Here is a 57,671-nt window from a genome sequence, read left to right as displayed (position 1 = left end):
CGTAGTCAGCAGCCATGGCGAAATGGTGGGCATCTCCACTGTTACCAAAGTAAGGATGCTCATTGATTACAATATTCCCGTCTCTGGCATAAATATAGTCGTAGTATGCATGAATAGTCTCGTGCACTATGGTAGACAATATGAGATCTTTTGAGCAACCACTGTGGTTAGGATCTGTGCTTAGTGTTATTTCCGCGTAGAAGGACTGAAGCGAGACAGGAGTACCTGCTCCCCCCCCGATTGACGGCACATTGGTGATTGCATAATTTGATCCAGTGTAACCGGCCTTGAATGTCAAGCTTATTTTTGGGTTATTGTCCCCAAATATATCGGTTATCTTCTGTCTCAAATCGTGTTTCAGATCAGTATAATCATCTAAAACTGACCTTGCACACGGAATTAATGATAGGGATGGGTCAAAAACTATTTGATCGGGAATATTATTTATCCAATTAAGTGTTACCCCATCAGCTTCTATGCAATCCTCTATGCTTGGGTTGCATTTTTCATCAGTTCTGATTGAAATACCGCTTTCATCGTCTTGCCCCCCGCCCCCACCTCCGTTTTGGCCTTCATCATCACCATGATCTCCACCCCCGCCGCAGTCTTCATTGAATTCAACATAGAACGTTTCACAATCAGAATATAAATAGTATTCATCCTGTGCCCCACCAAATATATGCCAGCAATTAGTGATTGATGTACCCGGATAAGCTACTTCCGTTAAGCATTTTCGTAAGGATTGGCCTGTATTTCCGTCAGACAAGTACTTACCCATTGAATCATCAGCAAGATTAAATAGTGATTGACGTTCTCTTATAAATACTTTGGCCGCTGCTTGTCGAGTTAATCCAACTTTAGTAAAAGAGTTTTCATTCGCATCAGGCTCATTATATTTCACCATGGTTGCCACCTCGTCGTACAAAACATAATTAAAATGAAAATTACCAGAATTCAACTCTTCCGTTATCATCAAAAATGCGTTTACTTCGTTCGATTCAGGAGATATGAACGGAAGTACGTACTGTTTGATAGATCCCTTTTTAATTATATGCTGATCTACATAACCCCATGCTGGCAGGCACATTTCAGTCTTACTTCTTGGTCCTGCCTGGGAGTTCCAAAACTCTGACATTTTTATCTTAAAATCCGGATTATTCAATAAATCGGACTTACTACTCTCGTCGTGATTTACTAAAAAACTATTATTATTAGTTACGCAATCATCTAATATACAACTTTTGAGAATCAACTTTTCACTACCGTCTGACTCACACCCAATAATAGTGACGATAAGTATTATAGCTAACAATGTGTGTTTAGCTATTTTTGAGAGTTGATTAGTATTGCTATGACTGCGTTGGATATGGTCCACAAATCTAAGTTACTACCCAAATTCCATAGTTCCAAGTTAGAGTATATGTTTCTCACGCCACGCCAGCAGAATAATTCACCAGACAAAAATCAGCAAAGCATAACTAATCGATCTACAAAGCGCACTTAATGCACCAAGCACCAAACAAGCTGCCATACGGGTGATGTTATTGTTAACACCGAACAGTGTTTTAGGTCATATCTCAACAGTGTAACATCTACACTTGCTACCTTCCTCTCTATTCAGAACATCACCTTCCGCCCCATTAGCCAGATGTGATACTGTACCCCACCCCATGGAAAGTATCCCTCGCTATCTCACTAATGGCGGGCCGCTTTATATTTATGTGCTCCGGCAACCAAACTGGTTAAGGCAGCACACTTTCACTGTGGCAATTGCGAGTTCAATTCTCGTCCGGAGTACTGTTCGTAGGCTCCTATTATTAGGGAGGCTGGATTGTGATTCCAGTTGCTGTAGATTCGAATTCCACTACGCACCCCAATTTTGAAATCAAAATGTTTAGGCGGACTATCTATCGTTTGACTATAGATTCACCTCACGATGCACAAAAAAGGCCTTACCCGGAAATCAGATGAGGCCTTTTACGGAATCAGCAAAGTGAACTTCTACAAAGTCATAACCTCCTTCTCCTTATTCTCCACGTGCTGCTCAATCTTCTTATTATACCCATTCACCCACTCCTGGACTTCCTCCTCCTTCCGCTTACCAGCGTCCTCGGGGTACCCCGTCTTAACTTCACTCTTAATCGCCTCCATCGCATCCCGCCGAATATTACGGACGACAATCTTTTCATCTTCCCCGGCCGCGCGGACTTGCTTGGCGAGTTGCTTGCGCCGTTCTTCCGTCAACGGCGGAATGTTGATGCGGATGAGTTCGCCGTCGTTCTGTGGCGTCACGCCGAGGTTGGCTTCGAAGATGGCACGCTCGATGTCGCCGATGGCGGATTTGTCGAAGGGTTGGATGGTGAGCGTGCGGGAGTCAGCGGTGTTGACGTTGCCGACTTGCTGGAGGGGCGTCGGGGCACCGTAGTACTTTACCATCAGGCCATTGAGCATGGCCGGGCTGGCTTTGCCGGTGCGGATCTTTAGTAGTTCGGATTCGAGGTGGGTGATGGCCTCGTCCATCAGCATTTTGGCTTCTTCGAGGTGTTCGCTTAGTAGTTCGCTCATGATCTTGGGATTTCTTGGGGGTGTAAATATAGGTTGTTGTGGGAAGATGCTTGTTAGTGGTTCAGCGTGTTTGGTGGTAGAGTTCATGATAGTTTACTAAGCGTATTTACACGAAGGCACCAGAATGAAGCCCCCGAGCTAATCTAGATGCCCATCAGGATTTGGCACGCGCAAGTTTACTAACTGTGATTTTATGAATTTCAGTAAGTGTCATCATTAGGCTGCCTAAAATTATCGGTACTTGTTAACCGTCCCTTGAGCCTGGCCAATGTTTTGGTGCTTGGAAGGCGTGAAGAAATCCGTACTGTTTGAGCCGCCACAAACTATGTACCAAGAGCACGAATTGATGTTACCGATAAGCGAAATCCTGAAACACGAATTAGAGGGCGAGTTTACGGATTTTAGCCCTCCAAGCGCCAAAACATTGATCAGCCAGGCTCAAAGGACAAGAATTTTGCTCCTTTTCTTCCGAAAAGGAGGGCAGGACGGGCAGAAATGAAAGCAATGTGAGGATATGTATATACCGTAGCACTCCAAAAAAAAGTATAGAACAAATATTTCGAATCGATCTATGATAGTGACTACTCAGTATAATCACTTCTAATATTTAGGTGAAGAGCCAAACACTCTTTGCACCTCTCTAAACAACCCGGCACCCGCGTCCGCGCCCAAACCTAACTACCGCCTTGACTGCGACCGCAAAATCAACCAAAACAAAATCGTCAACGCCGAAAGCGCCGAAACAACGTACGTCATCGCCGCCCACCAGAGCGCGTCTTTGGCACCTTCGACCTCGACGTCACTAGCCAGATTCGAGCTTTCCAACCAGGCCAATGCCCGCTTGCTCGCGTCAAACTCCACCGGCAGAGTTACCACCGCGAAAAGGGCCGTGATGGCGAACGCGACGATGGTGATTTGCAGGATGAGCCCCCCGCCAAAACCACCGGCAATCCCACCAACGGCGAACATCAGCAAAATACCCTGCGCCCGGCTCGCGAGCTGCACGACCGGCACCATCTTACTCCGAAAAGCCAACCATTTGTACGCCTCGGCGTGCTGCACGACGTGACCGCATTCGTGCGCCGCCACGGCCGCCGACGAAATGCTTCGCCCCTGATATACTTCCGGGCTAAGCGAAACGGTTTTGGTTTGCGGGTTATAGTGGTCACTCAGAAAACCCTTGCCCATCACGATCTGGACGTCGTTAATGTTGTAGTCGTCCATCATCTTTTGTGCCACTTCCGCGCCGCTGAGGCCGCCGGCCATGGGGATGCGCGCGTAGTGTTTGAACTTGCTTTTCAACCGTGCGCTGGCCAGCGCGCCGATGCCGGCGAAAACCATGGTGATGATGATGTAGATACCGTAGCCGCCTGAGAACATTTGTTATTATTTAGTCTGTAGTCTGTGGTAGAGTAAGGACTATAGACCACGGACTATAGACCTAGATTTTTTCCAGCTTTGCTTTACCCACGTAAGTGTGCAACACCTCAGGTAATAGAATCCCATCCGGCGTCTGGTTGTTCTCTAACAGGGCGGCGATGATGCGGGGCAGGGCGAGTGCGGAGCCGTTGAGCGTGTGCGTCAGCTCGGTCTTCTTGTCTTCCCGATAGCGCAGTTTGAGGCGGTTACTCTGGTAGGTTTCGAAGTTAGAAACGGAGCTGACTTCGAGCCAGCGTTCCTGGGCGGCGCTCCAGACTTCGAAGTCGTAGGTCATCGCGCTGGTGAAGCCCATGTCGCCGCCGCAGAGGCGCAGGATGCGGAAAGGAAGGCCGAGGTCGGTGAGTAGTTTTCCGACGTGGGCGACCATCGCGTCGAGGCGTTCGTAGCTGGTGGCGGGGTCGGCGAGTTCGACGATCTCGACCTTGTCGAACTGGTGCACGCGGTTGAGGCCGCGGACGTGGGCGCCGTAGCTGCCAGCTTCGCGGCGGAAGCAGGGCGTGTAGCCGGTGAGCTTGAGGGGGAGGTCGGCCTTGTCGACGATCTCGCCGCGGTAAAGGTTCGTGAGGGGGACTTCGGAAGTGGGGATGAGGTAAAGATCGTCGCCGGTGACGTGGTACATCTGGCCTTCTTTGTCGGGTAGTTGGCCGGTGGCGCGGGCGGATTCTTCGTTGACGAGCAGGGGCAGCTGGTGCTCGACGTAGCCGGCATCGGTGTTGCTGTCGAGGAACAAGTTGACGAGGCTGCGGGCGAGGCGCGCGCCCTGGCCGGTGAAGACGGGGAAGCCGGCGCCGGTGGTTCTCACGCCAAGTTCGAGGCTGAAAATGCCGTATTCGTCGGCGAGCTCCCAGTGGGGTTTTGCGCCGTCGGGGAGGGTGGGCAGGTCGCCCGCGAAAGCCTTGAATACCTCGTTATCCTTTTCGTCGTGGCCCTTTACGACGAGTCCGTGGGGCACGTTCGGGACGGCCAATAACGCGTTCTCCAGGTCTGTATCCACCGTGGCGGCTTCCGTCTGGAGGGTTTCAATTTCTTCCTTAAGACCCTTTACTTGCTCGCGTTTGGCGGTTGCCTCGTCCTTTTTACCGGTTTTGAAAAGCTGCCCGATCTCGCCGCTCAGGGTGTTGCGTTCGGCGAGGAGGGCATCGGCTTTGGTTTGGAGGTCTTTACGCCGGTCGTCGAGGGCGATGATGTCGGCGATGGCGATTTCCGCGTCGGGGAAGTAGCGTTTGGCGAGGCCGGTGGTGATGCGGTCGGTTTCGTTGCGGAGGGTGTTTACTTCTAGCATTTGAATATTTTATGGGGCGCGGTCGCAGGTGCAGTGTAAGGTTGAGGGCATCCTGCCCGAACGTACTTGCGGTAGCGCTGCCGCGAGTACGTTCGGGCAGGATGCCCTCAACCTTTGGGTGTCGCAACAAATCGGAAGCGCCGGACGTTGCACCGGTGCGGATTCAAAGGCAAAGGTAAGCAGCCGTTTTGATCGTACGCACGTGTACCTTACTGAATAATGCTTACATTTGCCGTCAAGGGCTTCATCTGCCCCGCCGCTGATCGCTACGTTCTGTAGCCGTTGGCAAATTTAAACCCACAAGGCTGTTCTTCTGCGCTCCGGTACTTTGTTACCTGATTTCGTTTTTAGCGCTTTTTCTCTGGACCCCCACGACAGCCCTACCCTTCCTCCCGCCGCGCCCGATCCTTTAACCAATTTCCCAGCCACGCGGCACTCCCCCCAACCTTTCTCATACCGTACCCACACACCATCCACTAATGTTAAGCATCGCGCAACTCAAGGCCATGCTGGTACCCGAACTACGGGACCTGGCCGAAAACATGGGATTATCATCCTACAAAAGACTCAACAAACAGGACCTCATCCTGAAGATCCTGGACCAACAAGCCGTCCAGGGCACCAGCACCGCCAACGAACCACCCGCCGCGTCCGATACCGACCGCGTCCCTAACCGCCGTGCCGCCGCGATCGCTAAGAAAGCCGCCGAAGCAGAAAACGCTAAGTCGGATAGCGAGTCAGACGAGCAGGCCGAAGAAAAAACGGCAAAGCCCACCCGTGGCCGGGGTCGTTCTTCCCGCAAAGATTCCAACGAAGGAGACAAGCCATCCCGCCAGAGCCGCGGTTCGCGCAGCGACGGTAATGGCAACGAATCTGAAAGCGAAGACAAGCCTACCCGCAGCCGCGGCCGAGGACGCAACTCTAGCGAAGAAGACAACAAAGAAGAGAAATCAGAAAATACCTCCAGCCGTGGTCGTGGACGCGGACGCAACTCCCAGGACGACAAGACCAGTGACGACAAGCAGGAAAACTCCCGTAGCCGCGGACGTGGGCGGGGCCGTAACCAACAGGACGACGCCAAAGAAACTGACGACAAAGAAACTGCCGACAAAAACACCGGCAACCGCTCCGGCGACGACAAGGCGGAAGAGCAGCAGGAGAACACGCGCAGCCGCGGACGCGGACGGTCCCGCAACCAGCAAGAAGACGACCAGAGTGAAAACACGCGCGGTCGCGGCCGTAGCAGAGGCCGTGGCGACAACAACGATGAGGAGTCCGACGGCAAGGATGACCAAAACGACCGGAGCAACAATGATCGCAGCCGCGGACGCGGACGGGCCAACACGCAGGAACCCGAAGTAGACGCCGCCTACGAGGCACGTTACGCTAACCGGGGCCGTGGCGAAAACCGCGACGAACTCCCCCCACGGGGCCGCTATTCCGACCGCAACCGGGGTAACGATAAGCAAACCGAAGACCGCGACGGCAGCAATGCTAACGACAAGAGCAGCGGAAACGATCGGAACAACAGCAACAGTAACCGCAACGACGACCGTAGCACCAGCAACAACCGCAACGATCGCGGTAGCCGCAATAGCCGGTCGCAAACCCAGCGCCAACCCGAGTACAAGCTCGACGGCTTAGTCACCTCTTCCGGTATTCTGGAGATGATGCCCGACGGTTACGGTTTCCTCCGTTCCAGCGACTACAATTACTTGACCAGCCCAGACGACGTCCACGTCAGCCAGCAGCAGGTCAAGCAGTTCGGTTTGCGGACGGGCGACCTCGTGCGCGGCCCCGTCAAACCACCGAAGGAAGGCGATAAGTACTTCTCCCTCCTCGCGATAGAAAAGATCAACGGTCTGGAACCCAGCGTCATCCGTGACCGGGTACCCTTTGACTACCTCACCGCCCAGTTCCCGACCGAGAAGTTTACGCTCTCCGGCCGCCCGGACGGTAAGGACTATGGCATGCGCCTCATCGACTTGTTTACGCCGATCGGTAAAGGTCAGCGTGGCTTGATCGTCGCCCAACCGAAATCCGGTAAGACCTTCCTCCTGAAGGACGTCGCCAACGCCATCGCCAAGAACCACCCCGAAACCTACCTGATCGTTCTCCTCGTCGACGAGCGCCCGGAAGAAGTAACGGACATGAAACGGAGCGTCAACGCCGAAGTAGTCGCCTCGACCTTTGACGAGCCGGCGGACAACCACGTGCGCGTGGCCAACGTCGTGCTGGAAAAAGCTAAGCGGATGGTCGAATGTGGCCACGACGTTTGTATTCTCCTGGATTCAATCACCCGTCTGGCACGGGCTTACAACACCGTCCAACCTAGCTCCGGTAAGGTGCTTTCCGGTGGTGTCGAAGCCAATGCCCTGCAGAAGCCGAAGAAATTCTTCGGTGCCGCGCGGAATATCGACGGTGGTGGTTCGCTAACGATCCTGGCCACGGCCCTGATCGACACCGGCTCCAAGATGGACCAGGTGATCTTCGAAGAATTCAAGGGCACGGGTAACATGGAGCTCCAGTTGGATCGCTTCCTGGCCAACAAACGGATGTACCCCTCCATCGACTTCACCAAGTCCAGCACGCGCCGTGATGACCTATTGTTGGAGCGTGAAGTGCTGCAGCGGATGTTCGTCCTCCGCAACCACCTGGCGGACATGAAGCCGGAAGAAGCCTTCCAGTTCCTGATGCGCCACATGCAGTCTACGCGGAATAATGGTGAGTTTATGGCTTCCATGAATTCGTAATCGCTTTGCTTGATATGCGATATTCGATTAGCTTCGCTGTACTTCGTGCTCTCGATATATGATATGCGATTTAGCTGCCGCACGTAAGAGCGGCAGCTAAATCGCATATCGAGAATCACATATCGCATATCGCATATCCCTTAACCATGAGCTCTCTCTACCTAAAAGACACCTTAAACTTCCTCGGCAACCTAACGCCTAAGCGTGTAATAAACGCCACCAAAGTGACCGCGAGTTACTACGCCACCCGCTGGCTAAACAAGCCCGTCGTCTGGGGCAAACCCTTCACGGTCAGTTTCGAACCGACGACGGCCTGTAACCTGCGCTGCCCGGAGTGCCCGAGTGGCCTGCGGGAATTTACCCGCCCGACCGGGAACCTGAAGGCGGACTTTTTCCGCCGCACGATGGACGACATCGCCGACCAGCTGCTCTACCTGATCTTCTACTTCCAGGGCGAGCCCTACATCAATCCGAATTTCCTGGACATGGTGAAAGAAGCCAGCGACCGGGGCGTTTATACGATCACCTCTACGAACGGCCATTTCCTGAACGATAAAAACGCCAAACGGACCATCGAGAGTGGTCTGGACCGGCTCATCATCAGCGTGGACGGCACGACGCAAGAAGTGTACGAACAGTACCGAAAAGAAGGTAAACTAGAGAGTGTACTGCAGGGCGCGCGTAATTTGGTAAAGTGGAAAAAGGAGCTCGATTCACCGACGCCGCATTTGATCTTTCAATTCTTGGTCGTAAAGCCGAACGAGCACCAGATGGAGGACGTCGTCAAATTGGCCGACGAGATCGGTGTGGACGAAGTGAAGTTCAAGTCCGCGCAGTTGTACGATTACAAGAACGGTAACCCGCTAATGCCGGACAACGAAAAACACGCCCGGTACTACAAGAAAGAAGACGGCACGTACGAAGTCAAGAACAAGCTGCAAAACCACTGCTGGAAGCTCTGGCACTCCTGCGTCATCACTTGGGACGGACTCGTCGCGCCCTGCTGTTTTGACAAGGACGTTACCCACCGCCTCGGCGACGTGAAGGAGGAGAACCTCAACAAAGTCTGGGAAGGAGCCGCGTATGATGACTTCCGCACGAAACTGCTCAAGGGGCGGTCGGAGATCGACATCTGCAAAAATTGCACGGAGGGGTGCGAGGTTTGGTTGATGGATTAAAGCCCCCACGCCGGGTGTCGCATGCAGACACGCCCTGCCCTCGGTTAAAAACTTAGCGGATTGGCTAAGCGTAGTTGTAGCACACGCAACTAATTACCTCTTTATGTACCAACTCTTGCCTATCCTCTTCGCGCTTCTCACCTTACCCTGCACTCCCGATAGCTATCGGGACCGCGCTCAATCCGCCAGTAACGAACGAGCAAAAGCAATCATTGACCGGATGGTACAAACCACCGGCGGAATGCAGGGCCTGCATGCCCTCAAAGACGTTGAATATAAATACACGTACGGCAGCAACACCAGCACGGAACGCTATATTTTTGACGGCGAGATCAGTTACGGGCAGTCAACGAACGGCGAAGGACAAAAGCAGCAGCAGTATTTCGACGGCGAGACCGCTACCGTCTGGCTCGACGGCAAGAAAACCGCGGATGCGGATGCCCTGAAATCCGCCCTTTTCACTCGCAAAACCAATTTCTACTGGCTTACGATGATGCAAAAACTCGCCGACCCCGGGCTGATCTACGATTACGCGGGCACGCGCAACTACGAAGGGGTCGACTACGACCTCGTCGACGTGACTTTCAACGACGGCGTCGGGGTAGCCAAAGATCGCTACCTACTCTACGTTAACCCGCACACCCACCTCGTCGACCAGTTTTTGTTCACCGTCATGGCCTTCGACCGCGCAACGCCGATCATGATGAAGTACACTTACGACACCTTTGCGGGCGGCGTGAAATTGCCCGTCGTCAGTCAGTCTCACTCCGCGCTGAACTGGGAAGGCGAACTCGATCCGGAAGCGAAATGGGGCGCACGCTGGCGGACGGATTTTAAGTTCAACAATGGGTTTACTAAAAACAATATTCACCCAAACGGTAGCAAATAGTCCTTTACCCGTTTACCGACGTCGTACCCTCACTGGAAGATGGTGATTTCGAAAGTCAGTACTGCAAATAGATAACCGCCTTCGCCTCGTAGAAGTCCACGCCCGGAAAAATATCCTTAATCGGGAATTCCTCCAGATAGGACTTCTTCGGTAGAGCTTTCATCTCTTCCTCCAGGCCCACTCCCTTCAACGCCAAAATGCCGTTTGGCAGCGCGTGCCGCTGCTTCTTGGTGATCAGCCGCATGCTCCACTCCGATATCTTCTCCATCCGCGCCACCGCCCGGGTAACCACGAAATCGTAGACGGGTTTCTTGAGCTCCTCAGCCCGTTTCTGCTCTGCCTTCACGTTCGTCAGCCCCAAACCTTCGATGACTTCGTTACAGACCCGCACCTTTTTGGCGATGCCGTCGATGAGGTGAAACTCCGTTTCCGGGAAAAGAATGGCCAGGGGAATACCGGGGAATCCACCGCCCGTGCCCAGGTCGAGAATTTTGGCCCCGGGAAGAAAGCGAACGACCTTGGCGATGGCCAGCGAATGCAGGATGTGGTTGGGGTACAGGTTATCGATGTCCTTGCGGCTAATGACGTTGATCTTGGCGTTCCAGTCGCGGTAAAGGCCGTCCAGTTTGGCAAATTGGTCTTTTTGTTGATCCGTGAGTTCCGGGAAAAATTTATGGACGATCTCGGCCGTCAGGGCGCTGGTCGGTTCGGTGGGCATCGGTGGAGGGCTTAGTTATTTGTCAACGAGGATGGACTGAAAGGCTTCCCACACGGGGGTAGCGGGCGCGGGCGCGGTGTGCGTCACTCGCTCGCCAGTAACGGGGTGGTCGTAGCTGAAGGAGGCCCCGTGGAGGTCGATCGTGCCGTCCTCGTTACTGCGTTTAAAGCCGTATTTCTTGTCCCCCCGGATCGGGCTACCGATGGCGGCCAGTTGGCTACGAATCTGGTGCTTTCGCCCCGTCTTGAGTTTTACTTCGAGCAGGTGGTACCGATCGCTGGAACCCAGGTAGCGATAACTGAGGCGGGCTTCGCGGGAGTTGGTGCCCGGCTCCAAACTAGCGGCGGAGCGGTTGCCGGGTGCGTTGGAAAGATGGTGCACCAGTTCGGCCTCGTCTGCTTCCGGGCGGTCGGCTACGACGGCTAGGTAAATCTTCTCCACACTACCCTTCTGTAGCTGCTTCGTCAGTGCAGTCTGGGCACTGGGCTTCTGCCCGAGCACCACCACGCCGGAAACGGGCCGGTCGAGCCGGTGGATCAAGTAAAGATCGTGGCGGGCGTAAGCGGCGCCCATGCCGAGTAGGCTCTGGTCGCCGGTCTTGTCGGGCTGGACGTTCAGGCCGGCGGGTTTGTTGAAGGCGATGACCTGATTGTCCTTGTGGAGGATCCAATCGCTGATGCGGCCGGGGAAGCGGGGGGTAGTGGGCATTTAATTATTTTGGTTGCGCGCTGTACGTTGCGGGGGGGGGAACTTACGCGGGGCGATTATTAGACGGTCCGTTACCGCTCACGACTCGCTGTTGCTTTTGATTTCTTCGTAATCGATGTAATCATTCTCGTCTCCCGGTTGTGGCCGGGTGGGGCTGTCGAAGTCAAAGTCCGCATCAACCTCGGGGGGCTGCTGGCCGCCGGATTTGACCTGGGCCTGCGTGGCTTGGTACCACTGGTAGCCGCGGTAGGCGAAGTAGATAAGGGCGATGGTGATGAGGAAATCCATGGGGTAAAGGTAGGTATTCGGTTGATGGTTGTAGGTTGAGGGCTTCTAGCCCGAATGCAACAGCGGTAGCGCTACCGCACGAGCGTTCGGGCTGGAAGCCCTCGACCTAGTGACTCAGCACCCGACCCGCTAGTTATCGGGGGTGTGGTAGCGCTACCACATAGGCGTTCGGGCTAGACCGCCGCAGTCAGCAGCGCAGCTATCCCCTCAACCTAATGGCCTTGCACCCGCGACCGCGCCAATCCCCACAATATCCACTACACGTTTAAATAATTCATCAAACTATCGTACCGCTCCCGCAAAGTATCCTGCAACTGCTTCTCGTTGAAGCTGGCCTTGACGTTGTAATTGTACCGCTCGAAAGTAGCGAGCGTGGCGGCGATGCTCTGGTTGTTGATCTTGACGGTGACTTCGATGCGCGCCGTGTTGTCGAACGTCCGGATGAAACTGCTGAGAATAATTGCCCCTTCGCTTTCGACGATGCGGGCAATTTCGGAGAGGCTGTAATCGTGGCGCCCCATTTCGAGGATCACGATGGAGCCTGGGTCGCGAAAGGAGGAAGTCTCGGCGAAGAACTTGAGCAAATCCTCGTTGGTGATCATGCCGATGTACTGGCCATCGTGCGCGACGACGGGGACCATCGTCAATTTATACTGCACGATAAACTTCATCACGTCGTACACGTGGTCGTCCGGAAAAACGGATGGCGGCTGCAGCGGCAGGCGATAATTCTCCACGGTTTCCAAGGGGTCACCCTCCAGCACGTCGTCTTCGGAGACAACGGCGACCAACTCACCGTCCTTGACGACGGGCAGGTGGCGGAGGTAAAAGTCGTTCATGACCCGCAGCGCGTCGTCTCCGGTGTCGGAGGGCTGCAGGGGAACGATGATGTCGGTAATGAGGGAGTCGGCGGTCAAAATAGTGGTCTTGTGGGGCGGGGGGGGCGTAGGAGAAATTAAGTACGAAATAAGGGGCGGGCCGGGATTAGCCCAGTAGCCGCTGCTTCTGGGTGGTAAACTCAACCTCCGTCAACAGGCCTTTTTCCTTGAGCGTCGCCAGGCGTTGGAGTTGGTCGAGCAGGTCGTCGTTGATTTCGGGCAACTGCACCATCTCTTCTTCGGCGATGGGGTTAGCCATCTGTTGTTCTTCTTCGGCACGGTCGGGCGCGAGGCGGAAACCATTCTCGGCAAAATCAGCGAAAGTGGGCTGAACGCGCAGGTAAGCGAAGCTATCGTGGGCCCGGATACGCTCAAAATCCTCGAACCCGAGGCCAACGGCGCGGTCGAGATGGTAAAAAGCTTTATCCGCTTCTTCTTCGCAGGAGTAAGAGGCCGCGAGGTTAAAGTGGGACGCCACGTCGCGTGGGTTCAGCTCCGTTGCTTTTTTAAAGGCAACGATGGCGCGGTCGTATTCAAAATCTTTGAAATACCGCAAGCCCGCCTTCCGCTCGGCCGTCCCGGCGGGAAATTGGTGAGCTGGCGGCGTGGAGTGCGTCGTGGCGGACCGTTCCGGCGAAGGTTGGCGGCGGCTGCCGTACTGTTGCTTTTGCCGACGGTCGCGCTCCCGCAACTCTCGCTGGCGTTGCCGTTCTTGGTAGCGGCGTTCGCGGTCGTTGCGCGGCGCTTCCTGCTGGCCCTGGTAGGCGTTCTGGTTGGTGACGGGGCGGTACTGGTCCTGGTTGTACTTCAGGTCAAACTGATCCTGACTCATCGTGAGAAAGGATATAGCGTCGATCATCCCGAGCAAACCGCCCAGGAAAGGAATGAAGTACAGAAAGGCTAACCCGACCTGCCCCAGGTAGAAGCGGTGGAGGCCGATCCACCCACCAAAAAAAGCCATTACCGCTGCGAGATTCTTATCTTTCATCTTGTGGGGTGGTAACGTTTGGGGGGGCTTTTCGTTTAACCTTTGGCGGTGTTACGGGTGCTCGCCGGCGACGCTAAGAATCATGAAAAATCCGACAAGTCAACACCGTCAAATCATCCGGGTACTCCGTCCCCTGCCGAAACTCGTCCAACCAGCGCCGCAGCCGGTCGTTGAAGTTCTTGGCGGAAAGGCCATGCTGGCGGCGACAAAAGTCGTGGAGCAGTGGCTCCTCCAGCGTTTCGCCGGCCGGGTTTTGTAAGTCGGTCAGCCCGTCGGTGTAAGTGACAATGAGAGACTGTTGGGGCAGTTGCACCTTTCCGACCTCCAGCATCGGTAGTTCGTCAATGGAGCCCAGCACGAGCGTGCCCTTGTCGAGTAGCTGGATGCCGTTTTCGGACACCAGGATGGCCGGCGGGTGACCGGCGTTGACGTAGCTGAGGGTGTTGTCCTTGCGGTTGTACTCCGCCACGAAAAAGGTGACGAACCGTTCTCCGTTCGTGATTCGGTACACGGCCGAGTTGATCTCGCGGACAAAGTCATACAGATTCCTACGTTTGTTGATTAGGGTGTGGAAGTTGGCCTGAAAGTTGGCCATCAGCAGCGCCGCGCTGACGCCCTTTCCGGTAAAGTCTCCGATGCAGAAAACCAGCGTGTCTTCGTCCTCGAACTCCGTGTAGTCGAGATAATCCCCCCCTACCCCGAGTTTTGGCTTATAGATCGTGCTGATCTCGTACTCCTCCCGCACGGGAAAGCTGGCCGGAATCAGCATTTGCTGCACCTTCGCCCCCAGGTCCAGGTCGGCTTCCAGGCGTTCCTGCTCGATCTGGCGGCGAAAAAGGCGCTTGTTTTCGATGGCCACCGCGATGACGTTCGTGATCGTCGTGATGATCTGAATGCGCTCGAACATGTCTTCGTCTTCCTCGAAAGTCCCCACCAAAATGTAGGCGATCGGCCGCTCTTTGTGGAGCACGGGGACAATGTGTACGAAGTTGTGCAGAAACGGGTGGGACTTGCCTTGAAGCAGGCCGGACCGGGTGTAAGCACTCAGGGTGGCTCCCATGTCTTCGGTCGGTACGTCAATCCCCCCCAACCCGATGTTGGTCGCCAGGTTCCACTGGTTGTCATCCACGTCGTCGCGTACGAAGAGGGCCATTCGGTGGACGCCGAGTTCGTTGCGCAAGAAGCCGCGGTACATCCCGAAAAGGTCTTCGGCCGCGACGTTGTTGTTGATCGCCTGCGTCATCTGTAACAGCCGCCTCACCTGGAGTTGTCGTAAGTGCAGTTCCCGTTCGAGCTTTTTGGTCCGTTCGAATTCTTCGATCATGGGGGGCAAAGATAGTGTTTGGCCTGGGGTCTTTGGTCTAGGTCCATGGTCTGGGGCCTTATCTAGTGACCTGATGGTTAGGTAGTCTGGTAAGCGTGATGAATTTCTCAATGTCGTCAGACCACAGACCATAAACTTCAGACCGTTTACTCTTCCTCCTTAGCAACACGCTCAAGCAACCCAGCCGGCAGACCCTTGACCCAAAGATCCCGCTGCGGGAACGGCACTTCCACCCCTTTGGCGCGGAAAGCATCGTCGATGGCGAAGCGGATCTCCGATTTGACGCCTTCAATCCTGATGAAATCCCGGGAGTAGAAAAGCAGGTCGAAATCCAGTGAGCTATCGCCAAAATCCAGGAAGAGCACGATGGGTTTGGGGGTTTTGAGGATGCGGGGGTGGTCGTCCGCGACTTGCAGCAAAATTTCTTTCACCAGGGTCGTGTCGGACCCGTAGGCTACGCCCACTTTTACGTGGAACCTGGCGATTCGTGAGACCTGGCTCCAGTTCGTTACGTTCTCACCGATCAGCTTGGAGTTAGGAACGAAAATGATGATATCGTCCCGAGTTTCCAGCACGCTCGTCCGCGCGCCGACTTTACGCACGGTACCGACCTGGTGACCCGACAGTTCCACCACGTCCCCGACTTTAACCGACCGCTCGAAAAGAATGATGACCCCGCAGATAAGGTCGTTGAAAGTCTGCTGCAGACCGATACCGATACCAACCAATAGCGCCGCCGCGCCCGTCCAGATGACCAGCAGGTTAAAACCCATCGCCTGGATGATCAGCAACACGCCGATGAAGTAGATAAAGTAGGTCAGCAACCGGTTGATGGCGAACTGACTACCGGAATCGATTTTGCTGCGGGTGTAATAATTACGCAGGATGAAGCCCGTCAGCACTTTTAAGCCCAGCCGGACGGCAAAAAAGATGGCAGCTGCTTTCAGAATGGTCCCGATGGTGATTTGCCCGGTGACGCCCCGTCCGTCAGTGAAATTATGTAGAGAATAGGCGGCAATTCCCGTATCGATAGCAATGTAACCGAGCGCGATCGTGTACAAAAGTGGACGTAGCGAAGAAAAGCTATCCGCCACCCCTTCGTGGTCCGTGCCGGCATCGGTTTCCTGGCCGTCTTTCGCAATTCTATTATAGTAGCTCTGCACGAGCACCTCCTCCAGCAGCAAGTCCAGTACGTTGGCGATGATGAAGGCCGCCAGGGCTTTGACGAAGGTGGAAATGCGAATCGTCAGGTACACCGGTGGTCCATCGTCCGTCGCCGCTTGCTGAATACCGTCGTCAAAAAAAGTGTAATCGATCCCCAACCGGCGGAGGACGGCAATCACGAAAAGGCTGACCAGCACGAAACGAACCACGCGCCGCGTCCGGTTCTTATTTTGGTCCGTCGTTACTTCCCGGTTGTAGTACCACTTGAACAGTTGCTCGTTCAGTAAATACCCCACGAGGTACAGGCCGACGGCCGTCAACCCGATTAGTGCTAGGTCGTAAAGCGTCACCGGAAAACCGGCCAGGTCGAATTCAATGTCGCGTAAAGATTCCATGCGGGGCGGCGGGGTGAGAGGGAAAGCACCGTGAGCGGGCTACGCGAAGGTAAAGTAATCACGGCGTTAGGTGAGCTAAGTTTTGGGGCCACGGGGGTTTAACTTCCGTTCATCAGTACCACCGTGCCTCTTTTCGTTTGCACCTCGTCGCTCGTCAGTAGTACCCGCGCTACCCAGACGTAGGTGCCCTTACTGGCCGGCCGGCCGCCGACCAATCCGTCCCAACCCCGGCCGGCGTCGGTCGGTGCGTAGTTGTTATCTTGCCAGACGAGCCCGCCCCAACGGGTGTACACCTCGAAGCTAATTACCTCCCGAATTTGCGCCGGGTTAGCGAAAACGGTCAGGACGTCGTTCGTCCCGTCGCCGTTCGGTGAAAAGGCCGTCGGCACGTAGACCGGCACCTGGTTGTCGACAATCACCTCCGTCACGACGCTATCCCGGCAACCGTAAATATCCTCCACCACCACGCTGATCGTCTGGCTCTTCGGTACGGCCACCGTCGTTTCCGGGCAATCCGTGCAGTCGAAGACATCCCGGGGTAACCACAGGTAATCGCCTATTTGCTCCGGCGGAACGAGGTATTCTGGTCGCACCCAGACGCTCCCGCCCAGCTCCTGAAAGATGAGATTCGGTAAACGAGCCATTCCCTGGTGCGTCGCCGGCCAGAAAAAATCGGGCTCGACCACCTCACAACCTACCGCATCCCGCACGTAGAGGGTGTACGTATCGCCCGTCTGCAGCAGGTCGAAGCCCGCTTCGTCGAAGTAATTTCGGCCGTCCGTGCTGTACGTGTAGGGTGCCACGCCACCGAGGGCCGTCGGGCGTAAGGGCCCATTCCGTAGGTCTTCACAGTCGATTACCGGCGTAGTAATTGAATCCGGGTCCTGCAGAATAATGTCCCGGTAACTGGTGCAACCGAGCGCATCCGTCACGCGGACGCCGTACGTTCCCGCCCCCAGGTTTCCGTAAGTAAGGTCGGTCGTTGGTAACCCGGCAAATTCGTAAGTGTAAGGGCCGACGGTCGGTGAATGCGCCACCGTGATGAACCCGTCCCCCACGCCCACGCAACTCGGAGGCGTGACGGTGGACGTGATCGAAGGCTCATAGATCGTCACCCGAAACGTAGTATCGAGGGCGGTGGCGCAGGCGGCGTCCCTTATTTCCACGAGCCGGTAGTCTCCCCCCTGAGTGAGCGGCCAGCGTTGTAAGGAGTCTTCCAAAAACTGGTATTCCGCTGCGGCCCCGCCGTCGACCGTGTAGGAGAGCGTAAAGGGAGGCTGGCCCACCAGAAAAAGCTCCAGGTTCAGCTCGTCGTCGCGGCAGCCACGCAAATCCTGGGCCGGCGCAGTCACCGCGGGCGGCGGCACGGCCGTAATGTCCAGGTCACCGGTCGCCACCTGCCCGCAGGCATCCGTCACCGTAACGCTAACGGACGGCGGGAGCGGGGCGGAGAGCGAGGGCCGGGCGTCTACGGAGCCAAAACTCCACCGGTACGCGTAGGGCTCCGCCCCGCCCGTGGGCCGTGCGTCAAGACGTAGGTCCTGGCCGGGGCAGTAGAAAGCTTCCCGGGCCTCAATGACCAGTTCACCCGGTTCCGTGATGACGATTTCTACGGAATCCGAGTAGCAGGCGCAGGGGACGTCCAGAATCAGGAAGACGCGTTCCGGTCCCTCCGTTCGATCATCCGCCAGGGCGGTGACCGGGAGAAGCGCAAAATCCTCCCCGGCGGGAATGGTGATCGTGCCGTCGCCGGTGGTAAAATCGACGCCCGGGGTGGCCCCGGAACGGGTGTCGATGCGGTAGGCAATCGTCTGAGCGAAGCGGGCGTCACTGTCCGCGCCGCGCTGGACGCGCACGTTGGCTGGCGCGCAACCTTCGTAGACGACGATCGGTTCGGCGTCACCGGCTTCGTTTTCCAGGCTGACGCTGCCGCCGACGTTAAAACTTCCGGCTTCCAGGAAGACGGCGGAATCCCACTTACCGTCCTGCACGTCCGCGATGACCATGCGCAGGTGGTAGGTTTCGCAGACTTGCAGTTCCACCGTCGCGGTGAGGATGACGGTCTGGCCGTCGTATTCGATTAGGCTGAAGCGTGGCCCGACGCTGGAGGTGCCGCCGCAGTTGCGGGAATTACGAACGGAGGGGAATTCATTGTCGAGGTAGAAATCTTTATTGTCCCGAAAATTTACGGTGTTGATGGATACCAGGTCATCGGTTCCGGGAATCGTGGCGAGGTTGATCGCCCGCTTGTTGAAGGGGCCGTTGATGCCGGGCCCGCTGACGAAAAACCCGAAAAGATCATTGAAGGCCCGGCCCACAAAATCGCAGTATTCTTCCGAAGCGAACACGTAGCGGAAAGTAACGACGGGGGAAAGGGGGACGAAATCGAACTCGATGCCGGCCCGGTCGAAGGTCGTTTCGGTCGAGACGAAGCCCAGGTCTTCGTCGATTGTGTAGTCTTCGTCGAAGCGGAAGCCGACGTCGGAAGCCGTGTTCGGGCCGGGGGCGGAGCTGGCTTTGCCCGTGGAAATGATGATTCCTTTATCGAAGCCGACGCTACTTTCCCCGCCGTCGAAAAAGCCGATGGCGGCGGGATTATTGCCGATGCGCTCGACGTTGGTGATCGACTCGCACTGGCCGGAAACGAAGACTTCCCGGACGAGGCGTTCGGCGGCGTAATCGTCATCCACCCGCAGCGTCTGGGCGGTGAGGGCGCAGGAAATAGGGAGTAAAAAGAGGAAAAAAATCAGCCGCATGCGCGTGGGTGAAAGAAAAATAAAAAGTGCTATCGTATAACGGCAAGGTCGGTCAAAATATGCAAACGCCGTGGGGGCTGGTGGCTAGCTCTGCGGGATCGGGCGCGGCCGCGAGGTGCAAGGTTTTTTTTAGCAAAGCAATGTTCTGGGATTACCGAGCTCATGACTTGGTGACCAAATACGCGCTGCTCCTTTCCCAATTCACCCGGCATCCGGCGGCCGCGCAAAAATAGCTATCCGGATATAATGAATAAGCGCCCACCGGCCGCCAAAATCTACCTACTCATTACGCCACACGCACCGGTCGTGCGTTCAGTAAGCTCACCAAGCGCCCGACCAGCCATGCAGACCTTACTCCTGACCATCGTTTGCGTACTCTTCGTCGCCATGCTGGCGGTGAACATCTACTTCCGCGCGAAGGTGCTCCGGGCCTACCGGGTGCTGGTGCAGAATCGCGTAGACTTTACGCCAGGGCAGATCTTCAGCACGGCGCGGGTCGAGGACGAGATCGTGCCGACCTACCCGGGGCAGGCGGAGAGTATCCGCAACTTTAGTCGCTACTTGCAGCTGAGCATCAAGATGACGACGGTGCTAATGGCCTTGATCACGGCTTTTGGGGGGATTTTGATGTGGTTTCGGTACGATTACTAATTTGTGTTCCTAAGATTTCTTAGCCACATAAACACAAAAGCACAGAAAAGAGCTCTTCGGCTACACTGAAGCATCTTTTGTCTATGCTTTTGTGATTTTGTGGCAAAATCTGGTTGCGTAAGATCAGTTAGCTAAATGTCGTGCCTCCACCCCACCGAACCCCGGCGGACTTACTACCTTGTATTGTTATAAATAAAGTTAACACAACAATATGAACCACCAACTATATGATTTTGGCATGATCGGCCTCGGCGTGATGGGCCGTAATTTCTTACTCAACGTCGCCGACGACGGGTTTGCCGCCCTCGGTACGGACATCGACGCCGAATCCGTCACCGCCCTGAACGCGGAAGGTGAGGGCATGAACGTCAAGGGCGTCGGGACGCAAAAAGAATTCGTCTCGTTGCTGAGTAAGCCGCGCAAGATCATGTTGTTGGTGCCGGCCGGAAAGATCGTGGATGCCGTGATCGAAGGCCTGCTGCCCCTGCTCGACGATAACGACATCATCATCGACGGCGGCAACAGCCACTACGACGACACGAACCGCCGTTACGAATACCTGAAAACAAAAAACATTCGCTTCCTCGGCACGGGCGTTTCCGGCGGTGCGGAAGGTGCCCGCCGTGGCCCCAGCATTATGCCCGGTGGCGACAAGTCAGCTTGGAACGACGTGAAGTCCGTGCTGGAAACCGTGGCGGCGAAAGTCAACGGCGAGCCCTGCGTCACTTACATTGGTGAATCCAGCTCCGGCCATTACGTCAAGATGGTCCACAACGGCGTCGAGTACGGCCTGATGCAGCTCATCGCCGAAGCCTATGACATCCTCAAGCGCGCCGGCGGCATGAGCAACGACGACATGAGCGCCCTGTTCGACGAGTGGAACAAGGGCCGCCTGAACAGCTTCCTGGTCGAGATCAGCGCCGACATCCTCAAGCAGCGCGACGACAAGATGGACGGTCACCTGCTCGACCTCATCCTCGACAAGGCCAAGCAAAAGGGCACCGGTAAGTGGACGAGCCAGTCGGCGATGAACCTCGGTGTACCTACCCCGACGATCGACGCGGCCGTGACGATGCGGGGCATTTCCGCCTTCAAGCAGTTCCGCCAGGATACTTCGAAGATGTTTGAGCACGTACACCCCCACGATTCTACGCTGAAGGGTCAAGATTTGGCCGTAGCCGTTGAGAAAGCACTTTACTCCAGCTTCATCATTACCTACGCCCAGGGCATGCACCTGCTGGCCGAGGCGAGTGAAGACCTTAACTATGACCTCGATCTGGAGGGCATTGCCCGCATCTGGCGTGGTGGCTGCATCATCCGGGCGACGCTGCTCGAAAAGATTCGTAAAGCTTACAGCAAGCGGGACGGGCTAAAGAACATGATGGCTACCTCAGAATTCCGCGACGAGTTGTTCGACTGCCGTGACAGTGCCGTGGACGTTATCGCAACCGCCATGCAGCAGGGCATCCCGACGCTCTGTATGTCGTCCGCCCTGAATTACTACGACGCTTTCCGCTCCGAGCGCTTACCACTCAATATGGTGCAGGCGCAGCGGGATTACTTCGGTTCGCATACTTACGAGCGGATCGATCAGGCGGGTATTTTTCATACGGACTGGGGTAAGTAGTTCTACCGCATTTAGCAGACTTGAAACGGCATCGCTTCCTCTGTGGAAGGGGTGCCGTTTCTTTTGTTAAATAGTGCTACACGGAAGTCTTTTTTTAACACAGAAAGCACAAAAACAGCAGAAAAACACAAAAGGGTGCTGGGAAGTAGTATGGCGTTCCCGCTTTTTTGTGCTTATGTTTTCTTATGTGCTTTTTGTGTTCCCATAACTTACTTCTCGGAGGGTTACAATCTCTTACGTGAACCAGTCGCGTAATAATTATTAAACCGTTCAACCACGCCACTCCAAAAACGTTGTAGGTACATCAAATACAAATCGGTGGTTTCTCGTTAATCACTATTCACACAAAATTCACTCAATGAAACATTTATTCTCCCTCCTGTTCCTTTCCCTTTTCTTCGTCGCATGTGGCGGTAGCCCCGAGGGCACCGAAGTCACTTCCGGCGATGCGCTCGCGGACGGCGACGGCAATTCCACGGCAATGGCTTCCGCGGAGTTTGTGGTTGACCCCAGCGCCAGCATGATTACCTGGGAAGGCACGAAAGCCGTAGGTGGCGGCCACCAGGGCACCATCCCCGTAGAGGACGGACGCATGGTCGTCACGACCGAAGACGGTAACATCGTTTCCGGCAAGTTTTCCATGGACATGAGCAAAATGGTCAACACCGACTTGCCCGAGGAAGACGGCGCAAAACTCGTCGGCCACCTCCAGGCACCCGACTTCTTCGACGTAGCGCAGTACCCGACGGCGGATTTCAACCTGGTAAAGATCTCCCCCATGGAAGCGACCGATCATACCCACATGATCAGCGGCAACCTCACGATGAAGGGTAAGGAGCGCTCCGTAACGATCCCCGCTACCATCACCATTGATGGCGACAAAATGACGGCCGAAACGCCGAAGTTCACCATCGACCGGAACGACTGGGGCGTGTCTTACGGCAACAGCATCGTACAACAAGTCAAGGACAAGATCATCAGTGACGAACTCGGCCTACAGATCACGTTAGTGGCTAACCGGGAGTAAGCCCGCCATAGAATTATTGAAGAAACGCCCGCCGACTTAAGTTAGCGGGCGTTTTTTTTGTGCGATACGAGCGCTAATTACCCCAGTAAACCACCAATTAGTGCCAGACCCCGTAATTTGCGAATCACAATCCGCCAGACCACAGACTTTAGACCACAGACCGACACATGTTCCGCCTACAATCCCCCGAATACCTCTGGTTACTAGCCCTAGTCCCAATCCTACTCGGTCTTTTCCTCTGGTACTGGAACCGCCGCCGCGCCGCCCTGGCCCGCTTTGCGGATACGGAACTGCTCGATCACCTCGCCCCGGGCATGAACCGGCGGCTGCCGTGGACGAAGTTTGCGCTTCTGCTCCTATCCATTCCTTTATTGTCGTTTGCGATGGCGAACCCGCAGTGGTCGGCCGAGCGGGAGGAGATCAAGCGGCGGGGCATCGACGTGGTAATCGGGCTGGACATTTCGAATTCGATGCTGGCCGAAGACGTGCAACCGAGCCGAATGGAGCGGGCCCGGTATTTCGCTACGGCGCTGGTGACGGAACTAACGGGTAACAACATCGGCGTGGAGCTATTCACTTGCACCTCGCTCATGCAGGCACCGCTGACGACGGATTACGCGTTCGTAAAGTCAGTCATCGCTTCGGCGGGGCCTTACCAGATCTCGGCGCAGGGCACTAACCTCGGCTCGGCCATCGAGCAGGCGGAGGCGGCTTTTGATGAGACGAGTGCGAACCACCGGGCGCTGATCCTGATCTCTGACGGGGAGGACCACGATGGCTCGGCGGTAGCGGCGGCACGGGCGGCCAACGAAAAAGGATTACTGATTTACACCATCGGCGTCGGGACGGAAAGTGGCAGTCTGATGCGCATCAACTTGGCGGACGGGCGGCAGGACGTCGTGCGGGCATCCGGTGGCGGGGCGGCAACGACGTCGGCCGATCCGGCGACGATGGAAGCGATTGCGAGTGCGGGTGGCGGGCAGTATTTTCCGCTAACGGGAGATTCGGGCGCGCTGGCCGCGGCAATCAAGGCGCGGGTGGATCGGATCGAGAAGCAGGAGTTCGAGAGCCAGTCGTTTTCTAGTTACGATAGCTATTTTTACTGGTTTTTGGGGCCGGCGATTTTGTTATTATTAGTTGAGTTTGCGTTGGGGCGGAAGGATGGGCGGCAGGCTGCAAAATTTGAAATATGATGATGCACAGAATTCTCTTTATCGTTTTGGCCCTGGGCTTTCTGAGTTGCGCGACCGAGGCGCAAGTCGGTGGCAATAGCACAGCCTTCGTCGTGAAAGTAGCCGATAAGCTGCAAAAGGAAACGCGGCCGGAAGGGCGATTGGTGATTCACGTCAAAGACGAGGCAGGGAAGTCAGAAACCTTCGGTGTGTCAATAAAAGGATTAGATGGTGGTGCCGTGACGATTCGTTCGTCTGATAACTGGACCAATAGCGGAGACAATAAATTCTCTGAATTAACGACCGGTCGTTACACCGTCTGGGCGGAGTACCACCAGAAGCAATACCCAATCTCCGATAGCTTGCCAAACACCCTGCGGAGCGAAGAGAAAGCGATCGAATTCGGTAATGGTGAAGCATCGCTTGTGCTCACCGAAGCGCGGCGAGAACCGGTCTTGGTTGAAACCGACCTGGTCCATTCATTTGAGATGCGCAGTCTGGCGCTATCCACTTTTCACGGTGCCGACGTACTGGTCAAAGCTGCGGTTTTGCTTCCGGCCGGATACGCGGCTAACCCAGGCAAAAGGTATCCGATCCGTTACAACGTAGCGGGGTATGGCGGGCGCTTCACGCGGGTGCAAAGACTGGTGGAAGAGCAGGGTTTTATGGATTGGTACGGGGCCGACGAAGGCCCGAACGTTATCTCCGTGTTCCTGGACAGCGACGGACCCTACGGCGACAACTACCAACTCAACTCCGCCAACAGCGGTCCGTTCGGGGATGCGCTGATCGAGGAATTGATCCCGGCTATAGAAGCTGACTACCGGGTCCTTCCGGGCGCGGAGAACCGGTTCGTGGATGGTTGCTCGACCGGCGGTTGGGTATCGCTAGCGTTGATGACCTTTTACCCGGATTCGTTCGGCGCGGTCTATTCTTACAGCCCGGACCCAGTCTCTTTTAACTGGATGCAACTCATCAACCTTTACGAGGACGAGAACGCTTTTTACAACCGCGACGGCTACCTCACCCCCACTCACCGCACAATAAACGGTCGTCCGACGCTGTCGGTCAAACGGGAAGTGAGCGACGAGAACGTCGTGTCGGGTAGTGGGTCCTACACCAGCTCCAAGAGTCAGTGGGGTGCCTGGAACGCGGTGTATAGTGGTCGGGGTGCGGATGGTTTGCCAAAACCCGTTTTCGATCCGGTCAGCGGCGTCATCGACCCGGCGGTGGTGAAGGAGTGGGAGAAGTTTGACCTACTTAAGCATACGAAGGAAAACTGGCCGACGCTCGGTCCGAAACTGGCCGGCAAGGTGTACGTCTGGATGGGGGATATGGATAATTATTACCTGAATAATGCGCTGCGGGAGTATGATGCGTTTCTTAAGCAGGCTACCGGGCCGGCTTCGGATGCGGTTATTGAGTTTGTGGCGATGGAGGGGCATTGTAGTTTGTTTTCTCAGCGGCGGGTGTTGGAGCGGATTATGGGGCGTTAGTGGGTGGCCTGACGCTGGTTTGCCCCCGTCAGCGCTCCGCGGGTTTTGCTTCGCAGTGCTTCGTGCGCCAGAGGAAGTGGAGGAAGAAAAAGAGGAGGAGAGAGGAAGAAGTGTTGCACCCTTGTAGAGATTAAGGCGCGGTCGCAGGTGCAAGGCTGCTTAGTTAAGAAGCAAGGAACCCGTTCCGGCTTAGCCGGGGAAAACAGTATTAGTATGATCCAGAAATTATTGATTCTCTGCTGCTTGTTAGTTTCTACTAGTCTGTCCGCGCAGGCCGGCCATAATGCGCTACGGCGGGGGGATAAGGCTTACAAGGACAAGAACTTCGACGAAGCTCGTCGGGAATACGCCAATGCGCTCGAAGCGGAGAACAGCGCCCAGGGTAATTACAATTCCGGTAACGCACTCTACGAGCAGGGGGATTTTGAGGAAGCCGCCAAGCGCTACGAGGAGGCCGCTAGCCTTTCTGAAAGACCCGATATTCGAAGTAGTGCCTACCGCAACTTAGCCGACGCGCAGTACCAACAAGAACAGTATAAGGAGGCGGTGGAGAGTTACAAACAGTCGCTGCGTATCAACCCCGACGACAAGGCAACGAAGTACAATCTGAGCAAAGCCATTCGCCAGATGCAGGCGCAGGAAGAGCAACAGCAGGACCAAGATGAGGAGGACAAGCCGGAACAGGACGACCAGGACCCGCAGGAGCAAGAAGGCGGCCAGGGCGACCCGAACGAAGGCGAAGACGGTCAGGAAAGCCAGGGCGACCAGCAGTCCGACCGGGAGCCGGAGGATCAAAAGCCGCAGGACGGGGAGTCACAGAACAGCGAACAGGGGCAAGCCTCCGAAGAGGGCCAGCCGAACGCCGACCAGCAGACACCGCGCATGAGCCGGGCGGAGGCGGAGCGGCAATTAGAAATCGCGGCGGAAGCGGAGAAGCAGACGATGCGGCGCTTGCAGACGGGGGAGAATTCCGGATGTGGGTCGGGAAAAGATTGGTGAGAAGAACTTTAACGACTGACTTCTAGTAAGGTAATTTCTTTTACCCAGACGCCGGGCTTTCCGTCGGTAGCTACCCGTAGTTCCGTAGTTCCCGCCGGAATAACCACTTGTTCCGTACGGAACTCCCCCCAGCTACGCGGATATACTTCTTTACGTTTCGTACGGTCAGCCACGGGTATTTGCTCGGTCGCGAAACGGGGTAGCTCGGCAGAATAATCCGCTCCGGAATCCGATAATAACCGGATGGTGCGGCTGGTCGCTTCGTCGTTGTGGTACTTGATGACGGCTACGTAAGTTCTCTCTTTGGTAGTAACGACGGGCCAGACGGCTCCCTCCGCATCGAGATCGACGAACCAGTCGTTTGCCCAGCCGTATTCATCGTTGAAATGTGTTTTACCGAGCGGTTCTCCTTCGTGGGCGAGCAAGTGGACCGGGCCGGCGGCGGCATCTAGATTTATCGGTGGAGCAACCAAGTCGGGGCGGGCCACGGTGGCGGCGAAAGCGGCGTAGCGGCGGGCCATTTGCTGGCCGGTGTTTCCCGTCAGGTCCTGCTCGGTGTAGTTCTCATCGTTGATGGCTTTCGGCGTTTCGGCAGTGTACAGGTTATTGGTTTGCCCAGTATCTCTACGCAGGTTATACAGTTCGTGTTCACCCGGGCTTCGCAGTACGTACAGGTTTTCGCCGGAGCGCATACTGCCCGGGTAGGGTTTGAAATCGTAGCCCTGTTTGAAGGCATAGATGTCGCGGAAGAAAGAGGAACGGAGGATCGAATCGGTCTGATCTCCGGGTGAGAATCCCTGTGTCGCGTCCAGCGTTAGCAAAGGGATTAGACTACGGCCGTCGAGCCCGGCGGGAACGGGTAGGCCAACTGCTTCGAGCAGGGTTGGCAGCAGGTCGATGTGGGCGGCGGCGGCAACGTCATATTGCACTCCGTTGGCAAGGTGTTCGCCCGGGAATTTGATCACGAACGGTACGCGCACGCCGCCCTCGTCCACCTGGCCTTTAACACCCTTAAAACCCATTCGGTAACGATCGCCGTTGGGCCCGTTATCGGTGCTGAAGACGATGATGGTGTTGTCGAGTTTGCCGGCGGCTTCAAGTCGTTCGAGTAGTTGGCCGATACGGTCGTCGATGGATTCGATCATGGCGTAGATGCCGGTGTTGTAGTCGGTCAGGCCGCGAGTTTTGACGGCGTCCCAGTATTTGTCGGCTACCTGGACGGGCGTGTGCGGGGCCTGATAGGTCAGCATGGTGAAGAAGGGCTGATCGGTGTCTTCGAGCATGAAGGCGGCGGCGGTGTCGGTCAGTATTTGCGTCAGGTCGCCGCTGAAGGGAACAGCTTCGTTGTTTTCGTTCTCCAATTCGCCGTTGAAGTAATCGTTAAAATGGCCGAGCGTGAAGCCCAGAAACTCGTCGAAACCCTGCCCTGCCGGATCGTAGGGCTTGGTCGCCCCGTTGTGCCACTTACCGAACAGTCCGGTGCGGTAGCCGGCTTTTTTCAGGTGTTCGGGGATGGTTATTACGGCGTCGTCCATCGTTTCCCGGCGGCGGGTGACGAAGACGGCGCCCGTGCGGGGTGCGTACAATCCACTGAGGAAACTGGCGCGGGTCGGCGCGCAGACGGGGCTGACGTAGAAGCGGTTGAATTTTGCGCCGGAGCTTAGTAAGGCATCCATATTCGGGGTACGGATGGAGTCGTTGCCGTGGAGGGATAAGTCGCCGATGCCCTGGTCGTCGGTCAGGATGAAAAGTATGTTCGGGCGGCCTAAATCTGGCGTTACGGCGGGAGATGCGTCGCGTTCACCGCAGGATAATGGTAATAGTGCGACTAGCAGCAGCAGTAGACGGGCCATATTAACGAGGGGCTGGTGGGGTAATTAATATAGATATAAAAATAATGGGGCGATATCGTAGATGCAAGGTAGTAACCGTAAAAGCAGTAATAGGGCGTAGTACATTTCGTACTACCTTATTACCCTTGCTTTACCTACGTCATTGCACCCGCGACAGCGCCCCCGTTATACAATCAGCGGCTTCCGGAAACCTGAAGCTTGAGGTTTTTTACGTTGCCCCGATGGTGAATATTAAGGAAATACATACCCGCGGCCAAACCGCCGGTAGGTATTTCAATGCGCTGCTCACCCGAAATAATATTGGTAGATTGGCTCCAGACATTGCGGCCGAGCATATCGACGAGCGTTAAACCGGCATTAGTTAGCGACCGCTCCGAAATCAAATTTAAATGGCTATTAATACCTGGTACGGAGGGATTCGGGGCCAGCGTCAAAGAAACGCCGAGGTCGGCTAGATCATTAGTGGGCGTGATGGCGTCGCCGGAATCGCACAGCTGGATGTCGTCTACCCAAACGGAATACGCAGCGGTAAAGCCGTTCATGCGGAGGAATTTAATCTCCACAAACCCATTATCCCAGTCGTCACCGGCGACGAAGGTATAAGAATAATTAAGCCAATCGTTACTGGTGGTGACGAAATTAACGGCAAACTGAGCGTCAAATTCGGGGTCGCGAACGACGCGCGTAAAGGCGCGTAGGGAATCACCGGCGGGAACATTTGAGCGCATCCACATCGTAATCGTGTATTCCTTTCCGGATTCTAAAGTAATATCCTGACCAAACCGGTGGTGAAAATTAGCGACATCATTATCCGCATTTACGTCAATACGTAATGAATTATCCCCGGAATACGGGAGAACTGGATCGAGCTCGAAGACGGCGACGTCCGCCGTATCGTTGCCGTCAAATATGTCCCAGCCCATGCCGTCGTTCATCATGTCATCTTCGGCAAATTCCTGGCTGAGGTTGCTCGAACAGGTCACGGTAGTTGAGCTTTCGCCAAAGACGGTCGGCGTGGGTACTTCCTCACCACCTCCGTCACCGGGCTCCCCTTCTACCGCACAGATGGATACTTCATCAATCCAAATATCGTACGCTTCAGTGAAGTCCTTGCTTATTGCTTTTATTTCAACGTGGACGTCATCCCGGGCTACTTCGTTTTCGAAGGTGAAGGACACTTTAGTCCATTCCGTCCCTACTTCCATTTCCACGTTACCAATGGTCGCAAAACCGTCGAATTCGTCCTTTACGAATACGGCTAACTTGGTATCGGCCAGAGTGCTTTTGGCGTAAAGGGACACTTCATAGTTCTGCCCGGCGACAACGGGAGACACCTGGGGGCGGCTATTAAACTCACCCGTGCCATTCAATTCTGCTCCGGGCTTGAGCACGCTAATCTTGGCGCTTGCGTTGCCGACGTACCCTTCCGTGCCGGTGGAGAAAGCATAATCGCTTTCCGTCCCGCCGTGCCAGGTTCCCCAACTTGTGGTGGCGCCGTCTTCGAAGCCTGGGTTAGCTACGAGATTATCCGCGCAGGTATTGGATGACACCACTTCCGCGGGGGGGCAAACGGATACATCGTCAATGTAAAGGCTATAAGGTTGGTCGAAATCCGCGTTGTACACCTTGATTTCCAGGTGAATGTCGGCCCGGCTGGAGTCCGCCGTCCACGTGGAAGTTATTTCGGTCCATTCGGTTCCGACGGTATCCGTGTCGCCGTGAAGTTGCTTGAAGCCGTCGAACTCATCCTTGAGGAAAAAGGTCACTTTGGTGCTGTCCACGGTGCTTTTTGCGAAAAACCGGATCGTATACTCTTCTCCAGCAACGACGGGGTTGGTTTGCGGGCGACTATTGTATTCCGCTCCTTGCGTACCAGGAATCTGGTCGGTAGGGACCAGGATATTAATTGCAGCACTACTTGAACCGGTATTGGCTTCAGTGCTGGTTTCGAAGCTGTAGGAATTGGGGGAGTTGTTGTGCCACGTCCCCCAGCCAGTAGAGGTGCCTTCTTCAAAGCTACCGTTGCTGATGATAGAATTATCGCACTGCCCAAAGAGGGCTCCGGAGGTAAGAACGCTTGCTAGTATCAGTAGGCTGATGTAGTGTAAAGTTGATTTCATGTTGATTGAATTGAAAAGACCGGCTTGTGACCGATGGGGTTTACTATAAATAATCGTCGTGCTAGATTTGCTGCCCCATTTATTGTAATTGACGAGCACTAAATGAGGGCTGGCAAAGATTTCGCTGGACGCGTACGGAGCTTACCGCAAATTGTAGTTGACTCCATCAAGGTATCTCAGCGATATACTTCCTTAAGGGGGGCAGTGTCACGATACGGAGTGGGATTGGTAACACGCTTCACATAAGTAGCGTCTATTGCATTTAATTGGTCGATAAACGCACGTCTATCCCCCGCGAAAGTGAATACCGGTTTATCCCGTACGTTACTTTAACCGCGTAGCCATTTCCATACACATCCTACCGTTGTGGTAAGGTGTTTTCCACGGTCCGCCAACGTCGTCGGTTAGCCCGGGCACCAGTTGTTGGTCGACCCGCCAGTGCCATTCCCCTTGCTCCCCTCGCTTAAGGTGCTGTTTAATGAACGCCCAGCAATCGAACGCCGCCGTGATGTATGCCTGGTTGCCGGACAGCACGCCCGCGTTGTAAAACCCCACTACTGCCTCAGCTTGTGGCCACCAGTGCTTATCCGTATCGAAATGTCCGTTCGCGAAGCGCTCGTTAAACAAGGACCCGTCCTCATCCAGGCCTTCTTCCAGCGTAACCCTAGCCATCTGGACCGACACCCGTTTCACTTTCTCGATCAACGCCTCATCACCGCTGACCTCCGCGGCTTCCCAGAGTAACCAACTGCATTCGATATCGTGACCGAAGGACACTTCGTCGGACTGGACGTTCCAGTGCTTATCGAAAAATAAATGCAGGTGATGAGTGTTCGGATCGATGAACCTATCGATGAAGTAATTGACGAGGTCCGTGAGTGCTTCTTTGACCACGGGGAGTGGATTGACCTTACACAGCAAAGTGTAGGCTTCCAAAACGTGGAGGTGGGTATTCATCGTTTTGGCCGTATTCTGGTCCTTATCGCTTAACCGCATGTCGTCGATGGGTCGCCAGAAATGATCGAATGCTTCAATGTACCCCCCTTCCGTTTTGTCGATGCTGTAGCGCTCGATCAACCAAAAAATCTCCATGGCTTGACGTAGTGCTTCCTCATCTTTGGTCAACTCGTAATAAGCGGCAAAAGCGTAGATGGCGAAGGCTTGCGCATAAATTTGTTTTCTGGTATTGATTGGATTTCCTTCGGCGTCCAGCATCCAGAACACGCCGCCGTTGACTTGGTCAATGAAATTCTCACTACAATACTCCCATAAGTAATTCGCCCACCGCCGGTGCTCTTCACTACCTGTTTGTACGGCTGCGGTAGCAAAAGTCCACAGTAAGCGCGTATGTAAAATAACTGCTTTGTCGGCGTTTTTGTGCAGGGTTCCTTGCCCGTCCATCCTACCGTAAAAGCCACCGTTTTCCTTATCGACCATGTGCTCGACCCACCAGCTTAGTAGCTCGTTGAGTTCGGTTTGCATTTCCTTTTTGAGAATTGATTCTCTGGTGTCTGTAATAACATTTTGCATGGTATGAGCGGGTATTTAGGTGTTTACGAGGAGACATCTTTAAACATGGACAGACTCAGGTTCTTCTTGATGAGCTTATTTCTCTGGAATACACTTTTGGCGGATTGCAGTCCGTCTTCCGGGGTGTTCATCGCGTAATCCAGCAATTGCTTTATCGAGGAGGTAGCTACGTGCATTCTGGTGTCGGACGAAGCGTAATAAATAAATACCTCATCCTTGTCGTTTACAATCCAACCGTTACTGAAAGCTACGTTAGAGACGTCACCAACCCGCTCTTCACCTTGTGGGGCGATGAAATGACCACCGGGGGCGTGCGTCATTTTCCAGGGTTCGTCTAGATCCGTCATGAATACGTAGAGAACGTACCGGAGTCCGGCAGCCGTGTTACGAACACCGTGGGCCAGGTGCAACCAGCCTTCCGGTGTTTTAATGGGGGCGGGCCCCTGACCATTTTTCACCTCCTTTATCGTGTGGTATACCTTTTGGTCGACGATCACTTCCTCCGTGACTTCAGCGTTTTCCATGCTGGCGGTTAGACCCCAGCCGATCCCACCACCACCACCTACGCTAATGAAACCATCCTGTGGACGGGTGTACAGGGCGTACTGACCATCGACAAATTCAGGGTGTAGCACCACGTTACGCTGCTGCCCGGAGTGAGTAATCAGGTCGGGTAAACGTTCCCAAGTCAAGAAGTCTTTGGTGCGGGCGATGCCACACTGCGCTTCCGCGGCGGAAGTATTGAGGGGCAAAGTTTTATCTTTTCTTTCCGTACAGAACAGGCCGTACACCCAACCGTCTTCGTGGGCGGTGAGGCGCATGTCGTAGACGTTCGTGTCCGGCTCTTCCGTTTGCGGCAAGGTGATGGGGTAATTCCAAAACCGGAAATTATCCACGCCATTCGGGCTTTCCGCAATTGCGAAAAACGACTTCCGATCATTGCCTTCTACCCTTACCGCCAGCAGGTATTTTCCCTTCCAATAGATGGCACCTGAGTTGAAGGCGGCGTTAATGCCTTGCCGTTCCATCAAAAAAGGATTGGTAGCTTCGGTAAAATCGTACCGCCAAAAGACGGGGGTGTGCTCGGCGGTTAGGATTGGATACTTCCAACGGTTAAAAATACCGTTGCTCAACGGCTCGGGTTCGTTTTTGCGCGTGATTAGAGTTTTGTGGTGCTTAAGTAGCGCTTCTTTTCTTTTATTGAATGTATTCATATAATTTTATTTTGGGGGAGTTTCCTTTTAATGGAGCTAAATGGGAATAGGTTTGGTGGCATCAATTAGTCACTCATCGTCCGTCCGTATCCGCTTGCGGGCGTGTATGGAAATGACTTGCACGATGTTGACAAATCTCACGTCATCGCTTCAATCGGACAAGAAGCGTGTGATCGGTTTTATATTGTATTAACCTTTGCGGTTATTCTGGTATGGAATCTCGTACTTCTACGGGATAATCTTCCAGTTTATCGTACCAGTTATATTTCAAGATCACGGTACACAATATGGCTACGCCCATGCTAATCAGGAAAGAATCCCACTGCCGAATGATCATGAAGATTGGCGCGGCGGTAATGGCTACTTGCCAAATGATTCCGACGGCTACGTTCAGCATATCTCTACCAAAATCATTATTTTTTTCGAGGTTCGGGTACTTACTCAGTAATTCATTATGAATCGGCTTCCAAAAACCCCAGGGCCGTGTTCTAAGGTAAAAGTTTTTGAGCACTTCAACGTCATCCGGTTCGGTCAGGAAACTAACCGCGATACAGGCGGTCAGCGAGAAACCAAAGTTGATCGGAAAGGCTTCCAGCGCCGAGTATTCCGGCAGGGCGTAGGGCAAGATCATCGCGGCTAAAATACCGGCGACCATCCCCGCAAAGTAGCCGAACCCATTGAACCGCCACCAGTACCATTTCAGCACGTTGGCAGCCGTATATCCACCGTAAAGGGCGGCGACCAACCAGTCGATTATGTTGTTAAGAGAATCGAGCATGAAGGCAAACAAGGTCCCGACAATCACGACCGCCGCAGAGGCCAAGTAGCTCATGTTAATGTACTGTTTGTCAGTAGCGTTGGAATTAATGTACCGCTTATAAATATCGTTGACGATGTAGGCGGGCGCGGCATTTACGGAGGCGGCAAAGGAGGACATGAAGGCGGCCAGTAAACCCGCGATCAGAATGCCGAGCAATCCGACGGGTACGAAGTTCTTGATGGCGAACGGTAGGATCTGTTCGAAATCTACCTGGTCACCCATCTGGTTGAGCTCGTCGCTGTAAAAGACCAGCGCTAGCACGGTTAATCCGGCAATCAACATGTACCGTGGAAAGAGTAGTACCAAATTGACAAATCCACTCATCTTAGCTGCCTCTTTGGGGCTGCGGGTGGAAAGCACCCGCTGCATATCGTAGCTCGGGGCCGGGCCGGCCAGACTTTGTAGCACACCCTTCAGGAGAACCATCGTAATAAAGATGCCGAACATTTCCCAGCCATCATCCTTGATTTTATCGTTCACGCTGTCCATGATCCCGGTCCAATCCAGATCAAGTTTCCAGCTAAAAAATATATTATCCCAATTCGTGGGAATGAATTCCGCCAACATCTCGGGAGATACTTGCTGCATGGCAATCACCCCGATGGCAATACTGGCGATGGTCATGATCACGTACTGCAACACCTCCGTAAATACCACACTATACATACCACCTTTGATCACGTAAATAGCGGTGAAGAAGGTGAAAATCAGTCCGTAGTACATTTCGTTGGTGGCGGGGACGGACGATAACTCCAACGGCAAGAACGCGGAAGCAAATTTTCCGATCCCAATAAATCCGTAAGCCACGTAAGTAATCACTACGATGACGGCAAAGAGCACAACGACGATGTGCGCCAAATTCGCCCCCTTGCCGTCCCCAAACCTAAATTTTATCCATTCCGCCCCGGTCATCACGCCCGAGCGCCTTAGCCAGACCGACAGGAAAATCATCATAAAGATCTGGTTAAAAACCGGCCAGAGCCAGGGAATCCAAACTGATTTTAGTCCGTACACAAAGAGCAGCATTACCATCCACATCGTTCCGCTGATGTCAAACATCCCGGAAGCGTTGGATAAACCAAGGTAATACCACTTGATTTCATTACCCCCCAGGAAATAACTTTTGATATTCTTGGAGGCCTTTTTAGATATCCAAAATCCAATTCCTATGGTTAGGATCAGATAACCCAAAATGATGAGTACATCAATAAGGTGTAGTTGCATGGTATGCTGATTTGTTGTGTACGGCAGCTAGTCCAGTTCGTAAATCTTCGGAAGTCGATCCTCCATAATGATTACCGGGTCGTTACAAAATTCGATAAAGTCGGGTGCACTCGGGTGACCGGGATACGGAGCGTAGTGGTGGTCCAGTCTACTGTTACGCCATACCAAAACCCAGGCTATTTGGGAAGCGATCGGGTCGGTTTTGATTTGCTTCAGCAGCTTTTCCGTCCACCATTTATCTTCTGGGATGCCGGATACGCCGGTTTCGGTAAGAGCCGCTACCTTGCCCTTTTCGTTTGCTAATTCTACTACGGTCCTCAACCTTTTAGCTACGTCCTCGACGTTTCCGCGAACGCTGAAGTCGTAGTAATTATCCACCCCGAGAATATCCACGTAGGCATCTCCGGGGTAACATTCTAAAAAGTGCGCTTCGTCTCTGAATACGTCGGGGGAGTAGGCGTACAGTAAATTATCCAACCCCTTCACGTCCCGCAAGTACTCCACCGTAAATTGCCAGATCGCCTTGTATTCTTCGGGCGTGCAGTGACCTTTCCCCCACCAGAACCAACCGCCGGTGTGCTCGTGGAAGGGGCGGAAGATGATCGGCACTTTTTCCTTAAAAAGAAAACCGACTTCAACGTCGGCCATGAAGTCAGCAAAATCATCCAGGCTTTTTTTGTAGACACCGTGGTGACTTCCACCGGGCAAAATGGCGGCTACCACTCTATCACCGACATCCCAGCTGGTCCCGCCGGTCACGTAGTTTTCCGAGTGCCAACTCACCGTGTTTATTCCCCCCATTTTATACACCCGTTTCATCCAGCCCTGCATCTGCTGAAAATCGACGGTATCGAGGTTGTAGGATTTTTTACCGATTTGCCCCATGTCCCAACCAAAAACGGCGGGCTGCTGTCCGCAAATATCGTCCACGTCGGATTTCATTTTATGCCAGTCTTTCCACCCCACGCCGTAAGCCAAAGCATCCTGCTGGCCGAACAGAATTCGGTCTTTAGCTACCGTCCTGAGGTTCGCAAACAACGCCTTGGTTTGCTTAGTCGCTTCGGCGTCGACGGTCGCGATCTGTTGATACTTACCGGGCACGCGCACCGAGCAGGTTTGCCACAAACACACACAGGCCAGTAGGAGCCCGTGGAAGAAAACTGGTTTAAATCTCATCGTGGTATTTCGTCTGCTAGTATCAAAATCGTTGCCCTCAAGATCCCGAGCGAGCCAAGCACCAAAGAGAGGAAAACCCTTCAAAAGGGGGGGGCATTTGCACTATCTGCAGATTATCAAGGCCAAATGCTATACTGGCTACCAAATATATCCCGCATCATCCCCCCGTCGACTACTTTGCAGGTGTGCCTCAGGAATCAAATTACCGATGCCCCTTTAGGATCCATGATGGAGAAGTAGCGCCCGATCTCAGTTCCAAAAATTTTAGTTGGGCGCGGGCGCGGGTGCCAGGGAAATGGGAAAAGTGTCTGCGAGATGCGCGGTATCAATCATCGTTATGGCATCACCAGTAGCGTGCGCAGTCGAAATTATGGGATGGAGCACGGTCGTTTTTGCCCGCGTCACACCTAATTTTTGTGCCAAGCCAACAGCACAGATCGACTTCCCTTAGTGGAGCACTACTCAGAAATGAGCCTCTTGATATCTACGCACGCTACAGTTCGCTATCTAACTTCTCGTCCGTAACGGAAGCATCCTCATAAGCTCCGGGGCTCACACCAAACTCTTTTTTAAACTGGTTCCGGAAGGACTTCAAGTCGTTGTAACCGACCATATAGGTTACTTCGGCGACCGTGTACTGCTTGCTCTGGAGCAACTGCGCGGCACGTTGTAAACGGAACCCAAGGATTATTTTCTTCGGAGACTTACCGGTGATGGCCTTCATCTTACGGTACAATTGCATCCTACTCATCAGCAATGAAGTAGCCAGCTGTTCAACCGAAAATTCACTGTCGTCAATGTGGCTTTCTATGACCACCTTCACCTGAGTCAGCAGGGTTTCGTCCAAAGAATTAAGCACTAAGTCGGTTGGGCTCAGGTCAAATGTCTTGGTAAACCTTTCCTTCAGGCGCTGGCGCGAATCAATGATGTTATTAATTCTGGCCAACAGCAGTTGCATGTTAAAGGGCTTGGTGATGTAATCGTCGGCTCCAGTTTCTAAACCATCGATTTTAAAAATGAGGGAGGTTCTTGCGGTGAGTAAGATTACCGGAATGTGACTGGTATCGATAGTGGATTTAATCAGGCGGCACATTTCAATTCCATCCATCTTTGGCATCGCAATGTCCGCTAGTATCAAATCGGGGAGGTGCTTATTTGCTTTCTCTACGCCTTCCACTCCATCACCCGCCTCGTGAATTACGAAGAGAGCCGACAAATTTTCTCTGAGGTAAGCACGGATATCGCGGTTGTCCTCTACGATTAAGATACTCTTTTTCTCAACCGCGAGCGCGGGGTTAGCCGGAGCGGGGGCGGCAACTTCCGCCGAAATGGCAACGGCTTTTTCCACCCACGCCCCTTTACGATAGTGGGATATATTTTCACTATTCTTGAATCCGATTATTTTTTCATCCTCGGCGAAATGGTGGGCTTCTCTCGGCAGCGCAACGAAGAATGAAGCCCCTTGGTCCTCTTCACTTTTCACCCAAATGATACCATGGTGTGCCTCGACGATACTTTTGCTTAGCGCCAACCCAATGCCCGTCCCCCCCTGCCTGGTGACCGCTTGGTTTTTCTCGACTTGGTAAAACCGGTCAAAAACTAAAGCCAATTGATCTTGCGGGATCCCTACGCCCGTATCGTGTACCTCAACGAGTAAATAATCAGCATAAGCTACGTTACCACGAGGATGCATAGCGGACAGCTCTTTCTGGGTAACCTCTTTTATTATAACATCGATGTTTCCTTTCGAAGGCGTGAATTTTATGGCATTCGTTAGCAAGTTAAAAAATAACTTCTCCATTTGGTCTCTATCGTACCACAAAGGTATCCTCTCTTTTTCCGGTGAAAAAGTCAATTTGATTTCGTGCTGTTTAGCCAATTCTTTAAACGACAAGCCAATTTCTTGAGCAAATTGCACAAAGTTCCCTTCGGCTACTTTCAATTTCATTAAGCCTGCCTCACTTTTCTTGATGTCTAGTATTTGGTTGATCATGGTTAGTAACCGATTAGCATTATGGTACATTCGGTCGAATGACTTATACAATGTCCTGTTGCCTTGATAATCTTTAAGGTATTGCTCTAACGGGCTGATGATCAACGTAAGTGGCGTTCTCAGCTCATGAGAAATATTAGTAAAGAATATCGATTTCATGTGGTTGACCTCCTCTAACTTCTCTCTTTCTAATGTCTCTAATTCTAGATTATGGTTGAGTTTCGCTCTGGTTTGGGCCAAGCGGCTTATACCGTACAGTAAAACCATGAATAATAGTCCATATACTATGTAGGCCCAGGTCGTCAGCCAAACTGGAGGAAGTACCGTGAGCCCGATCGCGACCGGTTCGCTCCATACGCCATCACTATTTGCGGCCTTAACTTTAAAGACGAAATCGTCGTACGGCAAGTTGGTATAATGAGCTATTCGCTGGTCCGCATTCGTGTACACCCAATCCTCCTGAAACCCTTCCAGCTTATACGCATACTTTATTTTTTGGGGTTCCACGAATTGTAACCCGACAAATTCAAAAGCCAACACATTATCGCGGTAGGACAGCTCGATGTTCGTCGTCTCCGAGACGGCGTTTTCCAGTAAAGTTCGCCCATCCTCCAACCGCCCGATCGGAATAGATTGGTTGAATAATCGAAAATCGGTAATAATTACCTCAGGAGGGACTGTGTCCACCAAGACAGCTAATGGATGAAAGTAATTTACGCCATTCGCCCCCCCGAAAATCAGTTGCCCGCTCGGGGTAGCGCTGGAAGATTCATCATCCAACAAGTTTCCTTCCAGGCCGTTGTAAACATTATAATTCTTTATTTCTCTAGTATCTAAAGAAGAGGGTATGGAGGACAGACCTTTTCGCGTACCGATCCAAAACTTACCCGTTTCATCTTGCTGAATGGATTGAATTACAGCATTCTCTAGCCCATCTTTTTCCAGAATGTGCGTAAAGGAGTGGTCTGACAGGTCAAGTATGTTCAATCCATTTTCGGTACCAATCAGTAACTCGTTGTTGCTTTTTTGAAAAAAACAACTAATCGCATCATTACTTAAGGAAGTAGCATCGTCAATGTCGTAGAAGTAGTGCTTAATCAAGTCGAGCTCATTAGATAGTGAGTCGTACTTCAACTTAAAAACACCGCCCTCCCGAGTACCGAGCCACAAGAAAGTATTCCCATTTTCTATGGTTTCGATGAGGTGTACCGCCGGGAATTCACGAAGATCCGCCTCCATATCTCTGGTATGGGTGAAATGCGCAAAAGTCTCTTTCGTAGGATCATAAAACCCGATCCCCTCGTCCCAATACCCAAACCAGATACGGTTAGCCGACGACTTTGATAGAGTCATTAGGTAGTCATCCGCTAAACCATTCTCTTTGGTAAAGTGAGAAAACTGGGTTAGTACGCTAGATTCTTCGGGGATATCCGATTCCTGAATTTTCATCAACCCCGCCCCCTGGGTGGCGATCCACATATTATTCGACCCGTCGACCTTGATGTCCGAGATAAAATCGGCCAAATCAGTAACCAGAGGTGGGCGTAGTGGGAAATGCTGAACTTCGGTTGACAGGTTGCCGGCCGAATCAAAAGAAAGGTAGTTAACCCCTCCCCCATTCGTCCCGACCCACGTTCCCGACCGGGTGTTCGCGGGCGTCATGCAGGTAACGATGCTGTTGATTTCGTTCTTGTTTTCTCCCACCCGGATGCTGCGAAAAGGCTCCCCACGTAGGTTCAAATGATTCGTCCCCCCGTTCGTACCAATCCACAGTTCGCCGGACCGGTCTAAAAACAGTTTTTCCACCTTATCGTTATTCAAGCTTCTCGGGTCCAAACTATTGGAAAAATAGTGCTGAAACTCTCCGGACTTCTTATCTAGTACGTTCAACCCGTTGTAGGTACCGATCCAAACCCGGTCATGTAGCCAATCTTCAACAACGGTGGTTACGAACCCGTGGCTTAAGCTATTTTCATCATTTGTTTCGTGATAATACGTTTCGTAAGTAATCTCCGCTTTATCGTCATTGCTATAATATACCTTTTTCAGACCGATACTCGTCCCGATCCACAGTACGCCCGGCTCGTGAAGAGAAGGTGTTATACTGCCGATGAAGTTGTGCCGCAGAAAATCATCCTCGCTCACGCCCTCGGGAGCCAAGGAGTAACGGAGAAAATAATCCGGAGTGCCATCTTTTTTTCTAACAACGCGATTTAAACCGATCTCGCAACCTATCCAAAATTCCCCATCCGTAGATTCAGCCAGCGCGTAAATGAAGTCATCACTCAAGCTTCGTTCGTCACCAGGCTTTTGCTTGTAGTGGAGGAATTGTTCCGTTGCAGAATCAAAACGATTGAGCCCATTTTCCGTACCAACCCAGAGGAAACCATCTTTGTCTTCCTGAATAGCCCAGACATTATTGTTGCTCAGGCTATTCAGCCCTACTGGGTCATGGTGATAAGAAATGAATCCGTCCTTTTTGGGGTCGTACAGGTATAAGCCTTCGTAGTGTGTCCCGACCCAGAGGCGCTGTTGACTATCTTCGGAAACACAGGAAATCTTATTACTTTGCAGTCCATTCTCACTGCCGGGTTCCTGTCGGTACATTTTTAGATTATACCCATCATATTTCGCTAACCCCGACCAGGTAGCCAGCCACAAAAAGCCTTTGTGGTCTTGAGCAATATCGTTGATCCCGATATTAGCCCATTCCATTTTGAGCGGCAGTTGCTGAAAATCGAGCGCACGCGTTTGAGCGGATAGTGATAGCACCCACGCTAGAACAAGAATTAAAACTGACTTTACTCTAAGCATCTTTTTGGTAATTCGACTCACTATTCTCACTGGGTTAAGCTGATCCAAGATTTACAATATACTAAGTCCTCGAGAACTTATGCACCGCAAGGATCCGCGTTAGAAGACAAAAGTGAGGTCAGTCGCGAGCTTATGGCTGCATTTGGGTCACAATGTGCATCTGTATCACCTGCATCTTCTTCAAAACTGGCCTTCTGCTTGCCACAACATAATTCTTTACCTCATCAAATTTCCGTTCACTAGGGTCGGTGTAAGCTATCTCAACGACTAATGTACAATACGCTGACGACCTGGCAATACGTGAAAAGGGCACGGGGGGAGGCCGGTTTACGCACGGTAAAGAAATGCATCAGTACTAAGGTGCATTTACGTACGAAGCCAGGCGTAGAAAACCCTGTTTTATGAATAATTTTTGCATCCCGCGTCCGCGCCTAATCATTACTATTTTGGGGTGTGGCCGCGGGTGCAATGTGTTTAAGAACGGCCGGGGTGATCCGAAGCACCCCACGGACTATTACTATCCGCAGTACCATAATTCACTGCGTGTGTTTTATAAAAAAGCGTAGCCCCGGCACACTATGGATAGTGTGTCGAAGCTACGTTTCTCAGTGAATACGGGCAACCTGAATTACTTCAGAATCACACGGCGTTCATCATTTCAATAAAATCATCGTCTTACTAGTGACGTACTTATCGGTGGTTAATCGGTAGAAATACGTGCCGCTAGGGTGCGTACCCGACATGAACTCCGCAGTGTGCGTACCGGCCGGCAGGGAGCTGCTGACTAGTGTCTGGATCGCCCTTCCGGAAATATCAAAAATGGATAGCGTTACCGCCGTGCTTTCCTTCAAATCGAAAGAAATCATGGTTGTATTCTTAAAGGGGTTCGGCGCGTTGCTTAGGTTGAAATTATCCGCGCTCACCACCTCCTGCGTGCTGGTCAATGATTTCTGATAAGCATCTTTCACTGCCTTTATGGAAGCTTCCGCGTCGTAGTCTTCGTCGTTCCAGTGTAGCGCACCGATCCGTAAGCCATCGCTGACGGAAGTTAGGTCTCTCGTGTAAGAAAAGTCTTCCAACACGTCGGAGATCTTCGTAATTCCTCCCGATCCGGCCGCAGCCGACTCGGTTTCGACGCCCGGGATGGTCAGGGGATCAAAGTCACCAAACTGATACTTTACGTATTCCGGTCTGGTGGGGGTCTCTACACCGGGCACGCCCCACTTATTGAGGTTCCACTGGATGAAAGGATCAGCGGCTTCCTGCGGTAGCGCTTCCGTAACCATGCCTAAATCCTCGGCACGAAATTCGTAGATGATGTTGTTTTCCTCCACCAAGTTCTTGTGGTCGTCAAGCAGGGCGGTCGTCCTTTCGTTCTTCCAAATACCGGGTACGTTCACTACCTTAAATGCCCCGTTGGTGCCTCCCCAGTTCAAATAAGAAGTCGGTGCGTCGGGAAATTCTGAATTAAAGCCACCATTGTAGTAGTCGTCCAGCGTAGCACTGGAAACGACTACGTTATCGGCCGCGTAAAAAATGATGTCCGACAACTCATCGATTTCGTCCGTTAGCGTGGAGTCAGTATTTAAGTACCGGCTTGGGAGGGCAATGGAGTTCTCGATGGTATCTACCCCAATGATGCCGTGCAGCAACGCATCGGGGTCCTGCCCACCAACGGCCACGTTTTCCCGGTCTTCGCCAACCATGTTTCCGTTGACGAACAAGTTATTGGTGAAGTAAGCTTCTCTCCAATACTGGTTCAAGAATGGGTATTTACGGTTGTTGATGAAGGTATTGTGATTGATTACGGAATAATCAAACAGGCAGTTCTGACCGAGAACGGTTAGGCCACCTCCGGAGACGGTGTTATTCTCGAAGATAAAGGTGTCGATCGGCACCTTGGCCATTAGCACCCTACCGCCCCACCACTGCGCGAAGTCGTGAAAATCGCGGAAGTAGGAATTCCGAATTTCCACGTTTGCTCCCTGCTTTACGTTGTTCATGTTGAAAATCATCAACGAACAATTTTCGAAGAAGGATTCCTCCACGATCAGTTTCCGATCGTTTCCGGAGATGTTGAAGGCGGTCTCCGGAATAGAATTGTCCGATTCTTGGTTGTGGTACTGAATATTCTGGATGGTCAAACTACTATTGATTTCATTAGTCCCAATGTTCAGGTCATTGACCGGTTGTTTGAAGATGATGGGTTTAGACCCCCCCTCTTGGCCCCTGATGGTAATCGTCCCCGTAGGGTTACTGACGTTAATCGCCGATCGTTGGATGTAAAACTCGCCCGCTTTGAGTTCGTAGATTCGGTTAGGATCGGCTCGCTCACCGGTACTGGTAGTATCTCCGTTGATGGCGAGCTCTAGTGAGCCCGGGTTCGCGCTGCCGCCCTCAATGACCAGTACGTTCTGAGCAAAAAGCGCCCCCGTAGTGGAAAGAAGTGCAAAAAGTAAAAGTAAATTCTTATAATTCATTTTTTTTAGTTTAAGTACGATTAATAAATAGAGTCACTCGAAACGTGACCCTTTGAGTGTGGTAAGTTTTCAGGTTCGAAAAGATTAGATTGAGAATTAGTAGTTCATACGAACACCGAATTGCGCCCGAAATCCGTACGCCTGGCTATTGGTCGGCAGGGAAGGGTTTTCCTGTTGCTCGGCGAAGAAGTAGTCATCGATCTGTCGGTTAATGTTTTTGAAGTTCACGTAGGCCGCGATGTTTTTATTGACCTTTTGTTTCAGCGTCAGGTCGACGATCGAAAAAGCTCCGTAGTAGCGGTCGAACACCGAGTACCGGGTATCCAGGCCCTCCACGGTTTCACTCTGGAAGCGGTAAGAGATTCGGCTGCTGAAACCCTTGAAGTCCCAACCCAGGATGACGTTGAGGATCGATCCCGGCTGATCTTGCATGGGCCCGGGTCTGGTTCGGTACTCCTGACTTAAGATTGGGGTCGGGATGATCCCGTCCGTAACCCCCGTCTGTACGGACTGGAAGAATGGATATTCCGTACGCGTATTGAGGAGGGTATAATTGACGTCGAAAACTAGTCCTTGCAAAAGGCCGGGCAAAAACCAGAAGTTGGTTTGCCAAGCCAACTCCACGCCCGTCACGTAAGCTTTTTCAGTGTTGTTGAAGGGAAGGTTCGTCTGACTATTATTTTCCAGAAAAAATTCGTCGTAATACTCCCCACCGAGGATACGATTATTCAAGTCCGCTGGCGCTCCGACGATGGAACCCTTTTTGTTGGGTTGGTAGCCGTCGAGTGAGAAAATCAGGTCATCGATTTCTTTGTAAAAACCGTAGACAGTAAATAGACCGCTTTTATTGGTGTTATAGGAAAAGCCCAAGTCGTAATTCCAAGCGGTAGCCGGGGTAAGGAAAGGATTATTGGACTGAATTACTCTCCCTCCCGTGGGGTAAATAACCAGCGGTGATATTTCCCGGAAGCTCGGCCGGGTCGCACTACGGTAAGCCGCACCCTGAACGATGAGTGCCTCCGTCACGTCGTATTTTGCATTAAGGGACGGGAACCATAAGCTATTCTCCCTATTAATAGTTACTTCTTCTGGGTTGGGTTCGATCCCCGAGGGGCCGCTGTTCGTTCTGATCTGAAAGGCGGAATACTCCGTCTGATTTCTTTCGAAGCGAATACCCGGCATGACCATCAGCCTCGGGCCGAAGTTCAGTTCCGTCATCACGTACGCCGCCTGCAGGTCTTCCTGCGCGGTATAGTCCCTGACGAAACTTGGCACCCCGTCCCGGACGTAGTTGGGGTTTCCCGCTACCCCGGTGTAGAACTCGTCCTGAATATCCGTGAGCAGATCGATGTCGCCCGTCCAACCGAGCTGATACCTGTCGTCCAAAAAGGTTCCCGGTTCGTAGTCGTTATCAACAAAATTAGCCGCATTGAGTCCCCGCTGGGCTCCGGGGTCCGTTGCGATGAACGGAAATTGTGCCGCCAAAGACTGACGCCGCCCCACGCCCGCCCCGAACTGAAAGTCGCTGGACTCCTGGGTGCCGTCGCTGGTTCTAACTAGTTGGTGATACTTACCGCCCACTTTTAGATTACCCGATACCAGGTCTTCGACGCGGAAGTCCAGTTGGTAATCCAGCCGCGCGTCGTAGTTTTCGTCGATTAGTTCCCGATTACCCAGGGACATGCGTTGCAGGAAAGCGTCTTCGGTTCTTAGCGCATCGGGACCGCCCACCTCGTCGATGATGGAAGTAGGCTCCCGGTAGATCAAATTGTTTTGATTAAGGTTGTAGGAGTTAATTTCTACGAAAGAAAAGGTTTGATCGACCTGATCCTGTTGGGCGTAAGTGGTGGCGAGCACCAGGTTTATTTTGGAGTTGCCAAAGCGAAATTCATTCGTGAGATTGTGCATCCGAATGCCCGTTCTCCAGTCCGTTTCGTTCAGGTTCAGGTTGAAGTTTTCCGGGCTTTCACGAGGATTAAAAACGTACGTACTGTTCCTCCTGGTAATGAAGTCGTTCTTCTGGCTGTAAATATTCAGTAGCTTAACCTTCCACCAACCCTGATCGTAATCCAGGATAAGACTCGCATTGGTCCTTCTTCGCCGCTGCTCCTGTTCGATCAGGCTCGTGCTTTGCGTACGGACAAAAAGGCTAGAGTCCGTCACTACGCCTTCCTCATTAGTCGTGAAATCGTAGACGGGATTTGAATAGCTGGCGCTGAACTGCTGAGAAGGCAGTTGTTTCTGCTCCACCGTTACCTTGGCATTGACGCCAACCTTATTGTTGAGGAAACGATCGCTGATACCGGCAACGACTCGGTAGTTATTAAAATCATTAGTCAAATCTGCGTATTCCCCTTCCAGGACGCCGATGATTTTACGTTCGTCCGGGGCTTCCAGAATGTGTAGGTTGACCGTTCCGCCCAACGCATCGGCATCCATGTCGGCGCGCAACGATTTGGTGACGTCGATGCTGGACAGCAGCTCACTCGGCAGAATACTCAGATCGACACTCCGGTCGAAATCGCTGGTGGAGGGTAGTCTTAGCCCTTCCAGCGTAACCACGTTGTACTTGGGGGAAAGGCCCCGAATGACGACCTTGTTAGCTTCGCCGGCGTCCCGCTGCAACGAAATTCCCGGCAGTCGACCGATGGCTTCCGCCGCGTTGGCGTCCGGTAGTTCCAGCATTTTTTCGGCGGAAATAACGTTGATGATGCTGTTGGAAGCGAGCTGCTGATTGATGGCCGACCGCTGCCCGGAGGCCTGCGCCGTTACGACGATCTCCTGCCCCATCATCGAAAGCGTTTTCAGCTCTGCCTCAATTTTATTGATGCCCGGCACTACTTCAATTGTCATGTCCTTAGAGTCGTACCCCGTATAACTGATGGACACTACGGTCGTGCCGAGGGGCACGTTATTCAGTACAAATTCACCATCCAGCCCAGCTGACGTGCCGAGCGAAATTTCATTAATGAAGATGTTTGCGAATGGTAAGGGCTCACCGGTAGAGGCTTCCTTAATCGACCCGCTGAGCGTTCCCGTGCTTTGCGCGGAAAGCACGAGGGGCAACAACAAACTGAAAGCTATTAGTAATACAAAATTTCGTAAGGCTGCTTTCATTGTGGTGTCTTTAAAAATTGTTTGCGTGATGCTGGCACGGGGTCGTCAGGATACTATTCTCCCCGTTAGTCTGGTTCCGTAAATATCCGTTAGGCAGGGTGCCGTCAGGGGTGGAATTTGCTCCAAATGCCGGGGGTATTCGTTGCAAATCTTGGATTTCGCGCGCGCAGCACCCCACCACAGCGCATTTAAGCCCCCGATATAATTAGCTCAACCCCTCTTTTGTAAAATAGCGTGCTCGTAGGCCGGTAATACGATTTGATGTAACGGCCACTCCCCGCCGGGCTGCTTACCATCACGCTGCCCACCGGCCGCGAAAGTTGGTTTTGCTGGGTGCGTACGCCCCGTAGTCTCCGCCGCCACCCCCGCAGTTCGGGGCCCATCCGGTAGTCCCGTCGGCCGGTATGATCCGGGCGCTTCTAAAAATCCCGGCACCCGCGACCGCGCCCCTGAATATAAAACGACGTTGGATTAATTTGGCGTGGCCGCGGGTGCAGGGGAAGTACGTTAGCGGGGTTTGGTGGGTAGGCTCAGAATTTACCGCCCGCCCGAATAAACTTAGCACGCAACCGGGCGATACACGAAGGTGCAATCGGCCGGCAAGCCAGATTTAGGTTTTACGAAAACCAGCCTCCGTAGTGATCACTCCGCCTGCACCACGAACGGTAGGCTGCTGGCGCTACCGTCCGCCACTACCCGTAAGATGTACATTCCGTTGGTCAGATTTAGCGGACTGAGTGGGAAAGGAATGACTTTTTGACCGCCAAGATCCGCCTTATGGGTGGCCACTACCCGGCCGGTGATGTCCAAAATAGTTAGACCAACCGCGCGCTGGGTAATGCTTCCCGTGAATTCAACATTCAGGACTTCGGAACTCGGGTTGGGAAACAGGCGAATGGAGGTGGCCGCATCGATCGCGGCGATCGAGGTGGTCGTACCAACCTTGATTAAAACGGTGTCCGGAGCACTCGGATTAAACTTATCGGATACGACCAACTCCAGGGCGTAAGTACCCCGCACGTCGGGATCCAGAATGGGTAGCGAAAGTGTGGGAAACTCAACTTCAGCCACGCTTCCTTCCGGTTTGGACACTAAGGTCCAGGCGTAAGCGAGGCGGTCGCCTTCCGGGTCGAAGCTACTCCTTCCGTTGATCGCGGGGCGCGCACCCAGGTCAACCGTAATGTCTTCTCCGGCAACGGCGACGGGCGGGGCTGATACCAGGACGTTGACCGTGTCCGTAGAGACTTCCTGCGTAACACTATCCGTTAGGGTAAATACGAACCGATATTCACCCGCTACGTCGGGGATGATGTTGACGACCGAGTTATCGGCGTCCGCAATGACGAGTTGGCTAGTCACGGGTTGTTCGGCGAGGGACCATTCGTAATCTACGGCCGCATTACTCGGTTGAATGCTTTTGCCTCCGTCAAGATTTAGTGCGTAGCCCAGACCAGTCTCCACGTCAAAACCCGCAAAGGCCAACAGGATTTGTAGTTCTTCTTTAAACGCGGCCTTTATCACCAGGGCGTCGGAGAAGAAGGGAAGCTCGTAAGCCGTGGTGAAGAACGTTATCTCTAGATTCTCTTCCGTGGATTGCTCCCCCGACGTGATGTCCGTTGTTTCCAACGTGTATACTCCGAAGGGTAAATTAGCTAGATTGATGGTCGCGTCAGCGATGTCATCACTGAAGTCCTCATCGTAGATCAGGCCGTAACTAGTCTGGTTACTTTGCGTAAAACCGGTTGTTCTGAGTCCGGGCGTGTTGGACTCCACGAGGACGTTCCAGTCCAACCACTCGTTTTGCTGCAATATTTCTTCCTCCCGCAAGAAAGTGGCGGGGGCGGTGAACAGGTCCGCCCAAACCGTCTGCGCGTACAGCTCCCAGCGCCAGGTGAGGTGAGGCACCTGACTGAAAATACTCGACCAAATGGCCAGGCGTTGTTCGTCAAAAGGAACCTCCCCGTCATTTGCGTAACCGTATTCGCCGCAGATGACGGAGGTTTCGGGGTTATCTTCCAGAAACCTTGCATCCTTGCTCAGTAACTCGTTGTTCAGCCGTTGCGCGGGGTACGTGTGGTATTGAATAATATCGATACCTTCCTTACCGGCCAGGCTATCCAGCTGGTGATCTTCCGCGCTCGTAGTAACCAGGTGATCGAAGGGATCTATTTCTTTTAAATACTGCCCCATCTCGTCGTGCCACAGAATGACTTCTTCCTCCCACTTTTCCGATTGGTTGGGGTGCCTGCCCGTCCACTGCACCTCGTTGAATAGTTCCCAGGCAAAAACTTCCGGAGAATAACCCCAGCGGGCGACGATGTAGCGGAGTAACCTTTTGGCGTAAATCTTGGCTTCCTGGTTGTAGAAGAACTCTTCCGGGTCGACCAGCATCCCACCGTTCGCTACGTTATAGGGACTGTTCGACCAGTTAGAATTAACGGTGGTAGAGAACATGCCGTGGTGGAAGATGACCATTTGCAGTGATACCTCATTCTCTTTACACAGCTCAATAATGGAATCCTGCTTGGCACCCGCGACCGCGCTATAATTACCGAGTCCATCCCTCCACTCTATGGCTTGATTCGTAAATGCGGCGTGCCAGTAGCGTATCCAGTTTGCTTCTCCGTCCGACAGGTTCGGAATGATCGTGGCGTAATCATTAATATTATCCCAGGGTAAATTTATCCCTAATGGAAAATACATTTCTCCCGTGCCGTGCTGGTAGAATTGCCGGTTGGTGTCGGACTTTTTAATGATTCCTTTAGTCGGTCCGGCCAGCAAGTTTACTTCTTGCACCTTACCTAAGTTTTGTCCCGTGGCGTCCGTAATTTCCAGTTGTACTTGATGCACGCCCGCCTGATCGCCACTCCACCTGACCATCCAGTTTTTGTCACCCGTAAAGGTCATCCACGATCCATTCTCGTTGAGTACCTTTTCGTGAAAGAAGCAGGGCACCTTCCGGGTAGTTCCGTCGGGCTGCGTGACGATGGCGTTGATGCTTACCTCACTCGGGTCGAATGGGTTTTGGTATACTCTTTTCGTTAAGAAACTTAGTTCTACTTTCTCGTTGGTCAGGTAAGTATCTGCGGTAGCGAAGAAGGGGCTTAGATTATCTTCCGACTCGAAAACCCAGATTCTGAATTTCTCCGTAGTGGTGTTGTCATCGTTATCGGTCGCCGCTAATTGTACGTTGTAAAAACCGGGCGCTTGGTAGCGGTGGCTGATCCGGTCCATATTTTCTATGACCGTACCGTCCCCCATGTCCCAACGGAAGGTGGTGATGCTGCCGTTGGCATCGGTGCTTGCCGAGGCATCCAGATCCAGGGTGGTTCCCAGTTCTACGCAGTTGGAAAACTGAGCCAGATCGATGACCGGTTCGCCGTCGACGGAAAGGGAATTATGAAACCGTAGGTCGTCGAAATAGGCGTCCGCGGCTGCTTCGTTGTTAACGGAGACCGCAATTTCCAGGCGGGTAATTTTTTGGTCTTTGAGCGCGCTGATGTTGTACGATAGTTCCGTCCACGCATCCGGTTCCGGTCGGTAGTCGTATTCCACCACCCAGCTTTCCAGGGTGGGCGTTCCCTCGTCGTAAAATTTTATGTAGATGCGTCCGCTCGTCGACGTCCGTACTTTGAAGCTTACCCGGTCATTGTTTCCGATGTCGAATCCATTTGCAAACGGAAAGGCGAAGTAATCCCAGTCCCCCGCGGATTTTCTGTAATAGGCACACTTGTCACTATCGTTGCCCACCCGGTCCGGATTATCTACGATGGCCCCCTGGTTGGCGTCTATCGGGGTGGAAGTTTCGGGGGTTTCAAAGTCGAAGGTGACTTGAGCTTGCGTTACAATTGGTAAGAAAATCAGGATAAATAAAAAAAAAGAATAGTAGGTAAAAGTTTGCTGCATGGTCACCCTGTTTCAGTACGATGTGAAATAATGGTGAATTTACCCGGAAGCAGTAGGTGCTAGACGGGGGGATTGGTACAATGTCATGCCCTATCCGTATCATCTATTGATGTGTAGGTGACCCGCACCCAGCTTTCTATATCAGTTCTTAAATAAATCGTTCCAACAGAGCCTTCGTAGCTAAGATGCCCTCGTCCTCCGATAGGTGCTCTCCCTCGTACTCCACACTGATGTAGCCGTCAAAACTTGACTCTTTAACTGCCGTAACCATCTTCCCAAAATCTATTTTCGTTTCATTCCCTTGCGGATCAAAGGCATACGACTTGGCGCTAACGGATTTAGCGTATGGCATTAAGAGGTCAACCCCTTCGTAGCGGTCGTAAGTGAGTTCTCCGCCCCATATTTTATCCTCGGAATACTTGAAATTATCAAAGTCCACCATCGTTCCAATATTTTCGCTGCCGGTGGCTTTGATGGTGTCGATTAACCAGTTGGGTTCGCTCGACATGCCTCCGTGGTTTTCGATTAACACATCCAGGCCGCTGTCTTTAGCGTAATCACACAAACGGGATAAGCCATCGGCGGCTAATTTTTTTTGCTCTGATTTAGATCCTTTACTGTGTGCGTTTACCCTGATCGAGTGGCAACCCAGGATGGTCGCGGCGTTCAGCCATTTTCGGTGGCGGTCTACCGATTTTAGTCTTTTCTGCTCGTTCGGGTCACCCAAAAGACCCTCCTCATCCACCATGATCAGGAGGTTTTCCACCCCAGCGTCATCACTTCGCTTTCTGAGCGCTTTGAAGTAATCGGCATTCTTCCCGTAAAAAAATGTGTTGACGTATTCCACGGCTTCAAACCCAAATTGGTCTTTGGCAACGGAAGGAAAATCCAGTGGGTTCAAAGTTCCCCGCAAAACGGCATCCGGATCCTCTACCAACCACTTCTTCCACTGCTCGTAATCACTTTTACTATCGCCAAACTGCGCCCGGTGCAGGGCCCACTGCGATAAGGATAGCTTCAAGTCATGGCTTTGCGTGGTGTCGCACCCCAGCATGAGCGTACTAGCCAGCAGTGCACCTGATTGGATGAATTTTCTTCGGTTCATGGTGGTTTTCCTTGCTTTGCTTTAGAAAAGTGCGCTGAATCTTGCCGACGTTATTGATCTACCTGGCTTCATTCTTTTCATCTGTAAGACGCTCTAGTATATCCACGTACTGAGAAATCATCTCGAGCGTACTCGTATCCGTGTCGTAGATAGAGTTGAGCCCTTGCGCTTCGCCGTAAGGGTCTCCGGTATAAATTACGTCACCGGGTTTCCACCCGTAGTCGCTTTGTTGGGCCCGGCCTTCCCCTCCCCAACTCCAGAAGTTAAGCCCGGAAAGCGCTTTTCCTTCTTCGACTGACGCTTTCACGATATCCAGGATAAATCTGTAAAAATCATCCCTGGCGGTTATCGGGCTGTCTGGCGCAAACTTCTCGCCGTCGCGGACGAAGCCTATTTCTTCGAGAACGCTAGGCTTATTGAGTTGTCGCGATAGTTCGACGTGTTCGGCGATGTACGCTGACGCATTTTCTTTGGTTTGTCCCATCGTTTCAGGCTTTTCAGCGTCGTACCAGCTCCAATTTTTGGGCCACAGGTGGAAGGTGGTATAGTCGATATATTCGCTTGCGTGCGCTTGCTTCGCGAATTCTACTTTACCCAGGGTTCCTTTGCTGCCCTCGCTGCCGGTGGTGACTAAGTGGTTGGGGTCGATGGAATGGATGTAGGCGGCGGTGTTGTGGACCCACTCGGAAAATACCCTTACGTTGCCCTCATTATCTGAATAACCGTCCTTCAGCGGGCGGGGCTCATTGGCCAACTCCCACGACATGATGGCGGGGTCATTTTTGTAGGGCTTCTTCGTGTAAGTATTTACCCGATTTACCAGCGTATTGATGTACTTAAGGTAGCGGGCTTGCGGTTCTTCCATCTCGTAAAAACGGGCGGCAGAATCCATCGCTTCGTCCCACGTATGGTTCTCGTTGGAGCCCGGGTCAAAGACCGGTTCGCCCGTCGCCCAGGAAACGTACTGGCCCATGCCGCCCGTCCAGTCCCAGAAGTTATTCAGGACCAGCACGGCGCGCAAGTTCCTTTTTCCCATTTCGGCCAGCAGGAAGTCCAGCCCCCGCAGTAGCGTATCGTTGTACGCCCCGCTCTCGTACTGAAACGGCGGGCTCAGCGGTAAGCCAAAATCAGATTCTTCCGAGGCCGCCATGATGCGGAGGTTGTTGATGCCAACTTCTTCCAGGTGGTCCAACTCCCGTAGCAGGCGAGCCCGGTTACCGTAGTCGGCGTCGGCTCCCAGGTAGGCACCGTACCAGAAATTCGCCCCGACAAAGTAATAGGGCTTCTTTTTTATCGTAAAATCCGTTCCCGCTACTTTCACGAAGCTCCGGTTCGTGCCGCAGGAGGGGAATAGCAGGAGGCCCAGTAAAGCCATTATTGGCGGGACAAATCTCATTTTCATTCTGCGTCTTTTGACCGCATCGTTCCGACCGGAACGGCTAGACCATAAAGGTATCCCGTGAGGAAGGACAACTGGGGGGGGCTACGTAACGGGGGCTAGGTGCGTTGGTAACACGTTCTGTATTAGTGGACGTTTAATGTCCGCTTCCCGGGTTTGGCGCGGACGCGGGTGCCGGGGAAGTTGGTAAAGGGACAGCGTTTCGACGCTTCAGCTACGCTGATGATCGCGTCGCACCGGCTCGTACGAGTGTCCTGTAAAGATGGGTGAATGCGCAAAAACGTAGCTTGTGGACGAGGAACGATTACTTAGTTGACACGTGCCTATCCTAACTCACCGGCACTGAAACGTAGCCCTCACCGTATCCGCCGAGCCGTCCGCAAAACGGAACGTGACGTAGCGGGAGTCGGCCGGCTTGGTGACCCGCACGATGTCTTTGTCGTCCGGCAAAAAGTACTTCTCCCCGTCGCGCTGGAGGTAAGTGACCCGGAGGATGTACTTCTCGTTGATGTCGAAAAGCCCGTTGTTCCAGCTCAGTTGCGTCACGTTGATGTCGGCGCTATCGTCGAAGCAGATATTTTCTAGGCTTTCCCGGTACGAAATGGCGGATTGCTCTCGGAACGTCCCGGAGACAGACAGGCCGACGATGACGAGGAGGAAGAAAACTACGAGGGCGATGCTCTTGTGGACTGGCTTCATGGGGTTCGGGGCTTCGGCATTCCAGCGGGTGCGATTTTTGGTACTGGTAGTGCCGGCGGCTTTTGGACGGCGAGTGATTGGTGCGTACTTGGGGAGTTCGTCGGTTAAGGTCGACCGTACAAATGAATGGGTACTCGACCGGTCTTGTTCAATACGGCAAGAAGGCAAAAACCCAAACCCCGGGCCAACGTATCTTCGCCCACCCAGTCAACCCACCCTCCACCCATGCGGCGCGCCCTGTTAACCCTGCTTTCCCTAATTTTCCTCTGCACCTGCGGCCGCGCCCAGGGCAGCACCGCCGACGTAGCTTTTACCGCTACCCTGAGCAAACGCAAGATGCTCACCAACTCCACCGTGGAGTTCACGCTTTCGCTGACGAACGCGCAGGGAACGGACCTGAAAGCCCCGCCCTTCAACGATTTTAAGATCCTCGACGGCCCCAGCCGCGCTAATCGGACGACGATCATCAACGGCGTGGCGAGCAGCGCGCAGTCCTACACCTGGCTACTGCAACCGAAGCGGGCGGGGGAACTGACCGTGCGGCCGGCCACCATCCGGGCGATGAACCGGATGTATCGATCGAACTCCCAGCGCGTCGAAGTGCTGGCGGCGGACGACGGGGATGCCGGCCTGGCCCCCGACCAGATGCTGCGCGCCGAGTTCTCGACCACCGACGCCCACGTCGGCCAGCAAATCATCCTCAACCTGAACCTCTACACGGCCAACAACGTCGTGAGCCGCAACATCATGAAGGAGCCGACCTTCGACGGCTTTTTTAGCCAGCCGCGCCGCCAGTACGACGGCCGGCCCCGCACCACGATCGAGAACGGTAAGGAATACGAAATGCGCACGCTCGGCAGCATCGCCCTGTTCCCCACCAAGATCGGCCGGCTGACGGTCGAACCTTACGACATGATCGTGGGGATTGTCCGCTACCGGAACGTCCGGGGCAGGAACCGCCGGTTCATGGAGCAGGTCGCGCTGAGTAGCGACACGACCTTCATCAACGTGCGCGAATTACCGCTGCCACAACCGCGCGGTTTCAGCGGCGGCGTGGGCACCTACCGCCTCGACGTTTCCACCGACAAGGACCGCATGACCACCGACGACGCCCTCACGATGCGCGTCACCGTCGTCGGCGAGGGGGACATCAAACGGATCAAGGCATTCGACCCGGTCGACAAGAAAGATTGGGAAGTGTACGCGCCGAAAGTGCTACAGGAAGAATTGCTCGACAGCCCTTCCGGCATCATCGGCCGCAAGATATTCGAGTACAAGATCGTCCCGAAACGCGGTGGAACGTTCGTGCTCAATCCCGCCCTGGTTTACTTTAACGTCGACAGCTCCGACTACGTCACCCTCGCCCCGGAGTCTTTCACCGTCGTCGTGGCGGGCGGCACGGGCAAGATTAATTACGACCTCGACTCCCTCCAGACCGAAGCCACGCTCACCCTACTGCCCGTCGACCCGCAAGACATCCCCGTCGGGCGCGTCTACGGCAACGACCCCAGCCGCGGCGTGCTTTACTGGCTCCTGTTTCTCCTCCCCCTCCTCGGCGCGGCCGGGGCCATTGGTTGGAGCCGTTACCGCGATCACCTCGCCGGGCGCGACCCCGCGGAACTCGCCCGGGAAAAGGCCGCCAAGGCCGCCACGCTCCGCCTGCAAAGTGCCGAAGCTTTTCAAAAAGAAGGTAACGCAAAAAGCTTTTACAACGCCGTCGAGGGCTCCTTACTCGGTTACCTCCGCGACAAGTTCAAGCTCCCAATCGCCGACCTCAGCCGTAAGAACATCGCCGCACAATTGACTACCGCCGGTGCCGCTCCGGAACTAGTAAACCGCTACGACGGCCTCCTGCAACGCTGCGAAATGGCGCTCTACGCGGGCCAAACCAACGCCGACGATTTGGCCGAAACGTACCAGTCAGCCAAAGCTCTGATCATCGACACCGAAAAAACGGTCGACTAAACACCGGACCACAGACCACAGACCAAAAATGCTCTCCCTCTTCCGTTCCACCCAAGCCTACGCCGGCCTGCCCTTCCTGTTCTACGCCGTCGTGTTGCAGCTACCCGTACTGTTGGGCGGCGGGGCGTTGGTTGCGCCGAACTGGGCCGAGCACGGGTTCATTGGTTATCACGTAGCAGAATGGGCCGCGGCGCATACGTGGCTGGCGATCATCTTGCCGCCCGTTTTAGTGGCCATTTTAGCTTTGCAGGCCAGCGCGTTGTCCAACCGCCACCAGTTTACGCGGGTGTCGACGCAGCTCGCGCCGCTCGGGGTGTTACTGGCCTGGGGGCTTGTCCCCGGGTTTCGGTTGCTGCACCCGGCGATGCTAGCCAATATTTTTCTGGGGTTCGCGCTCCTGGCGATTTGCCGGATTTACAAGAATCAGTTCCCGCAGTTCACCCTGTTTAACGCCGGGGCTTGGGTGGCGATGGCGAGTTTTTTCGCGCCGTCGTACCTCCTGTTTCTGTTGCCCTGTTACGTTGGCTCGGCGATCATGGGCCGGGCTGGTTTCGTGGAGTTGATTCGCTTGCTAACGGGGGCGCTCGTGCTGTATTTTCTGGCCGGTACGCTGGCCTACTTTTACGGAAATCTAGCCGTGTTCACGGGCGCGCAAGTTCCACGGTTTTCGTTGGAAATAGTCTCCGCTGGTCCGTACGAGGTGGTCTTCGCCGGTCTGCTTTCCGTGCTGAGCCTCGCGTTATCTACTCAGTTTAGCCCCGTGGTGCGGTTTATCAACATCGAGGGGAGCAAGGGGGTGGCAATGCTTTACTGGCTCCTGCTATTCACGCCGCTCGCCGTGGTTTTCACCGGTGGGGTTTCGCCGATCGACACTTACGCCCTAGTTATGCCGGCGGGCGTGCTGCTCGGGCTGACGATCCGTAATCTGTCGGCACGGACGGCGGAGTTGGTGCACTTACTGCTGGCGGTGGCCGCGTTGATTTGTGGGGCGGGGGATTTGTCGTTGCTAGCATCCTGAGTATTAGCCTGAATGAGTTCGTAGCGGTGGGCGTGGTCGCGGGTGCGGGGTTTATTACGGAAGCAGTGAATTACCACGGTCCGGGCAGACCGTCGTACTTGAGAAAATTAAGACCAACCGTTCAAAAGCATCAGTTCTCGGCTAGCCGTACCGAGAGAATTACCGCACGAGCCCCAACATCCGCCCCAAACCGAGGTTGGAGCGGAAGAACCAAAAACATCATTCCCCAAAATGGCAGGCTTCTTCCACGAATTCAAAAAATTCGCCGTCAAGGGCAACATGATCGACCTGGCGGTGGGCATCATCATCGGTGCCGCCTTCAATAAGATTGTCGACGTGCTCGTCAAACAGATCATCGGGCCGCCGCTCGGTTTTCTGACGGCGGGCGTCGAGATCGGCAACCTGCGGTGGGTCATTTCGCCGCCGGTCAAAAATGAGGCCGGCGAGGTCGTGGACCCCGGCGTCGTCATCGGCTACGGGATGTTCATCGAGGCGATGATCGATTTTCTCATCATCGCCTTAGTGCTCTTCGTGATCATCCGCTTCATCAACAGCCTCAAAGAAAAAGCGGAAGACGACAAGGATAAGTCCGTCCCGACCCCGAAGGATATTCAGTTATTGTCAGAGATTCGCGATGAGATGAAGGCAATGAACGGTAAGCAGGTTGATGCGGATGAGGTTAGTCCATGAGGAGGGGGAAGAGGAATATAGAAGTAAGAGCACGAAGTACTGCGAAGCAAATAAAGAGCAAGGACGTCGGAGCTTGCCGCCGGAGCCGTCTTTACTCTTTATTCCTCAAGTGCGGAGCACGATCTATACTCCTTCAAAGTGGAGGAAAGAAGTAAGAAGTAAGAGCACGAAGTACTGCGAAGCAAATAAAGAGCAAGGACGTCGGAGCTTGCCGCCGGAGCCGTCTTTACTCTTTATTCCTCAAGTGCGG

Annotated in this window: 37 protein-coding genes and 1 tRNA gene (1 of these 38 running past the window's edge); 13 read left to right on the top strand and 25 right to left on the bottom strand. The window is 53.5% G+C overall.

Features of this window, described 5'->3' with window-relative positions; genetic code table 11:
* A protein-coding gene (locus tag GGR27_RS18435; RefSeq protein ID WP_168040090.1) for a hypothetical protein crosses the window boundary here: on the bottom strand, positions 1-1,375 show its 5' portion. The gene continues 215 nt to the left of window position 1, outside the view; 1,375 of the gene's 1,590 nt are visible here — the first part of the coding sequence; the start codon lies at positions 1,373-1,375; its stop codon lies off the left edge, out of view.
* 348 nt (positions 1,376-1,723) lie between these two features.
* Here GGR27_RS18435 and GGR27_RS18430 point away from each other — a divergent pair.
* Positions 1,724-1,797: transfer RNA gene (locus GGR27_RS18430), tRNA-Glu, on the top strand.
* 204 nt (positions 1,798-2,001) lie between these two features.
* On the opposite strand, the gene frr is transcribed toward GGR27_RS18430, so the two are convergent.
* The 3 genes from frr to serS form a co-directional block, all read right to left on the bottom strand.
* A complete protein-coding gene (frr, locus tag GGR27_RS18425; RefSeq protein WP_168040088.1) occupies positions 2,002-2,565 on the bottom strand; it encodes a ribosome recycling factor in 564 nt (187 codons plus the stop codon).
* A 678-nt stretch (positions 2,566-3,243) separates the two neighbouring features.
* A complete protein-coding gene (locus tag GGR27_RS18420) occupies positions 3,244-3,945 on the bottom strand; it encodes a zinc metallopeptidase (protein WP_168040086.1) in 702 nt (233 codons plus the stop codon).
* Between the two features lie 61 nt (positions 3,946-4,006).
* A complete protein-coding gene (gene serS, locus GGR27_RS18415) occupies positions 4,007-5,287 on the bottom strand; it encodes a serine--tRNA ligase (protein WP_168040084.1) in 1,281 nt (426 codons plus the stop codon).
* A 479-nt stretch (positions 5,288-5,766) separates the two neighbouring features.
* On the opposite strand from serS, the gene rho reads away from it, so the two are divergent.
* The 3 genes from rho (at position 5,767) to GGR27_RS18400 (ending at position 10,107) form a co-directional block, all read left to right on the top strand.
* The gene (rho, locus tag GGR27_RS18410; RefSeq protein WP_168040082.1) at positions 5,767-8,040 is read left to right on the top strand and encodes a transcription termination factor Rho; all 2,274 of its coding nucleotides are present in this window, start codon (positions 5,767-5,769) and stop codon (positions 8,038-8,040) included.
* Between the two features lie 146 nt (positions 8,041-8,186).
* The gene (locus GGR27_RS18405; protein WP_168040080.1) at positions 8,187-9,218 is read left to right on the top strand and encodes a radical SAM/SPASM domain-containing protein; all 1,032 of its coding nucleotides are present in this window, start codon (positions 8,187-8,189) and stop codon (positions 9,216-9,218) included.
* Positions 9,219-9,321: 103 nt separating this feature from the next.
* Positions 9,322-10,107 carry a DUF6503 family protein gene (locus GGR27_RS18400; protein ID WP_168040078.1) on the top strand — a complete coding sequence of 262 codons (786 nt, stop codon included), beginning with the start codon at positions 9,322-9,324 and terminating at the stop codon, positions 10,105-10,107.
* Positions 10,108-10,162: 55 nt separating this feature from the next.
* On the opposite strand, the gene rsmG is transcribed toward GGR27_RS18400, so the two are convergent.
* The 8 genes from rsmG to GGR27_RS18360 all read right to left on the bottom strand — a co-directional run bounded on the left by rsmG (position 10,163) and on the right by GGR27_RS18360 (position 19,326).
* Positions 10,163-10,825, bottom strand: coding sequence for a 16S rRNA (guanine(527)-N(7))-methyltransferase RsmG (gene rsmG / locus GGR27_RS18395; protein WP_168040076.1), 663 nt, complete (start codon positions 10,823-10,825; stop codon positions 10,163-10,165).
* Between the two features lie 15 nt (positions 10,826-10,840).
* Entirely contained in the window at positions 10,841-11,533 is a 693-nt protein-coding gene (locus GGR27_RS18390; protein WP_168040074.1) for an RluA family pseudouridine synthase, read from the bottom strand.
* 78 nt (positions 11,534-11,611) lie between these two features.
* A complete protein-coding gene (locus GGR27_RS18385) occupies positions 11,612-11,821 on the bottom strand; it encodes a hypothetical protein (RefSeq protein ID WP_168040072.1) in 210 nt (69 codons plus the stop codon).
* Between the two features lie 257 nt (positions 11,822-12,078).
* Positions 12,079-12,738 carry a CBS domain-containing protein gene (locus GGR27_RS18380; RefSeq protein ID WP_168040070.1) on the bottom strand — a complete coding sequence of 220 codons (660 nt, stop codon included), beginning with the start codon at positions 12,736-12,738 and terminating at the stop codon, positions 12,079-12,081.
* A gap of 67 nt (positions 12,739-12,805) precedes the next feature.
* Positions 12,806-13,687 carry an NINE protein gene (locus GGR27_RS19910; protein WP_209037998.1) on the bottom strand — a complete coding sequence of 294 codons (882 nt, stop codon included), beginning with the start codon at positions 13,685-13,687 and terminating at the stop codon, positions 12,806-12,808.
* 73 nt (positions 13,688-13,760) lie between these two features.
* Positions 13,761-15,011, bottom strand: a complete 1,251-nt coding sequence (locus tag GGR27_RS18370; RefSeq protein ID WP_168040068.1) for a PP2C family protein-serine/threonine phosphatase — start codon at positions 15,009-15,011, stop codon at positions 13,761-13,763.
* Between the two features lie 146 nt (positions 15,012-15,157).
* Positions 15,158-16,570: a mechanosensitive ion channel family protein gene (locus tag GGR27_RS18365; RefSeq protein WP_168040066.1), complete on the bottom strand. Its 1,413-nt coding sequence runs from the start codon at positions 16,568-16,570 to the stop codon at positions 15,158-15,160.
* A 98-nt stretch (positions 16,571-16,668) separates the two neighbouring features.
* Positions 16,669-19,326 carry a choice-of-anchor L domain-containing protein gene (locus tag GGR27_RS18360; RefSeq protein WP_168040064.1) on the bottom strand — a complete coding sequence of 886 codons (2,658 nt, stop codon included), beginning with the start codon at positions 19,324-19,326 and terminating at the stop codon, positions 16,669-16,671.
* A 246-nt stretch (positions 19,327-19,572) separates the two neighbouring features.
* On the opposite strand from GGR27_RS18360, the gene GGR27_RS18355 reads away from it, so the two are divergent.
* The 6 genes from GGR27_RS18355 (at position 19,573) to GGR27_RS18330 (ending at position 26,298) form a co-directional block, all read left to right on the top strand.
* The gene (locus tag GGR27_RS18355) at positions 19,573-19,977 is read left to right on the top strand and encodes a hypothetical protein (protein WP_245184752.1); all 405 of its coding nucleotides are present in this window, start codon (positions 19,573-19,575) and stop codon (positions 19,975-19,977) included.
* Positions 19,978-20,188: 211 nt separating this feature from the next.
* The gene (gndA, locus tag GGR27_RS18350; protein WP_168040062.1) at positions 20,189-21,604 is read left to right on the top strand and encodes an NADP-dependent phosphogluconate dehydrogenase; all 1,416 of its coding nucleotides are present in this window, start codon (positions 20,189-20,191) and stop codon (positions 21,602-21,604) included.
* A 358-nt stretch (positions 21,605-21,962) separates the two neighbouring features.
* Complete coding sequence (locus GGR27_RS18345; protein WP_168040060.1) at positions 21,963-22,631, top strand: YceI family protein; 669 nt, start codon at positions 21,963-21,965, stop codon at positions 22,629-22,631.
* A gap of 167 nt (positions 22,632-22,798) precedes the next feature.
* On the top strand, positions 22,799-23,824 hold the full coding sequence (locus tag GGR27_RS18340) for a VWA domain-containing protein (protein ID WP_168040058.1): 1,026 nt from the start codon (positions 22,799-22,801) through the stop codon (positions 23,822-23,824).
* Positions 23,821-25,299: an alpha/beta hydrolase gene (locus GGR27_RS18335; RefSeq protein ID WP_168040056.1), complete on the top strand. Its 1,479-nt coding sequence runs from the start codon at positions 23,821-23,823 to the stop codon at positions 25,297-25,299. Before GGR27_RS18340 ends, GGR27_RS18335 begins: the two co-directional genes overlap by 4 nt.
* Positions 25,300-25,512: 213 nt before the next feature.
* Positions 25,513-26,298, top strand: a complete 786-nt coding sequence (locus GGR27_RS18330; protein ID WP_168040054.1) for a tetratricopeptide repeat protein — start codon at positions 25,513-25,515, stop codon at positions 26,296-26,298.
* 8 nt (positions 26,299-26,306) lie between these two features.
* Here GGR27_RS18330 and GGR27_RS18325 read toward each other — a convergent pair whose 3' ends face one another.
* From GGR27_RS18325 to GGR27_RS18265, 13 genes are all read right to left on the bottom strand, one after another.
* Positions 26,307-28,151, bottom strand: coding sequence for a sulfatase-like hydrolase/transferase (locus GGR27_RS18325; RefSeq protein ID WP_168040052.1), 1,845 nt, complete (start codon positions 28,149-28,151; stop codon positions 26,307-26,309).
* A 173-nt stretch (positions 28,152-28,324) separates the two neighbouring features.
* Positions 28,325-30,271, bottom strand: coding sequence for a carbohydrate binding domain-containing protein (locus GGR27_RS18320; RefSeq protein WP_168040050.1), 1,947 nt, complete (start codon positions 30,269-30,271; stop codon positions 28,325-28,327).
* A gap of 324 nt (positions 30,272-30,595) precedes the next feature.
* Entirely contained in the window at positions 30,596-31,753 is a 1,158-nt protein-coding gene (locus tag GGR27_RS18315) for an AGE family epimerase/isomerase (protein ID WP_209037995.1), read from the bottom strand.
* A gap of 71 nt (positions 31,754-31,824) precedes the next feature.
* On the bottom strand, positions 31,825-33,015 hold the full coding sequence (locus tag GGR27_RS18310) for a glycoside hydrolase family 130 protein (RefSeq protein WP_168040046.1): 1,191 nt from the start codon (positions 33,013-33,015) through the stop codon (positions 31,825-31,827).
* A 202-nt stretch (positions 33,016-33,217) separates the two neighbouring features.
* On the bottom strand, positions 33,218-35,059 hold the full coding sequence (locus GGR27_RS18305; protein WP_168040044.1) for a sodium:solute symporter family protein: 1,842 nt from the start codon (positions 35,057-35,059) through the stop codon (positions 33,218-33,220).
* 27 nt (positions 35,060-35,086) lie between these two features.
* Positions 35,087-36,235, bottom strand: a complete 1,149-nt coding sequence (locus GGR27_RS18300; protein WP_168040042.1) for a glycoside hydrolase family 26 protein — start codon at positions 36,233-36,235, stop codon at positions 35,087-35,089.
* 493 nt (positions 36,236-36,728) lie between these two features.
* Positions 36,729-41,063 (bottom strand): hybrid sensor histidine kinase/response regulator transcription factor, encoded by a 4,335-nt coding sequence (locus GGR27_RS18295; protein ID WP_168040040.1) that lies wholly within the window; start codon positions 41,061-41,063, stop codon positions 36,729-36,731.
* Between the two features lie 632 nt (positions 41,064-41,695).
* Positions 41,696-43,522, bottom strand: a complete 1,827-nt coding sequence (locus tag GGR27_RS18290) for a T9SS type A sorting domain-containing protein (RefSeq protein ID WP_168040038.1) — start codon at positions 43,520-43,522, stop codon at positions 41,696-41,698.
* A gap of 96 nt (positions 43,523-43,618) precedes the next feature.
* A complete protein-coding gene (locus GGR27_RS18285; protein ID WP_168040036.1) occupies positions 43,619-46,639 on the bottom strand; it encodes a TonB-dependent receptor in 3,021 nt (1,006 codons plus the stop codon).
* A 642-nt stretch (positions 46,640-47,281) separates the two neighbouring features.
* On the bottom strand, positions 47,282-50,545 hold the full coding sequence (locus GGR27_RS18280; protein ID WP_168040034.1) for a PKD domain-containing protein: 3,264 nt from the start codon (positions 50,543-50,545) through the stop codon (positions 47,282-47,284).
* A gap of 148 nt (positions 50,546-50,693) precedes the next feature.
* Positions 50,694-51,650, bottom strand: coding sequence for a sugar phosphate isomerase/epimerase family protein (locus GGR27_RS18275; RefSeq protein ID WP_168040032.1), 957 nt, complete (start codon positions 51,648-51,650; stop codon positions 50,694-50,696).
* A 58-nt stretch (positions 51,651-51,708) separates the two neighbouring features.
* Positions 51,709-53,052 carry a glycoside hydrolase 5 family protein gene (locus GGR27_RS18270; RefSeq protein WP_168040030.1) on the bottom strand — a complete coding sequence of 448 codons (1,344 nt, stop codon included), beginning with the start codon at positions 53,050-53,052 and terminating at the stop codon, positions 51,709-51,711.
* A 330-nt stretch (positions 53,053-53,382) separates the two neighbouring features.
* Positions 53,383-53,748 (bottom strand): hypothetical protein, encoded by a 366-nt coding sequence (locus GGR27_RS18265; RefSeq protein ID WP_168040028.1) that lies wholly within the window; start codon positions 53,746-53,748, stop codon positions 53,383-53,385.
* A gap of 225 nt (positions 53,749-53,973) precedes the next feature.
* On the opposite strand from GGR27_RS18265, the gene GGR27_RS18260 reads away from it, so the two are divergent.
* The 3 genes from GGR27_RS18260 (at position 53,974) to mscL (ending at position 57,421) form a co-directional block, all read left to right on the top strand.
* Entirely contained in the window at positions 53,974-55,713 is a 1,740-nt protein-coding gene (locus tag GGR27_RS18260) for a BatD family protein (RefSeq protein ID WP_168040026.1), read from the top strand.
* A 28-nt stretch (positions 55,714-55,741) separates the two neighbouring features.
* Complete coding sequence (locus GGR27_RS18255; RefSeq protein ID WP_168040024.1) at positions 55,742-56,731, top strand: hypothetical protein; 990 nt, start codon at positions 55,742-55,744, stop codon at positions 56,729-56,731.
* A gap of 231 nt (positions 56,732-56,962) precedes the next feature.
* Positions 56,963-57,421, top strand: a complete 459-nt coding sequence (gene mscL / locus GGR27_RS18250) for a large-conductance mechanosensitive channel protein MscL (RefSeq protein ID WP_168040022.1) — start codon at positions 56,963-56,965, stop codon at positions 57,419-57,421.
* The last annotated feature ends 250 nt before the right edge of the window (positions 57,422-57,671 follow it).

Origin of the sequence: Neolewinella antarctica (assembly GCF_011927835.1) — a bacterium.
Classification (GTDB): Bacteria; Bacteroidota; Bacteroidia; order Chitinophagales; family Saprospiraceae; genus Neolewinella; species Neolewinella antarctica.
The sequence above is the reverse complement of the archived record's forward strand: the minus strand, read 5'-3'. Positions and strand labels throughout refer to the sequence as shown.

Excerpts from the sequence above, each read along its gene's own strand:
- GGR27_RS18370 (WP_168040068.1), bottom strand. The coding sequence starts at position 15,011 with ATGATCGAAGAATTCGAACGGACCAAAAAGCTCGAACGGGAACTGCAC.
- mscL (WP_168040022.1), top strand. The coding sequence starts at position 56,963 with ATGGCAGGCTTCTTCCACGAATTCAAAAAATTCGCCGTCAAGGGCAAC.
- GGR27_RS18340 (WP_168040058.1), top strand. The coding sequence starts at position 22,799 with ATGTTCCGCCTACAATCCCCCGAATACCTCTGGTTACTAGCCCTAGTC.
- GGR27_RS18305 (WP_168040044.1), bottom strand. The coding sequence starts at position 35,059 with ATGCAACTACACCTTATTGATGTACTCATCATTTTGGGTTATCTGATC.
- GGR27_RS18360 (WP_168040064.1), bottom strand. The coding sequence starts at position 19,326 with ATGCGGCTGATTTTTTTCCTCTTTTTACTCCCTATTTCCTGCGCCCTC.
- gndA (WP_168040062.1), top strand. The coding sequence starts at position 20,189 with ATGAACCACCAACTATATGATTTTGGCATGATCGGCCTCGGCGTGATG.
- GGR27_RS18345 (WP_168040060.1), top strand. The coding sequence starts at position 21,963 with ATGAAACATTTATTCTCCCTCCTGTTCCTTTCCCTTTTCTTCGTCGCA.
- GGR27_RS18335 (WP_168040056.1), top strand. The coding sequence starts at position 23,821 with ATGATGATGCACAGAATTCTCTTTATCGTTTTGGCCCTGGGCTTTCTG.
- GGR27_RS18365 (WP_168040066.1), bottom strand. The coding sequence starts at position 16,570 with ATGGAATCTTTACGCGACATTGAATTCGACCTGGCCGGTTTTCCGGTG.
- GGR27_RS18280 (WP_168040034.1), bottom strand. The coding sequence starts at position 50,545 with ATGCAGCAAACTTTTACCTACTATTCTTTTTTTTTATTTATCCTGATT.
- GGR27_RS18320 (WP_168040050.1), bottom strand. The coding sequence starts at position 30,271 with ATGAAATCAACTTTACACTACATCAGCCTACTGATACTAGCAAGCGTT.
- GGR27_RS18325 (WP_168040052.1), bottom strand. The coding sequence starts at position 28,151 with ATGGCCCGTCTACTGCTGCTGCTAGTCGCACTATTACCATTATCCTGC.
- GGR27_RS18260 (WP_168040026.1), top strand. The coding sequence starts at position 53,974 with ATGCGGCGCGCCCTGTTAACCCTGCTTTCCCTAATTTTCCTCTGCACC.
- serS (WP_168040084.1), bottom strand. The coding sequence starts at position 5,287 with ATGCTAGAAGTAAACACCCTCCGCAACGAAACCGACCGCATCACCACC.
- GGR27_RS18290 (WP_168040038.1), bottom strand. The coding sequence starts at position 43,522 with ATGAATTATAAGAATTTACTTTTACTTTTTGCACTTCTTTCCACTACG.
- GGR27_RS18390 (WP_168040074.1), bottom strand. The coding sequence starts at position 11,533 with ATGCCCACTACCCCCCGCTTCCCCGGCCGCATCAGCGATTGGATCCTC.
- GGR27_RS18275 (WP_168040032.1), bottom strand. The coding sequence starts at position 51,650 with ATGAACCGAAGAAAATTCATCCAATCAGGTGCACTGCTGGCTAGTACG.
- GGR27_RS18420 (WP_168040086.1), bottom strand. The coding sequence starts at position 3,945 with ATGTTCTCAGGCGGCTACGGTATCTACATCATCATCACCATGGTTTTC.
- rsmG (WP_168040076.1), bottom strand. The coding sequence starts at position 10,825 with ATGCCCACCGAACCGACCAGCGCCCTGACGGCCGAGATCGTCCATAAA.
- GGR27_RS18270 (WP_168040030.1), bottom strand. The coding sequence starts at position 53,052 with ATGAAAATGAGATTTGTCCCGCCAATAATGGCTTTACTGGGCCTCCTG.
- GGR27_RS18265 (WP_168040028.1), bottom strand. The coding sequence starts at position 53,748 with ATGAAGCCAGTCCACAAGAGCATCGCCCTCGTAGTTTTCTTCCTCCTC.
- GGR27_RS18400 (WP_168040078.1), top strand. The coding sequence starts at position 9,322 with ATGTACCAACTCTTGCCTATCCTCTTCGCGCTTCTCACCTTACCCTGC.
- GGR27_RS18310 (WP_168040046.1), bottom strand. The coding sequence starts at position 33,015 with ATGAATACATTCAATAAAAGAAAAGAAGCGCTACTTAAGCACCACAAA.
- GGR27_RS18285 (WP_168040036.1), bottom strand. The coding sequence starts at position 46,639 with ATGAAAGCAGCCTTACGAAATTTTGTATTACTAATAGCTTTCAGTTTG.
- GGR27_RS18315 (WP_209037995.1), bottom strand. The coding sequence starts at position 31,753 with ATGCAAACCGAACTCAACGAGCTACTAAGCTGGTGGGTCGAGCACATG.
- GGR27_RS18355 (WP_245184752.1), top strand. The coding sequence starts at position 19,573 with ATGAATAAGCGCCCACCGGCCGCCAAAATCTACCTACTCATTACGCCA.
- GGR27_RS18255 (WP_168040024.1), top strand. The coding sequence starts at position 55,742 with ATGCTCTCCCTCTTCCGTTCCACCCAAGCCTACGCCGGCCTGCCCTTC.
- rho (WP_168040082.1), top strand. The coding sequence starts at position 5,767 with ATGTTAAGCATCGCGCAACTCAAGGCCATGCTGGTACCCGAACTACGG.
- GGR27_RS18330 (WP_168040054.1), top strand. The coding sequence starts at position 25,513 with ATGATCCAGAAATTATTGATTCTCTGCTGCTTGTTAGTTTCTACTAGT.
- frr (WP_168040088.1), bottom strand. The coding sequence starts at position 2,565 with ATGAGCGAACTACTAAGCGAACACCTCGAAGAAGCCAAAATGCTGATG.
- GGR27_RS19910 (WP_209037998.1), bottom strand. The coding sequence starts at position 13,687 with ATGAAAGATAAGAATCTCGCAGCGGTAATGGCTTTTTTTGGTGGGTGG.
- GGR27_RS18385 (WP_168040072.1), bottom strand. The coding sequence starts at position 11,821 with ATGGATTTCCTCATCACCATCGCCCTTATCTACTTCGCCTACCGCGGC.
- GGR27_RS18300 (WP_168040042.1), bottom strand. The coding sequence starts at position 36,235 with ATGAGATTTAAACCAGTTTTCTTCCACGGGCTCCTACTGGCCTGTGTG.
- GGR27_RS18405 (WP_168040080.1), top strand. The coding sequence starts at position 8,187 with ATGAGCTCTCTCTACCTAAAAGACACCTTAAACTTCCTCGGCAACCTA.